General features: G+C 51.5%; 71 protein-coding genes, 2 tRNA genes, 4 rRNA genes and 1 pseudogene (2 of these 78 only partly in view). 61 read left to right on the forward strand and 17 right to left on the reverse strand.

What is annotated here, in order from left to right:
• Window positions 1-790: the 5' portion of a YccS/YhfK family putative transporter gene (locus OLG56_RS01805; protein WP_000269311.1), read on the reverse strand. Its footprint begins 1298 nt before the window's first position; the window shows 790 of its 2088 coding nt (coding positions 1-790); it begins with the start codon at window positions 788-790; its stop codon lies off the left edge, out of view.
• Window positions 791-838: 48 nt separating this feature from the next.
• Window positions 839-1471 (reverse strand): cAMP-activated global transcriptional regulator CRP, encoded by a 633-nt coding sequence (gene crp / locus OLG56_RS01810; RefSeq protein WP_000242758.1) that lies wholly within the window; start codon window positions 1469-1471, stop codon window positions 839-841.
• Between the two features lie 307 nt (window positions 1472-1778).
• Here crp and OLG56_RS01815 point away from each other — a divergent pair, with 307 nt between their 5' ends.
• Entirely contained in the window at window positions 1779-2183 is a 405-nt protein-coding gene (locus tag OLG56_RS01815; protein ID WP_001148919.1) for an OsmC family protein, read from the forward strand.
• Window positions 2184-2278: 95 nt separating this feature from the next.
• Here the strand turns inward: OLG56_RS01815 and OLG56_RS01820 are convergent, their stop codons facing one another.
• The 3 genes from OLG56_RS01820 to OLG56_RS01830 are packed head-to-tail and all read right to left on the reverse strand — an operon-like array spanning window position 2279 to window position 4482.
• On the reverse strand, window positions 2279-3148 hold the full coding sequence (locus OLG56_RS01820) for a phosphoribulokinase (RefSeq protein ID WP_001274690.1): 870 nt from the start codon (window positions 3146-3148) through the stop codon (window positions 2279-2281).
• A gap of 51 nt (window positions 3149-3199) precedes the next feature.
• Complete coding sequence (locus OLG56_RS01825) at window positions 3200-3418, reverse strand: YheU family protein (RefSeq protein WP_000586568.1); 219 nt, start codon at window positions 3416-3418, stop codon at window positions 3200-3202.
• The gene (locus OLG56_RS01830; RefSeq protein WP_001214117.1) at window positions 3415-4482 is read right to left on the reverse strand and encodes a hydrolase; all 1068 of its coding nucleotides are present in this window, start codon (window positions 4480-4482) and stop codon (window positions 3415-3417) included. The genes OLG56_RS01825 and OLG56_RS01830 overlap by 4 nt, the downstream gene beginning before the upstream one ends.
• A 197-nt stretch (window positions 4483-4679) precedes the next feature.
• Between OLG56_RS01830 and OLG56_RS01835 the strand changes: the two genes are divergently transcribed.
• Window positions 4680-4991 carry a monooxygenase gene (locus tag OLG56_RS01835; protein WP_000047690.1) on the forward strand — a complete coding sequence of 104 codons (312 nt, stop codon included), beginning with the start codon at window positions 4680-4682 and terminating at the stop codon, window positions 4989-4991.
• 1 nt (window position 4992) lies between these two features.
• Here the strand turns inward: OLG56_RS01835 and OLG56_RS01840 are convergent, their stop codons facing one another.
• The gene (locus OLG56_RS01840) at window positions 4993-5214 is read right to left on the reverse strand and encodes a helix-turn-helix domain-containing protein (RefSeq protein ID WP_001054023.1); all 222 of its coding nucleotides are present in this window, start codon (window positions 5212-5214) and stop codon (window positions 4993-4995) included.
• A 15-nt stretch (window positions 5215-5229) separates the two neighbouring features.
• Window positions 5230-7137, reverse strand: a complete 1908-nt coding sequence (locus OLG56_RS01845) for an ABC transporter ATP-binding protein (protein ID WP_061377077.1) — start codon at window positions 7135-7137, stop codon at window positions 5230-5232.
• 265 nt (window positions 7138-7402) lie between these two features.
• Here OLG56_RS01845 and kefG point away from each other — a divergent pair, with 265 nt between their 5' ends.
• The 4 genes from kefG (at window position 7403) to slyD (ending at window position 10655) form a co-directional block, all read left to right on the forward strand.
• Window positions 7403-7954, forward strand: a complete 552-nt coding sequence (kefG, locus tag OLG56_RS01850; protein ID WP_000081820.1) for a glutathione-regulated potassium-efflux system ancillary protein KefG — start codon at window positions 7403-7405, stop codon at window positions 7952-7954.
• Window positions 7954-9759 (forward strand): glutathione-regulated potassium-efflux system protein KefB, encoded by a 1806-nt coding sequence (gene kefB / locus OLG56_RS01855; protein WP_061377078.1) that lies wholly within the window; start codon window positions 7954-7956, stop codon window positions 9757-9759. The genes kefG and kefB overlap by 1 nt, the downstream gene beginning before the upstream one ends.
• 10 nt (window positions 9760-9769) lie before the next feature.
• Window positions 9770-9970, forward strand: a complete 201-nt coding sequence (locus tag OLG56_RS01860; protein WP_001007735.1) for a YheV family putative zinc ribbon protein — start codon at window positions 9770-9772, stop codon at window positions 9968-9970.
• A 94-nt stretch (window positions 9971-10064) separates the two neighbouring features.
• On the forward strand, window positions 10065-10655 hold the full coding sequence (gene slyD / locus OLG56_RS01865) for a peptidylprolyl isomerase (protein ID WP_000861341.1): 591 nt from the start codon (window positions 10065-10067) through the stop codon (window positions 10653-10655).
• A gap of 188 nt (window positions 10656-10843) precedes the next feature.
• Here slyD and OLG56_RS01870 read toward each other — a convergent pair whose 3' ends face one another.
• Complete coding sequence (locus tag OLG56_RS01870; protein ID WP_001152701.1) at window positions 10844-11062, reverse strand: protein SlyX; 219 nt, start codon at window positions 11060-11062, stop codon at window positions 10844-10846.
• A 219-nt stretch (window positions 11063-11281) separates the two neighbouring features.
• Between OLG56_RS01870 and fkpA the strand changes: the two genes are divergently transcribed.
• The 11 genes from fkpA (at window position 11282) to bfr (ending at window position 19597) form a co-directional block, all read left to right on the forward strand.
• Complete coding sequence (gene fkpA, locus OLG56_RS01875; protein ID WP_000838225.1) at window positions 11282-12100, forward strand: FKBP-type peptidyl-prolyl cis-trans isomerase; 819 nt, start codon at window positions 11282-11284, stop codon at window positions 12098-12100.
• A 276-nt stretch (window positions 12101-12376) separates the two neighbouring features.
• Window positions 12377-13099, forward strand: coding sequence for a helix-turn-helix transcriptional regulator (locus OLG56_RS01880; RefSeq protein ID WP_000091471.1), 723 nt, complete (start codon window positions 12377-12379; stop codon window positions 13097-13099).
• Window positions 13099-13485, forward strand: coding sequence for a sulfurtransferase complex subunit TusD (gene tusD, locus OLG56_RS01885; protein ID WP_061377079.1), 387 nt, complete (start codon window positions 13099-13101; stop codon window positions 13483-13485). Before OLG56_RS01880 ends, tusD begins: the two co-directional genes overlap by 1 nt.
• Window positions 13485-13841 (forward strand): sulfurtransferase complex subunit TusC, encoded by a 357-nt coding sequence (gene tusC, locus OLG56_RS01890; protein ID WP_000820705.1) that lies wholly within the window; start codon window positions 13485-13487, stop codon window positions 13839-13841. The genes tusD and tusC overlap by 1 nt, the downstream gene beginning before the upstream one ends.
• Window positions 13842-13848: 7 nt before the next feature.
• Window positions 13849-14136: a sulfurtransferase complex subunit TusB gene (tusB, locus tag OLG56_RS01895; RefSeq protein ID WP_000903398.1), complete on the forward strand. Its 288-nt coding sequence runs from the start codon at window positions 13849-13851 to the stop codon at window positions 14134-14136.
• A 125-nt stretch (window positions 14137-14261) separates the two neighbouring features.
• Window positions 14262-14636, forward strand: coding sequence for a 30S ribosomal protein S12 (gene rpsL, locus OLG56_RS01900; protein ID WP_000246815.1), 375 nt, complete (start codon window positions 14262-14264; stop codon window positions 14634-14636).
• 95 nt (window positions 14637-14731) lie between these two features.
• A complete protein-coding gene (rpsG, locus tag OLG56_RS01905; RefSeq protein WP_001138043.1) occupies window positions 14732-15202 on the forward strand; it encodes a 30S ribosomal protein S7 in 471 nt (156 codons plus the stop codon).
• A gap of 96 nt (window positions 15203-15298) precedes the next feature.
• A complete protein-coding gene (gene fusA / locus OLG56_RS01910) occupies window positions 15299-17413 on the forward strand; it encodes an elongation factor G (protein WP_000124693.1) in 2115 nt (704 codons plus the stop codon).
• 71 nt (window positions 17414-17484) lie between these two features.
• On the forward strand, window positions 17485-18669 hold the full coding sequence (gene tuf, locus OLG56_RS01915) for an elongation factor Tu (protein WP_000031748.1): 1185 nt from the start codon (window positions 17485-17487) through the stop codon (window positions 18667-18669).
• Between the two features lie 184 nt (window positions 18670-18853).
• Window positions 18854-19048: a bacterioferritin-associated ferredoxin gene (gene bfd, locus OLG56_RS01920; RefSeq protein WP_000289082.1), complete on the forward strand. Its 195-nt coding sequence runs from the start codon at window positions 18854-18856 to the stop codon at window positions 19046-19048.
• Between the two features lie 72 nt (window positions 19049-19120).
• On the forward strand, window positions 19121-19597 hold the full coding sequence (gene bfr, locus OLG56_RS01925; RefSeq protein ID WP_000675530.1) for a bacterioferritin: 477 nt from the start codon (window positions 19121-19123) through the stop codon (window positions 19595-19597).
• Here the strand turns inward: bfr and hopD are convergent.
• Window positions 19594-20061 carry a prepilin peptidase gene (gene hopD, locus OLG56_RS01930; protein WP_000495848.1) on the reverse strand — a complete coding sequence of 156 codons (468 nt, stop codon included), beginning with the start codon at window positions 20059-20061 and terminating at the stop codon, window positions 19594-19596. The genes bfr and hopD overlap by 4 nt on opposite strands.
• Before the next feature lie 379 nt (window positions 20062-20440).
• Between hopD and rpsJ the strand changes: the two genes are divergently transcribed.
• From rpsJ to OLG56_RS02085, 31 genes and pseudogenes are all read left to right on the forward strand, one after another.
• Window positions 20441-20752 carry a 30S ribosomal protein S10 gene (gene rpsJ, locus OLG56_RS01935; RefSeq protein ID WP_001181005.1) on the forward strand — a complete coding sequence of 104 codons (312 nt, stop codon included), beginning with the start codon at window positions 20441-20443 and terminating at the stop codon, window positions 20750-20752.
• 32 nt (window positions 20753-20784) lie between these two features.
• Complete coding sequence (gene rplC, locus OLG56_RS01940) at window positions 20785-21414, forward strand: 50S ribosomal protein L3 (RefSeq protein WP_000579838.1); 630 nt, start codon at window positions 20785-20787, stop codon at window positions 21412-21414.
• Between the two features lie 10 nt (window positions 21415-21424).
• Window positions 21425-22030 carry a 50S ribosomal protein L4 gene (rplD, locus tag OLG56_RS01945; RefSeq protein WP_000424395.1) on the forward strand — a complete coding sequence of 202 codons (606 nt, stop codon included), beginning with the start codon at window positions 21425-21427 and terminating at the stop codon, window positions 22028-22030.
• The gene (gene rplW / locus OLG56_RS01950) at window positions 22027-22329 is read left to right on the forward strand and encodes a 50S ribosomal protein L23 (RefSeq protein WP_000617546.1); all 303 of its coding nucleotides are present in this window, start codon (window positions 22027-22029) and stop codon (window positions 22327-22329) included. Before rplD ends, rplW begins: the two co-directional genes overlap by 4 nt.
• A 17-nt stretch (window positions 22330-22346) precedes the next feature.
• A complete protein-coding gene (gene rplB / locus OLG56_RS01955) occupies window positions 22347-23168 on the forward strand; it encodes a 50S ribosomal protein L2 (protein ID WP_000301869.1) in 822 nt (273 codons plus the stop codon).
• Window positions 23169-23184: 16 nt separating this feature from the next.
• Window positions 23185-23463 carry a 30S ribosomal protein S19 gene (rpsS, locus tag OLG56_RS01960; RefSeq protein ID WP_001138115.1) on the forward strand — a complete coding sequence of 93 codons (279 nt, stop codon included), beginning with the start codon at window positions 23185-23187 and terminating at the stop codon, window positions 23461-23463.
• Window positions 23464-23477: 14 nt separating this feature from the next.
• A complete protein-coding gene (gene rplV, locus OLG56_RS01965) occupies window positions 23478-23810 on the forward strand; it encodes a 50S ribosomal protein L22 (RefSeq protein ID WP_000447529.1) in 333 nt (110 codons plus the stop codon).
• 17 nt (window positions 23811-23827) lie between these two features.
• Window positions 23828-24529: a 30S ribosomal protein S3 gene (rpsC, locus tag OLG56_RS01970; RefSeq protein ID WP_000529945.1), complete on the forward strand. Its 702-nt coding sequence runs from the start codon at window positions 23828-23830 to the stop codon at window positions 24527-24529.
• 12 nt (window positions 24530-24541) lie between these two features.
• Window positions 24542-24952, forward strand: coding sequence for a 50S ribosomal protein L16 (rplP, locus tag OLG56_RS01975; protein WP_000941208.1), 411 nt, complete (start codon window positions 24542-24544; stop codon window positions 24950-24952).
• Window positions 24952-25143 carry a 50S ribosomal protein L29 gene (rpmC, locus tag OLG56_RS01980; protein WP_000644742.1) on the forward strand — a complete coding sequence of 64 codons (192 nt, stop codon included), beginning with the start codon at window positions 24952-24954 and terminating at the stop codon, window positions 25141-25143. Before rplP ends, rpmC begins: the two co-directional genes overlap by 1 nt.
• Window positions 25143-25397 (forward strand): 30S ribosomal protein S17, encoded by a 255-nt coding sequence (gene rpsQ, locus OLG56_RS01985; protein WP_000130101.1) that lies wholly within the window; start codon window positions 25143-25145, stop codon window positions 25395-25397. The genes rpmC and rpsQ overlap by 1 nt, the downstream gene beginning before the upstream one ends.
• A 163-nt stretch (window positions 25398-25560) precedes the next feature.
• The gene (rplN, locus tag OLG56_RS01990; RefSeq protein ID WP_000613954.1) at window positions 25561-25932 is read left to right on the forward strand and encodes a 50S ribosomal protein L14; all 372 of its coding nucleotides are present in this window, start codon (window positions 25561-25563) and stop codon (window positions 25930-25932) included.
• A gap of 10 nt (window positions 25933-25942) precedes the next feature.
• Window positions 25943-26257, forward strand: a complete 315-nt coding sequence (gene rplX, locus OLG56_RS01995; protein WP_000729185.1) for a 50S ribosomal protein L24 — start codon at window positions 25943-25945, stop codon at window positions 26255-26257.
• 14 nt (window positions 26258-26271) lie between these two features.
• Window positions 26272-26811 carry a 50S ribosomal protein L5 gene (rplE, locus tag OLG56_RS02000; RefSeq protein ID WP_001096206.1) on the forward strand — a complete coding sequence of 180 codons (540 nt, stop codon included), beginning with the start codon at window positions 26272-26274 and terminating at the stop codon, window positions 26809-26811.
• 14 nt (window positions 26812-26825) lie between these two features.
• The gene (rpsN, locus tag OLG56_RS02005; protein WP_001118932.1) at window positions 26826-27131 is read left to right on the forward strand and encodes a 30S ribosomal protein S14; all 306 of its coding nucleotides are present in this window, start codon (window positions 26826-26828) and stop codon (window positions 27129-27131) included.
• A gap of 33 nt (window positions 27132-27164) precedes the next feature.
• The gene (rpsH, locus tag OLG56_RS02010; protein ID WP_000062611.1) at window positions 27165-27557 is read left to right on the forward strand and encodes a 30S ribosomal protein S8; all 393 of its coding nucleotides are present in this window, start codon (window positions 27165-27167) and stop codon (window positions 27555-27557) included.
• 12 nt (window positions 27558-27569) lie between these two features.
• Window positions 27570-28103: a 50S ribosomal protein L6 gene (gene rplF / locus OLG56_RS02015; protein ID WP_000091939.1), complete on the forward strand. Its 534-nt coding sequence runs from the start codon at window positions 27570-27572 to the stop codon at window positions 28101-28103.
• A gap of 9 nt (window positions 28104-28112) precedes the next feature.
• On the forward strand, window positions 28113-28466 hold the full coding sequence (gene rplR, locus OLG56_RS02020; RefSeq protein WP_000358956.1) for a 50S ribosomal protein L18: 354 nt from the start codon (window positions 28113-28115) through the stop codon (window positions 28464-28466).
• A gap of 14 nt (window positions 28467-28480) precedes the next feature.
• Entirely contained in the window at window positions 28481-28984 is a 504-nt protein-coding gene (gene rpsE / locus OLG56_RS02025; protein ID WP_000940121.1) for a 30S ribosomal protein S5, read from the forward strand.
• Window positions 28985-28987: 3 nt separating this feature from the next.
• On the forward strand, window positions 28988-29167 hold the full coding sequence (gene rpmD / locus OLG56_RS02030; protein WP_001140434.1) for a 50S ribosomal protein L30: 180 nt from the start codon (window positions 28988-28990) through the stop codon (window positions 29165-29167).
• A 3-nt stretch (window positions 29168-29170) separates the two neighbouring features.
• Window positions 29171-29605, forward strand: a complete 435-nt coding sequence (gene rplO, locus OLG56_RS02035) for a 50S ribosomal protein L15 (protein ID WP_001238917.1) — start codon at window positions 29171-29173, stop codon at window positions 29603-29605.
• A gap of 7 nt (window positions 29606-29612) precedes the next feature.
• Complete coding sequence (secY, locus tag OLG56_RS02040) at window positions 29613-30944, forward strand: preprotein translocase subunit SecY (RefSeq protein ID WP_001118864.1); 1332 nt, start codon at window positions 29613-29615, stop codon at window positions 30942-30944.
• A gap of 31 nt (window positions 30945-30975) precedes the next feature.
• The gene (rpmJ, locus tag OLG56_RS02045; RefSeq protein ID WP_000868187.1) at window positions 30976-31092 is read left to right on the forward strand and encodes a 50S ribosomal protein L36; all 117 of its coding nucleotides are present in this window, start codon (window positions 30976-30978) and stop codon (window positions 31090-31092) included.
• A gap of 146 nt (window positions 31093-31238) precedes the next feature.
• Complete coding sequence (gene rpsM / locus OLG56_RS02050) at window positions 31239-31595, forward strand: 30S ribosomal protein S13 (protein ID WP_000090780.1); 357 nt, start codon at window positions 31239-31241, stop codon at window positions 31593-31595.
• Between the two features lie 16 nt (window positions 31596-31611).
• Window positions 31612-32001: a 30S ribosomal protein S11 gene (rpsK, locus tag OLG56_RS02055; RefSeq protein WP_001029758.1), complete on the forward strand. Its 390-nt coding sequence runs from the start codon at window positions 31612-31614 to the stop codon at window positions 31999-32001.
• A 33-nt stretch (window positions 32002-32034) separates the two neighbouring features.
• Window positions 32035-32655 carry a 30S ribosomal protein S4 gene (gene rpsD, locus OLG56_RS02060; RefSeq protein ID WP_000135226.1) on the forward strand — a complete coding sequence of 207 codons (621 nt, stop codon included), beginning with the start codon at window positions 32035-32037 and terminating at the stop codon, window positions 32653-32655.
• A 25-nt stretch (window positions 32656-32680) separates the two neighbouring features.
• Window positions 32681-33670, forward strand: a complete 990-nt coding sequence (locus tag OLG56_RS02065; RefSeq protein WP_001162094.1) for a DNA-directed RNA polymerase subunit alpha — start codon at window positions 32681-32683, stop codon at window positions 33668-33670.
• A gap of 40 nt (window positions 33671-33710) precedes the next feature.
• On the forward strand, window positions 33711-34094 hold the full coding sequence (rplQ, locus tag OLG56_RS02070) for a 50S ribosomal protein L17 (protein ID WP_001216370.1): 384 nt from the start codon (window positions 33711-33713) through the stop codon (window positions 34092-34094).
• A gap of 107 nt (window positions 34095-34201) precedes the next feature.
• On the forward strand, window positions 34202-34570 hold the full coding sequence (locus tag OLG56_RS02075; protein ID WP_000266515.1) for a DnaJ family domain-containing protein: 369 nt from the start codon (window positions 34202-34204) through the stop codon (window positions 34568-34570).
• Window positions 34571-34580: 10 nt separating this feature from the next.
• Window positions 34581-35006 carry a Zn(2+)-responsive transcriptional regulator gene (gene zntR, locus OLG56_RS02080; RefSeq protein WP_000285585.1) on the forward strand — a complete coding sequence of 142 codons (426 nt, stop codon included), beginning with the start codon at window positions 34581-34583 and terminating at the stop codon, window positions 35004-35006.
• A gap of 57 nt (window positions 35007-35063) precedes the next feature.
• A pseudogene (locus OLG56_RS02085) lies at window positions 35064-35267 on the forward strand (alternative ribosome-rescue factor A); the annotation flags it as partial.
• A gap of 1 nt (window position 35268) precedes the next feature.
• Here the strand turns inward: OLG56_RS02085 and mscL are convergent.
• The 5 genes from mscL to def all read right to left on the reverse strand — a co-directional run bounded on the left by mscL (window position 35269) and on the right by def (window position 40035).
• Window positions 35269-35682 (reverse strand): large-conductance mechanosensitive channel protein MscL, encoded by a 414-nt coding sequence (mscL, locus tag OLG56_RS02090; protein ID WP_000008119.1) that lies wholly within the window; start codon window positions 35680-35682, stop codon window positions 35269-35271.
• Between the two features lie 141 nt (window positions 35683-35823).
• Window positions 35824-37200, reverse strand: a complete 1377-nt coding sequence (gene trkA, locus OLG56_RS02095; protein ID WP_000691374.1) for a Trk system potassium transporter TrkA — start codon at window positions 37198-37200, stop codon at window positions 35824-35826.
• Window positions 37201-37221: 21 nt separating this feature from the next.
• Window positions 37222-38511: a 16S rRNA (cytosine(967)-C(5))-methyltransferase RsmB gene (gene rsmB, locus OLG56_RS02100; protein ID WP_061377535.1), complete on the reverse strand. Its 1290-nt coding sequence runs from the start codon at window positions 38509-38511 to the stop codon at window positions 37222-37224.
• Window positions 38512-38562: 51 nt separating this feature from the next.
• Entirely contained in the window at window positions 38563-39510 is a 948-nt protein-coding gene (fmt, locus tag OLG56_RS02105) for a methionyl-tRNA formyltransferase (protein WP_001285165.1), read from the reverse strand.
• 15 nt (window positions 39511-39525) lie between these two features.
• Window positions 39526-40035 (reverse strand): peptide deformylase, encoded by a 510-nt coding sequence (gene def / locus OLG56_RS02110; RefSeq protein WP_000114987.1) that lies wholly within the window; start codon window positions 40033-40035, stop codon window positions 39526-39528.
• A 131-nt stretch (window positions 40036-40166) separates the two neighbouring features.
• Between def and dprA the strand changes: the two genes are divergently transcribed.
• From dprA to OLG56_RS02140, 6 genes are read left to right on the forward strand one after another with little or no spacing between them, the layout of a single operon-like run.
• Window positions 40167-41291, forward strand: coding sequence for a DNA-protecting protein DprA (gene dprA / locus OLG56_RS02115; protein WP_023220371.1), 1125 nt, complete (start codon window positions 40167-40169; stop codon window positions 41289-41291).
• Window positions 41263-41736, forward strand: a complete 474-nt coding sequence (smg, locus tag OLG56_RS02120; protein ID WP_000460663.1) for a DUF494 family protein Smg — start codon at window positions 41263-41265, stop codon at window positions 41734-41736. The genes dprA and smg overlap by 29 nt, the downstream gene beginning before the upstream one ends.
• A gap of 26 nt (window positions 41737-41762) precedes the next feature.
• Window positions 41763-42305 carry a DNA topoisomerase family protein gene (locus OLG56_RS02125; RefSeq protein WP_023220370.1) on the forward strand — a complete coding sequence of 181 codons (543 nt, stop codon included), beginning with the start codon at window positions 41763-41765 and terminating at the stop codon, window positions 42303-42305.
• A gap of 4 nt (window positions 42306-42309) precedes the next feature.
• Window positions 42310-42882: an L-threonylcarbamoyladenylate synthase type 1 TsaC gene (gene tsaC / locus OLG56_RS02130; RefSeq protein WP_061377536.1), complete on the forward strand. Its 573-nt coding sequence runs from the start codon at window positions 42310-42312 to the stop codon at window positions 42880-42882.
• A gap of 4 nt (window positions 42883-42886) precedes the next feature.
• Complete coding sequence (gene aroE, locus OLG56_RS02135; protein ID WP_000451203.1) at window positions 42887-43705, forward strand: shikimate dehydrogenase; 819 nt, start codon at window positions 42887-42889, stop codon at window positions 43703-43705.
• Window positions 43702-43959, forward strand: coding sequence for a DUF1488 family protein (locus OLG56_RS02140; RefSeq protein WP_001070578.1), 258 nt, complete (start codon window positions 43702-43704; stop codon window positions 43957-43959). The genes aroE and OLG56_RS02140 overlap by 4 nt, the downstream gene beginning before the upstream one ends.
• On the opposite strand, the gene OLG56_RS02145 is transcribed toward OLG56_RS02140, so the two are convergent.
• Window positions 43935-44489: a gamma carbonic anhydrase family protein gene (locus tag OLG56_RS02145; RefSeq protein ID WP_001285635.1), complete on the reverse strand. Its 555-nt coding sequence runs from the start codon at window positions 44487-44489 to the stop codon at window positions 43935-43937. The two genes, OLG56_RS02140 and OLG56_RS02145, sit on opposite strands and share 25 nt — an antisense overlap.
• 113 nt (window positions 44490-44602) lie before the next feature.
• On the opposite strand from OLG56_RS02145, the gene OLG56_RS02150 reads away from it, so the two are divergent.
• From OLG56_RS02150 to rrf (OLG56_RS02180), 7 genes are all read left to right on the forward strand, one after another.
• The gene (locus OLG56_RS02150) at window positions 44603-44755 is read left to right on the forward strand and encodes a hypothetical protein (RefSeq protein WP_000795911.1); all 153 of its coding nucleotides are present in this window, start codon (window positions 44603-44605) and stop codon (window positions 44753-44755) included.
• 209 nt (window positions 44756-44964) lie between these two features.
• Window positions 44965-46506: ribosomal RNA gene (locus tag OLG56_RS02155) — 16S ribosomal RNA — on the forward strand.
• An 85-nt stretch (window positions 46507-46591) separates the two neighbouring features.
• A tRNA-Glu gene (locus OLG56_RS02160) sits at window positions 46592-46667 on the forward strand.
• A 193-nt stretch (window positions 46668-46860) separates the two neighbouring features.
• Window positions 46861-49770: ribosomal RNA gene (locus OLG56_RS02165) — 23S ribosomal RNA — on the forward strand.
• A 191-nt stretch (window positions 49771-49961) separates the two neighbouring features.
• Window positions 49962-50077 (forward strand): 5S ribosomal RNA (gene rrf, locus OLG56_RS02170).
• 14 nt (window positions 50078-50091) lie between these two features.
• Window positions 50092-50167 (forward strand) — tRNA-Thr (locus tag OLG56_RS02175).
• A gap of 39 nt (window positions 50168-50206) precedes the next feature.
• Window positions 50207-50322: ribosomal RNA gene (gene rrf, locus OLG56_RS02180) — 5S ribosomal RNA — on the forward strand.
• The 16S, 23S and 5S rRNA genes sit together here with 2 tRNA genes alongside, the layout of an rRNA operon.
• An 828-nt stretch (window positions 50323-51150) precedes the next feature.
• On the opposite strand, the gene OLG56_RS02185 is transcribed toward rrf (OLG56_RS02180), so the two are convergent.
• Window positions 51151-51372, reverse strand: coding sequence for a putative periplasmic lipoprotein (locus tag OLG56_RS02185; RefSeq protein ID WP_000825645.1), 222 nt, complete (start codon window positions 51370-51372; stop codon window positions 51151-51153).
• Window positions 51373-51609: 237 nt separating this feature from the next.
• Window positions 51610-52645: the 3' portion of an efflux RND transporter permease subunit gene (locus tag OLG56_RS02190; protein ID WP_001273283.1), read on the reverse strand. 2078 nt of this gene lie beyond the right edge of the window; only the last 1036 of its 3114 coding nucleotides appear in the window; the start codon falls outside the window, past its right edge; its stop codon occupies window positions 51610-51612.

Genomic DNA, 52645 nt, shown 5'->3' on the forward strand with positions numbered 1-52645 from the left:
CCTCTTCCGCATGGCTGCGTTCTACCAGTTTCTGTACCTCTTCCGGCTGATGCAAGCTGACGGAGATGTGCTCCTGCAAATCCATCGCTTCCTGAAAAGCCCGCAGTAGACGCTTGTAATCATTATTGTTGTGCGCCGAAAGCATATGCATCTGTTGGTAACACTGGGTAATGAGATCGACCGCTTTTTGCTGGCGTATCAGCAGGGGAGGCAGCGCTTTTTCCGGATCGATATGTTGGGTGAGCAGGCTGTATTTCGCTTCACAATAATCGGCCAGTTCACGGTATAACAAACTCAATGACTCGCGCAGCGGCTGTTCGCGCCATAGCCAGAACCAAAACCAGTTAAACACGCCGTACCATAGCGTGCCCAGCGCATAAATGAGCAGCGGCTCCCAGACGGGCATGTATCCCGCAAGACTCAGGGTAAAGATGGCGGCAATCAGCGACGCTGGCAGTAGCCGCGCGTGAAGCGGGCTAATTTCCGCCGTCACGCCAAGCACCAGCGTGAGCCCGGTCAGGATCAACGGCAGGGGGATGGATTCCGCCAGCAGAAGTTGCGTTACCAGACTGCATCCGGCGAACAGCGACGCGCCGATGATCAGGCGTTTAAAAAAGCGTTTGTGCGGGGTATCCAGACCTGCAATGTTGCAGCAGGCGGGAACGAGAGAGAAAAGCAAGCCCAGGTGTAGCTGGCCTATCAATAAACCAACAGCCACAGGCAGGCACAGCACCAGCGTTTGCCGTAGTGCGTAATTAATCTCTGGGTGATAAATCAGTCTTCGCCACATCGATGCAAACAAAAATGGCGCATGATAAAACGCGCCATTCTGACGGAATTAACGGGTGCCGTAGACGACGATGGTCTTGCCATGCGCGGAGATCAGGTTTTGATCTTCCAGCATTTTCAAAATACGACCAACGGTTTCGCGGGAGCAGCCGACGATTTGGCCAATTTCCTGACGGGTGATTTTGATCTGCATCCCATCCGGGTGCGTCATGGCATCGGGCTGTTTCGCCAGATTCAGCAGCGTCTGAGCGATACGCCCGGTGACGTCAAGGAAGGCGAGGTTACCTACTTTTTCAGAGGTGACTTGTAAGCGACGAGCCATCTGGGAAGAGAGACGCATCAGAATATCCGGGTTGACCTGGATTAATTGGCGAAATTTTTTGTAGGAAATTTCAGCGACCTCACATGCGGTTTTCGCACGTACCCAGGCGCTGCGTTCCTGACCTTCTTCAAACAGGCCCAGTTCACCAATAAAATCACCCTGATTCAGATAAGAAAGGATCATTTCTTTCCCTTCTTCATCTTTGATCAGCACTGCCACGGAGCCTTTAACGATGTAGTACAGCGTTTCTGCTTTTTCACCCTGGTGAATCAGCGTGCTCTTTGACGGGTACTTATGAATGTGGCAATGAGACAAGAACCATTCAAGAGTCGGGTCTGTTTGCGGTTTGCCAAGCACCATGCGCGGTTATCCTCTGTTATAAGCTGTCTCCAGAGCCAGAAAACGGCACTGTCTCTGGGGTTGCAAAAATATACTTCCCGCTACCTGGGAAGGGGGCTACGAAAATAGATTGTAGCCTGTAATGTGATGTCCTCTGCATACATGCAGTACGTCAATGTATTACTGTAGCATCTTGTCTGTTTTAGCATAGCTTTCGCCGTGTGTCTCCTGGTGTCTCGCTTCAGCATGACCCAGGTCGCCTTCCATTGCCAGTTTTGTTGTATGCGCGTAATCTTTCAGGAAAATTGAAACATTGGAGTTACGAAATATGCAAGCGCGTGTAAAGTGGGTTGAAGGACTCACGTTCCTCGGAGAGTCCTCCTCCGGCCACCAGATTTTAATGGATGGCAACTCCGGTGACAAAGCGCCGAGTCCGATGGAGATGGTATTAATGGCGGCTGGCGGATGTAGCGCTATTGATGTGGTATCAATCCTGCAAAAGGGCCGTCAGAATGTCACCAACTGCGAAGTGAAGCTGACATCCGAGCGCCGGGAAGACGCGCCGCGCCTGTTTACGCACATTAATCTGCATTTTATCGTTACCGGCAGCGATCTGAAAGAGGCTGCCGTCGCACGCGCTGTCGATCTCTCCGCGGAAAAATATTGCTCGGTGGCGCTAATGCTGGAAAAAGCGGTCAATATTACCCATTCGTATGAAGTGATTGCGGCGTAACACGTGATGCCGGATGGCGGCGTGGCCTTATCGGGCCTACCCGTTTTTATCTCGTAGGCCCGATAAGCGTAGCGCCATCGGGCATTTCACCGCGGTTATTCGATTTTTTTGCCTTCCATTAGTCGCTGCACCAGCGGCAACATAATCAGCTCCATCGCCAGCCCCATTTTGCCGCCCGGCACCACTAATGTATTAATGTGAGAAATAAACGAGCCCTGGAGCATCGCCAGGAGCCAGGGAAAATCGATCCCTTCCAGGTTGCGAAAATGGATCACCACAAAACTCTCATCCAGCGAGGGAATACCCTTTGCGGCGAACGGATTGGATGTATCGACGGTCGGCACGCGCTGGAAGTTAATATGGGTACGCGAGAACTGCGGCGTAATGTAATTGATGTAGTCGTCCATGGAACGCACCACGGAATCCATCACCGCTTCACGGGAGTGTCCGCGCTCGCTGGTGTCGCGGATTAGTTTCTGAATCCACTCGAGGTTGACGATAGGCACCACGCCAACCAACAGATCAACATGACGCGCGACATCATGTTGCGGGGTGACGACGCCGCCGTGCAGTCCTTCATAAAACAGCACATCGGTCGGTTCGGGAAGCGGCTGCCAGGGGGTAAACGTGCCGGGAACCTGATTCCACGGTACGGCTTCATCATAGGTATGCAGATATTTACGCGACTGGCCTTTACCCGTCTGCCCGTACTCAATAAAAGTATGTTCCAGTAGGCTGAAGTCATTGGCTTCAGGCCCGAAATAGCTGATATGCCGCCCGGCGTCACGCGCTTTGCGGATCGCCATGTCCATTTCCGGGCGGGTGTAACGATGAAAACTGTCGCCTTCCACCTCGGCGGCGTGCAGATTTAACTGCGCGAAAATTTTACGAAACGCGAGGCTGGTGGTGGTGGTCCCCGCGCCGCTTGACCCTGTTACTGCTATCACCGGATGTTTGGCTGACATGGCAACTCCATGATTGAGCTTTAGTAATAATGTATTGTCGGCAAAGGCGTTTTATTCGCGAAACTGCTTTTTCGGCATAATATTGACCGTTTCATGTAATTCAGACCATACCAGCACGGCCTCGCCGGATTGCAGTTGGCGTTTTACGTCAGCGACTTTTTGTTCAAGCGAACGTTCATGTTCACCATAATCGGTGCCTTCGCGCAACACAAAGCTTTCGATCAGGTTGTCCAGCGTGTCGGGGGCGAGCCCCTGCCAGGGAATGATCATGATGACGCCTCCAGGTACGTTGTCAGCCAGTCAGGAATTCGGCGTTCCAGCCACATTTCAGGGCGCAGCGGCGTACCGCCGATAAATCCTACGTGTCCGCCATGCTCAGTTAGCTGATACTCCACCTGCGGGGGCAGATCTTCCGCTTTAGGGATCACATGATGATCCATAAACGGATCGTCTTTAGCGTGAATAATCAGTGTCGGTTTAGCAATCTGGTTAAGCAACGGCATGGCGCTACACTGACGATAGTAGTCGATGGCGTCGGCAAAGCCGTGAATTTTCGCGGTGATCAGGTCGTCAAACTCACGAATACGGCGCATTGATTTCAGTTGCGCCAGATTCACCGGCAGCGACCCGGGATACGCCGCCAGCTTGCGTGACGCATTCGCTTTTAACAGATTAAGCAAATAACGCTGATAGACGCGGGAAAACCCTTTGTCCATGTGGTAGCTACAGGCTTCGAGAACAAAGGGCGCAGAAACAATCACCGCCGCCTCGATGGGAATATCGCGGCCTTCTTTCGCCAGCAGGCACGCCAGCATATTACCGCCGAGCGAATAGCCCACGGCGGCTGTCGGAACGGCGCCGAGCTCCCGCTGTAGCCAGCGTAAAAACCAGGCTCCGTCCTCCGTTTCACCGGAGTGGTAAATACGATTCAGACGGTTGGGTTCGCCGCTACAGCCGCGAAAGTGCATCACCACGCCCAGCCAGCCGCGCTTTTGCGCCGCCTCAATCAGCCCGTGGGCATAGGGGCTGTTCAGGCTGCCTTCCAGACCGTGAAAGACCACCAGCCGCGGTTTATGCTTTGCCTGTTGCGGTTCTTCGCTCCATGCCAGATCGACAAAATCGCCGTCCGGTAGCTCCAGCCGCTGCCAGTGGGCGTTGAACTTCACTTTGCGGCGGATTAAGCGCGGCAGCATAGTTTGTAAATGGCGATTACGAATGCCACGCATGGGAATAAATTCATGCGAGTCATTGACAGGCGGGGTCATTTCTGTGGACGTGATCTCAACCATAGCACCAGAACAATTGATAATTGGAAACAATACTATACCGCGCATAAGGTTCACAGATTAGTCAATATGTGATTTTACGTTCAATTGGTCGTCTGGCGAAATAAAATTGCGCCTCATTTCACCAGAGGGGGCGGTATGCAAGGCGCGCGCAATACCCCACAGAAATCGCGTGAACCTCTGCATCAGCCGAATTAATCGTGGTAGTGTGGCAACACGATAGTTATGTGACTCAAGGAGAAGGTATGTCGAAGACACTTTTACAGATCCATTTTAACTTTAGCGGCCCTTTTGGCGAGGAGATGACTCAGCAACTGGTCGGGCTGGCGGAGTCTATCAATGAGGAGCCGGGCTTCATCTGGAAAATCTGGACAGAAAGCGAGAAAAACCAGCAAGCTGGCGGCATTTACTTGTTTGAATCCGAAGAAACGGCGCAGGCTTATATTAAAAAACACACTGCGCGTCTGAAAAATCTTGGCGTTGATGAGGTGACGTTTACATTATTTGGCGTGAACGACGCGCTGACGAAAATAAATCACGGCAACCTTTGCCGCTAAATCACATAACGCAGGCTTCTGTTCCGGTGCTGCCGACCGCAACGGTAATCTTTATACCGGGGCGAGTACCGAAGAGGCCTTTATGGACGAACAGCGGACAACGAACGTTCTCTTCCAGCGTGTGCAGCGCCTCGGCGGTGCGGGCGATGTTACCCTTCTCCACAAACATCATGAAGATGGTGAGCTTGCGGAAGGTAATGTCATCGGTGATTGACAGGTTCATCGTCCGCCCCGCGCGTTAGTCGTTCTGCATCATTTGCTCAAGCTGCTCCTGCGCCTCAAGCCATGCCATTTCACATTCTTCCAGCCCGGATTTGGCGCTGGCCTGCTGTTGCAGACACTCGGTCATCTCCGCTTTACGGCTGGGGTCATACAGGCTGCTGTCGCCGAGCTTCTCTTCCGCCTGCGCTAACTGGGCGTTGAGCTTTTCCATCTCTTTTTCCAGACGGGTAATCTCTTTACGCAGCGGCTGCGTCAGAGTGCGTAGCTCGGCTTCGCGACGCTTCTGATCTTTGCGTGACTGGGCGCTGTTGGCGTTGTTTTCCTTCGGCGCGTCGTCGGCCTGGTTTTCCTGCTTCTGCACATCGCTCAACCACTGCTGATAATCTTCCAGGTCGCCGTCGAACGGTTCGACCTTTTTGTCGTGAACCAGATAGAGGTCGTCAGTGGTGGAGCGAATCAGGTGGCGGTCGTGCGACACGACGACCAATGCGCCTTCGAAATCAATCAGCGCTTCGGTGAGCGCCTGACGCATGTCGAGATCCAGGTGGTTGGTCGGTTCATCGAGCAGCAGCAGATTTGGACGCTGCCAGACGATCAGCGCCAGCACCAGGCGCGCTTTCTCGCCGCCGGAGAAACGTTGCGTCTCTTCCGTTACTTTGTCGCCCTGGAAGCCGAAGCCGCCGAGATAGTCGCGCAGCTTCTGCTCCAGTTCCTGCGGCGCCAGACGCGCCATATGCTGCAACGGGGATTCATCGGCGCGCAGGAACTCCAGTTGGTGCTGGGCGAAGTAGCCGAGCTTAATGCCTTTGGCGAGGCCAATTTCACCGTGCAACGGTTCCAGTTCGCCCGCCAGCAGCTTGATCAGCGTCGATTTCCCCGCGCCGTTGCGGCCCAGCAGGCCGATACGCGAGCCGGGCACCAGGTTCAGCTTGATGGATTCCAGAATGATGCGATCGCCATAACCTGCGCTGACTTTTTCCATCTTCAGCAGCGGGTTCGGCAGGCTTTCCGGCGCGCGGAAGCTGAAATGGAACGGGTTGTCGACATGAGCCGGCGCAATCAGCTCCATACGCTCCAGCATCTTGATACGGCTTTGCGCCTGCTTGGCCTTGGTCGCTTTAGCGCGGAAACGGTCGATGTAGCTTTGCAGATGCGCCACACGCTCCTGCTGACTCTCATACATCGCCTGCTGCTGCGCCAGGCGCGTGGCGCGCTGAACTTCAAACGCGCTGTAGTTGCCGGTGTACTCGAACAGAGTCTGCTGTTCGATATGGATAATTTTATCCACTATCGGGTCAAGAAAATCGCGATCGTGGGAAATCAGAATCAGGGTGCCCGGATAGCTCTTCAGCCATTTTTCCAGCCAGATAACGGCATCCAGATCGAGGTGGTTGGTCGGTTCGTCGAGCAGCAGTAAATCGGAACGGCAAATCAACGCCTGGGCCAGGTTAAGGCGCATCCGCCAGCCGCCGGAAAAGTCGCTGACCGGACGTTCCAGCTGATCGTTAGAGAAGCCGAGGCCGTGTAGCAGGCTGGCGGCGCGCGAGCGAACGGTCCATGCATCGATGGCGTCCAGCTTGCCGTGTATGGAGGCGATAGCATGTCCGTCGTTACGTTCGTTGGCGTCGTTAAGCTGCGCCTCCAGCTGCCGGTATTCACGGTCGCCATCAATGACATACTCAATCGCTGGCTGAGGCAACGCAGGTGTTTCCTGATTCACCCACGCTAATTGCCAGGTTCCGGGCAGGGTAAAACCCCCGGCATCGGCGCTGATTTCATTTTTTAGCAATGCCAGCAGGGTAGATTTACCGCAGCCGTTTTTACCCACCAGGCCGACTTTCTGGCCTGGATTAATGGTAGCCGAGGCATTGTCCAGTAGGACGCGCACGCCGCGACGAATTTGTAACGAGGAGAAAACAATCATAAGGCGCCGTATGTTCAGACTATGTTAATTTATCATTATGATAATGTAATATTCGGGCGTACCGCCGCGCTGGAGCGCAATGGTAGCTCAAAACAACAACGATACACAAAATCATTCAGGCCGCCTTTGGTGAGGGACAAGAATATCTCTCATTAATCTCCAGCGGCGGACATAGAGTACGTTCCTGAGTTGAACAAACACTGTCAACGTAGAAGCGGCCTGAAGAATGGCATGTATCGACCCAAAACAACCGGGAGGGGGATTGATGTCTCAGCCAGCGAAAGTCTTGCTGTTGTATGCCCATCCGGAATCTCAGGACTCGGTTGCTAACCGGGTACTGCTTAAACCGGCCATACAGCACAATAACGTAACCGTGCACGATCTTTATGCGCGCTATCCTGATTTTTTTATCGACACGCCCTATGAACAAGCCCTGTTACGTGAGCACGACGTCATTGTTTTTCAGCATCCCCTTTACACCTATAGCTGTCCGGCTTTACTGAAAGAATGGCTTGATCGCGTTTTGAGTCGGGGGTTCGCCAGCGGACCAGGGGGAAACCAACTGGTGGGAAAGTACTGGCGTAGCGTGATTACGACTGGCGAGCCGGAGAGCGCTTACCGGTATGACGCGCTAAACCGCTATCCAATGAGCGATGTACTGCGCCCCTTTGAACTGACCGCGGCCATGTGCCGGATGCACTGGATGCCGCCCATTATTGTGTACTGGGCGCGGCGCCAGTCGCCGCAGACGCTGGCCAGTCATGCGAAAGCCTATGGCGAGTGGCTGGCGAATCCTGTGAGCGCGGGAGGCTATTGATGGAAGGTGCTGATTTATTGACCGCGGGAGTGTTGTTCCTCTTCGCGGCGGTGGCGGCGGTGCCGTTAGCCGCGAGGCTGGGCATCGGCGCGGTGCTAGGGTATTTGCTGGCGGGAATCGCCATCGGTCCGTGGGGGCTGGGATTTATCAGCGACGTTGACGAGATCCTGCACTTTTCCGAACTGGGCGTCGTGTTTCTGATGTTTATCATTGGTCTCGAACTCAATCCGTCCCGGCTTTGGCAACTGCGGCGCTCTATCTTCGGCGTCGGCGCTGCTCAGGTGCTGTTAAGCGCGGCGGTGCTGGCGGGATTATTGATGCTTGCTGATTTCTTATGGCAGGCGGCGGTCGTCGGCGGGATTGGCCTGGCGATGTCTTCGACGGCGATGGCGCTACAACTGATGCGCGAGAAAGGCATGAACCGTAGCGAGTCCGGGCAGTTAGGGTTTTCCGTCTTACTGTTTCAGGATTTAGCGGTGATCCCCGCGCTGGCGTTGGTGCCTTTGTTGGCGGGATCGGCCGACGAGCATTTCGACTGGTTTAAAGTGGCAATGAAGGTACTGGCTTTCGTGGTAATGCTGATTGGCGGTCGTTACCTGCTGCGCCCGGTATTTCGTTTTATTGCTGCGTCCGGCGTGCGGGAGGTCTTCACTGCCGCGACGCTGTTGCTGGTGTTGAGCGCCGCCTTATTTATGGATGCGCTGGGACTGTCGATGGCCCTGGGAACCTTCATTGCCGGCGTTTTACTGGCAGAGAGCGAATACCGGCATGAGCTGGAAAACGCTATCGATCCCTTTAAAGGTTTACTGCTTGGGCTGTTCTTTATCTCCGTCGGTATGTCGCTAAATCTCGGCGTACTTTATACCCATTTACTGTGGGTGGCGGCGAGCGTTGTTATTCTGGTCGCCATAAAAATGCTGACGCTGTATCTGCTGGCGCGGCTATATGGAATAAGAAGTTCTGAACGGATGCAGTTTGCCAGCGTGCTGAGTCAGGGGGGCGAGTTCGCTTTTGTGCTCTTTTCTACCGCCTCTTCTCAGCGCCTGTTTCAGGGCGATCAGATGGCGTTATTATTGGTGACTGTCACGTTATCAATGATGACCACGCCGCTACTGATGAAAGGGATTGATAAGTGGTTATCGCGCCGTCTTAATGGCCCGGAAGAGAATGATGAAAAGCCGTGGGTTGAAGATGATAAGCCCCAGGTGATTGTCGTCGGCTTTGGCCGTTTTGGTCAGGTGATCGCTCGCTTATTGATGGCGAATAAGATGCGTATCACCGTGCTGGAACGCGATATCGGCGCCGTTAATCTGATGCGCAAATATGGTTATAAAGTGTATTACGGCGACGCTGCACAAGTCGAGCTGCTGCGTTCTGCGGGCGCGGAGGCGGCGGAGTCGATAGTCATCACGTGTAATGAACCGGAAGACACGATGAAGCTGGTGGCGCTGTGTCAGCAGCATTTTCCTCATCTGCATATTCTTGCGCGAGCGCGTGGACGTGTGGAGGCCCATGAGTTATTACAGGCTGGCGTCACGCAGTTTTCCCGTGAAACGTTTTCCAGCGCGCTGGAATTGGGACGTAAAACTCTGGTGTCGTTAGGTATGCATCCGCATCAGGCGCAACGCGCGCAGTTGCATTTTCGTCGGCTGGATATGCGAATGTTGCGGGAGCTGATCCCGGAGCATAGCGACATGGTACAGATTTCGCGCGCCAGAGAGGCCCGACGCGAACTGGAGGAGATTTTTCAGCGCGAAATGCAACAGGAACGGCGCCAGTTGGATGGCTGGGATGAATTTGAGTAGGGGTAAAACAATGGCAATCCGTAAACGTTTTATTGCAGGCGCGAAATGTCCGGCCTGTCAGGCGCAGGATACAATGGCGATGTGGCGTGAAAATAATGTCGATATTGTTGAATGCGTTAAGTGCGGGCATCAAATGCGGGAAGCGGATAAAGACGTTCGCGAGCATGTTCGCAAAGAAGAGCAAGTGATCGGGATTTTTCATCCGGACTAGCGATATGCCGCAGGTTTTTTTAAGCTAAGGGGTACACGGCTGCAGAATTCCGCTACAATCTGCGCCACTATTCTTCCCATGCTCAGGAGATATCATGAAAGTAGCAAAAGACCTGGTGGTCAGCCTGGCCTATCAGGTACGTACAGAAGACGGTGTGTTGGTTGATGAGTCTCCGGTGAGTGCGCCGCTGGATTACCTGCACGGTCACGGCTCCCTGATCTCTGGTCTGGAAACCGCGCTGGAAGGCCATGAAGTTGGCGACAAATTTGATGTCGCTGTTGGCGCGAACGACGCTTACGGCCAGTATGACGAAAATCTGGTGCAGCGTGTGCCTAAAGACGTCTTTATGGGCGTTGATGAACTGCAGGTAGGGATGCGTTTCCTGGCTGAAACCGACCAGGGCCCGGTACCGGTAGAGATTACCGAAGTGGAAGACGATCACGTTGTGGTTGATGGTAACCACATGCTGGCGGGCCAGAATCTGAAATTTAACGTCGAAGTTGTTGCGATTCGTGAAGCGACTGAAGAAGAACTGGCTCACGGTCATGTTCACGGCGCGCACGATCACCACCACGATCACGGTGAAGACGGCTGCTGTGGCGGTCATGGTCATGACCATGGTCACGAGCACGGCGGCGAAGGCTGCTGCGGTGGCGGTGGTAAAGGCGGCTGCGGTTGCCACTAATCCCCGTCGTCTTTCAAGCCACCGCGGTGTTGGCTACGCTTTCAAACCCCGGTCACATAGTTATCTATGCTCCCGGGGAATTTTCAAGCTTGCCGCCTTGCTGTGACTCGAAATCCTTAGGGTATTATCATTGGTTCGATAAATCATCGGGCACAAAAAAAGCGGGTTAACCCCGCTTTTTTTTCGTCTCAATAATGCGGCGGCGGCGTTTCTTCTGCCTGAGAGGCGATATTTGACGGCTGACTGGCTTTTAACTTTTCCGTGAGCAAACGCAGATGATCTCGCAGCTTCGCCATCTCCATTTCATGTGCGGTTACCGTCAGGTTTAGTTCTTCTATGGTAATCTCCTGGAACGCCAGACGGCTTTCCAGTTCAGCCAGACGAGCTTCCATCGTGATATCCTGCATGATGTACCTCTTTATGTTGTCTCCGTCGGCGGATTCTACTTAACTTTACCGGCTTTCACAGCAACCATTACGCGCCCTACGAAACTAATTTAAACAAAAAGAGTCTGAAAAGAAGTGATAATAGGGCGTGTTCGTATGTTGATTTGTTCTGCAACGATTTATAGTACGCTTCTTACGTAAGTTAACATGGGGCGAGATGCCCCGGCCCTGGAGATATGGATGAAATCACTGTTTAAAGCCACGCTGCTGGCAACTACGATGGCCGTTGCTATGCATGCACCGATCACTTTTGCTGCTGATGCGGCGAAACCGGCAGCTACCGCTGATAGCAAAGCAGCATTTAAAAACGACGATCAAAAAGCGGCTTATGCGCTGGGCGCCTCGCTGGGTCGTTACATGGAAAATTCGCTTAAAGAGCAGGAAAAGTTGGGCATCAAACTGGATAAAGATCAGTTGATTGCCGGCGTTCAGGATGCCTTTGCCGATAAGAGCAAACTGTCCGATCAGGAAATTGAGCAAACGCTGCAGACGTTTGAAGCACGCGTGAAGAGCGCTGCTCAGGCGAAGATGGAAAAAGACGCTGCCGATAACGAAGCAAAAGGTAAAACGTTCCGCGACGCTTTTGCTAAAGAGAAAGGCGTGAAAACCTCCTCTACCGGTCTGCTTTACAAAGTAGAGAAAGAAGGCACAGGCGAGGCGCCGAAAGATAGCGATACCGTTGTGGTGAACTACAAAGGTACGCTGATCGACGGTAAAGAGTTTGATAACTCTTACACGCGCGGCGAACCGCTCTCCTTCCGTCTGGACGGCGTTATCCCTGGCTGGACTGAAGGCCTGAAAAATATTAAGAAAGGCGGCAAGATCAAGCTGGTTATCCCACCGGCGCTGGCCTACGGTAAAACGGGCGTTCCGGGTATCCCGGCGAACTCCACCCTGGTATTCGACGTAGAGCTGCTGGATATCAAACCAGCGCCGAAAGCGGATGCTAAACCTGCCGATGCGGCTGACGCTAAAGCCGCAGATGCTGCTAAAAAATAAAAACTGAGAGCCGCCGCTTGTAATAGCGGCGGTTTTTTTTATGCAGGCCGGATATATTACTCACCATAATTTGATTTGCGGATAACGGCGCTTGCGCTGGTCGTTAAGGGCGAGACCGTAGGCTGAATGACCGCCAACGCACACGTAGCCTGAAATAGACGAGCAAATTAGTACTGGAAAGATGAACCCTCACTGTATTAATTTAATCATCCGCGTAAATAATGAGCCTGCCCTGAAAACATAACGACAGGCTCCTGAAAAGGAGTGTTTTTTTTCATGTCCAGGTCGCTTTTAACCAACGAAACCAGTGAACTTGATTTGCTGGATCAGCGTCCCTTCGAGCAAACCGACTTCGATATTCTGAAATCCTACGAAGCGGTAGTGGACGGGTTAGCGATGCTTATAGGTTCCCATTGTGAAATCGTATTGCACTCTTTGCAGGATCTAAAATGTTCAGCCATTCGTATTGCCAATGGCGAACATACGGGCCGTAAAATTGGCTCGCCGATTACCGACCTGGCGTTGCGCATGTTGCACGACATGACAGGGGCGGACAGTAGCGTGTCGAAATGCTATTTTACGCGCGCGAAAAGCGGTGTCTTGATGAAGTCGTTGACGATTGCCATTCGCAACCGCGAGCAGCGCGTCATTGGTCTACTGTGCATCAACATGAATCTTGATGTGCCATTTTCACAGATTATGAATACCTTTATTCCGCCGGAAACGCCGGAAGTGGGTTCAGCGGTTAATTTTGCCTCCTCAGTCGAAGATTTAGTCACCCAGACGCTGGAGTTCACGATCGAAGAGGTAAATGCCGATCGTAATGTCTCTAACAATGCGAAAAATCGTCAGATCGTCCTTAACCTGTACGAAAAAGGCATTTTCGATATTAAAGACGCCATTAACCAGGTAGCCGATCGTCTGAATATCTCAAAACATACGGTTTACCTCTATATTCGCCAGTTCAAAAGCGGCGATTTTCAGGGGCAGGATAAATAATGCGTTATGCCATTATGGTCACCGGGCCGGCATATGGCACCCAGCAGGCCAGCAGCGCATTGCAGTTCGCCCACGCGCTGCTCAATGAGGGGCATGAGTTAGCCAGCGTCTTTTTCTATCAGGAAGGTGTCTATAACGCCAATCTCCTGACCTCGCCGGCGAGCGATGAATATGATCTGGTACGCGCCTGGCAGAAATTGAATACGCAGCATGGCGTAGCGCTGAACATCTGTGTCGCGGCGGCGCTTCGTCGCGGTATTATTGATGAAACTGAAGCCGGCAGACTGGCGTTGCCGTCCGCCAATCTTCAGCCGGGCTTTACGCTAAGCGGACTGGGCGCGCTGGCGGAGGCATCTCTCACCTGCGATCGGGTGGTGCAGTTTTAATGAAACGTATTGCATTTGTCTTTTCCACCGCGCCACATGGTAGTGCCTCAGGTCGTGAAGGGCTGGATGCGCTGCTGGCGACGTCAGCGCTAACGGAAGCGCTGGGCGTCTTTTTTATCAGCGATGGCGTCTTTCAGTTATTACCGGGACAAAAACCAGACGCTGTGCTGGCGCGTGACTATATTGCTACTTTCAAGCTCTTTGATTTGTACGATATTGATCAATGCTGGATCTGCGCGGCATCGCTGCGCGAGCGTGGTCTGGAAAACGTTAATTTTGTGGTAGACGCCACGCCGCTGGAACCCGTGGCGTTACGCCGCGAGCTTGGCAACTATGATGTCATCCTGAGATTCTGAGTCGTTTATGCTGCATACCTTACCTCATTGCGCCTCGGGCGTTGATTTTCCCGCTTTGCTGCGCCTGCTAAAAGAGGGCGATGCGCTTTTGCTGCTCCAGGATGGCGTTACCGTCGCGATTGAAGGTAACCGCTTCCTTGAAAGTCTGCGTGATGCCCCCATAACGGTCTATGCCTTGAAAGAAGACATTGACGCCCGCGGCCTGGGTGGTCAAATTTCAGACAGTGTCGTCAGGGTTGACTATACTGAGTTTGTCAGACTCACGGTTAAGTATGCCAACCAGATGGCCTGGTGATGGCGGGATCGTTGTATATTTCTTGACACCTTTTCGACACCGCCCTAAAATTCGGCGTCCTCATATTGTGTGAGGGCGTTTTATTACGTGTTTACGAAGCAAAAGCTAAAACCAGGAGCTATTTAATGGCAACAGTTAACCAGCTGGTACGCAAACCACGTGCTCGCAAAGTTGCGAAAAGCAACGTGCCTGCGCTGGAAGCATGCCCGCAAAAACGTGGCGTATGTACTCGTGTATATACTACCACTCCTAAAAAACCGAACTCCGCACTGCGTAAAGTTTGCCGTGTTCGTCTGACTAACGGTTTTGAAGTGACTTCCTACATCGGTGGTGAAGGTCACAACCTGCAGGAGCACTCCGTGATCCTGATCCGTGGCGGTCGTGTTAAAGACCTCCCGGGTGTTCGTTACCACACCGTTCGTGGCGCGCTTGACTGCTCCGGCGTTAAAGACCGTAAGCAAGCTCGTTCTAAGTACGGCGTGAAGCGTCCTAAGGCTTAATGGTTCTCCGTTAAGTAAGGCCAAACGTTTTAAATTAATGTCAAACTAAACTCGTAGAGTTTTGGACAATCCTGAATTAACAACGGAGTATTTCCATGCCACGTCGTCGCGTCATTGGTCAGCGTAAAATTCTGCCGGATCCGAAGTTCGGATCAGAACTGCTGGCTAAATTTGTCAATATCCTGATGGTAGATGGTAAAAAATCTACTGCAGAATCAATCGTATACAGCGCGCTGGAGACCCTGGCTCAGCGTTCTGGTAAATCTGAACTGGAAGCTTTCGAAGTCGCTCTCGAAAACGTTCGCCCGACTGTAGAAGTTAAATCCCGCCGTGTAGGTGGTTCTACTTATCAGGTACCAGTTGAAGTCCGTCCGGTCCGTCGTAATGCTCTGGCAATGCGTTGGATCGTAGAAGCTGCTCGTAAACGCGGTGATAAATCCATGGCTCTGCGCCTGGCGAACGAACTTTCTGACGCTGCAGAAAACAAAGGTACTGCAGTTAAGAAACGTGAAGACGTTCACCGTATGGCAGAAGCCAACAAGGCGTTCGCACACTACCGTTGGTAATCCCTTCGGAGTCATAGTCACCAGGCGGGCGCTTCAGGTAAGTCGCCCGTTTTGGATAACTTAACTGAACGCCTAAAGATATCAACGAGGAATCAAATGGCTCGTACAACACCCATCGCACGCTACCGTAATATCGGTATCAGTGCGCACATCGACGCCGGTAAAACCACTACTACCGAACGTATTCTGTTCTACACCGGTGTAAACCACAAAATCGGTGAAGTTCATGACGGCGCAGCTACCATGGACTGGATGGAGCAGGAGCAAGAGCGTGGTATTACTATCACCTCCGCAGCGACTACTGCATTCTGGTCTGGTATGGCTAAGCAGTATGAACCGCATCGCATCAACATCATCGACACCCCGGGGCACGTTGACTTCACTATCGAAGTAGAACGTTCCATGCGTGTTCTCGATGGTGCGGTAATGGTTTACTGCGCAGTTGGTGGTGTTCAGCCGCAGTCTGAAACCGTATGGCGTCAGGCAAACAAATACAAAGTTCCGCGCATTGCGTTCGTTAACAAAATGGACCGCATGGGCGCGAACTTCCTGAAAGTTGTTGGTCAGATCAAAACCCGTCTGGGCGCGAACCCGGTTCCGCTGCAGCTGGCAATTGGTGCTGAAGAAGGTTTCACCGGCGTTGTTGACCTGGTGAAAATGAAAGCCATCAACTGGAACGATGCCGACCAGGGCGTTACCTTCGAATACGAAGATATCCCGGCTGACATGCAGGACCTGGCTAACGAATGGCACCAGAACCTGATCGAGTCCGCCGCAGAAGCTTCTGAAGAGCTGATGGAAAAATACCTGGGTGGTGAAGAACTGACTGAAGAAGAGATCAAACAAGCTCTGCGTCAGCGCGTTCTGAACAACGAAATCATCCTGGTAACCTGTGGTTCTGCATTCAAGAACAAAGGTGTTCAGGCGATGCTGGATGCGGTAATTGATTACCTGCCATCCCCGGTAGACGTACCTGCGATCAACGGTATTCTGGACGACGGTAAAGATACTCCGGCTGAGCGTCACGCAAGCGACGACGAGCCGTTCTCTGCGCTGGCGTTCAAAATCGCTACCGACCCGTTTGTGGGTAACCTGACCTTCTTCCGTGTGTACTCCGGTGTGGTTAACTCTGGTGATACCGTACTGAACTCCGTGAAAACCGCACGTGAGCGTTTCGGTCGTATCGTTCAGATGCACGCCAACAAACGTGAAGAGATCAAAGAAGTTCGCGCGGGCGACATCGCGGCTGCTATCGGCCTGAAAGACGTGACTACCGGTGACACCCTGTGTGATCCGGAAAACCCGATCATTCTGGAACGTATGGAATTCCCTGAGCCGGTAATCTCCATCGCGGTAGAACCGAAAACCAAAGCTGACCAGGAAAAAATGGGTCTGGCTCTGGGCCGTCTGGCGAAAGAAGACCCGTCATTCCGCGTATGGACTGACGAAGAATCTAACCAGACCATCATCGCTGGTATGGGTGAACTTCACCTGGATATCATCGTTGACCGTATGAAGCGTGAATTCAACGTTGAAGCTAACGTGGGTAAACCTCAGGTTGCTTACCGCGAAGCGATTCGCGCGAAAGTTACCGACATCGAAGGTAAACACGCGAAACAGTCTGGTGGTCGCGGTCAGTATGGTCATGTTGTTATCGACATGTACCCGCTGGAGCCGGGCTCTAACCCGAAAGGTTACGAGTTCATCAACGACATCAAAGGTGGTGTAATTCCTGGCGAATACATCCCGGCCGTTGATAAAGGCATCCAGGAGCAGCTGAAGTCTGGCCCGCTGGCGGGTTATCCGGTAGTTGATCTCGGTGTGCGTCTGCACTTCGGTTCTTACCATGACGTTGACTCCTCTGAGCTGGCGTTTAAACTGGCTGCGTCTATCGCCTTTAAAGAAGGCTTTAAGAAAGCAAAACCAGTTCTGCTTGAGCCGATCATGAAGGTTGAAGTAGAAACACCTGAAGAGAATACCGGTGACGTTATCGGCGACCTTAGCCGCCGTCGTGGTATGCTCAAAGGTCAGGAATCTGAAGTTACAGGCGTTAAGATCCACGCTGAAGTACCGCTGTCTGAAATGTTCGGATATGCAACTCAGCTGCGTTCTCTGACCAAAGGTCGCGCATCGTACACTATGGAATTCCTGAAGTATGATGATGCGCCGAACAACGTTGCTCAGGCCGTAATCGAAGCCCGTGGTAAATAAGCCGCAGGGTTAAAAACCAAAATCCCGTGCTCTCTCCTGAAGGGGAGAGCGCTATAGTAAGGAATATAGCCGTGTCTAAAGAAAAATTTGAACGTACAAAACCGCACGTTAACGTCGGCACCATCGGCCACGTTGACCACGGTAAAACTACCCTGACCGCTGCAATCACCACCGTACTGGCTAAAACCTACGGCGGTGCTGCTCGTGCATTCGACCAGATCGATAACGCGCCGGAAGAAAAAGCGCGTGGTATCACCATCAACACTTCTCACGTTGAATACGATACCCCGACCCGCCACTACGCACACGTAGACTGCCCGGGGCACGCCGACTATGTTAAAAACATGATCACCGGTGCTGCTCAGATGGACGGCGCGATCCTGGTTGTTGCTGCGACTGACGGCCCGATGCCGCAGACCCGTGAGCACATCCTGCTGGGTCGTCAGGTAGGCGTTCCGTACATCATCGTGTTCCTGAACAAATGCGACATGGTTGATGACGAAGAGCTGCTGGAACTGGTTGAAATGGAAGTTCGTGAACTTCTGTCTCAGTACGACTTCCCGGGCGACGACACGCCGATCGTTCGTGGTTCTGCTCTGAAAGCGCTGGAAGGCGACGCAGAGTGGGAAGCGAAAATCATCGAACTGGCTGGCTTCCTGGATTCTTACATCCCGGAACCAGAGCGTGCGATTGACAAGCCGTTCCTGCTGCCGATCGAAGACGTATTCTCCATCTCCGGTCGTGGTACCGTTGTTACCGGTCGTGTAGAGCGCGGTATCATCAAAGTGGGCGAAGAAGTTGAAATCGTTGGTATCAAAGAGACTCAGAAGTCTACCTGTACTGGCGTTGAAATGTTCCGCAAACTGCTGGACGAAGGCCGTGCTGGTGAGAACGTAGGTGTTCTGCTGCGTGGTATCAAACGTGAAGAAATCGAACGTGGTCAGGTACTGGCTAAGCCGGGCACCATCAAGCCGCACACCAAGTTCGAATCTGAAGTGTACATTCTGTCCAAAGATGAAGGCGGCCGTCATACTCCGTTCTTCAAAGGCTACCGTCCGCAGTTCTACTTCCGTACTACTGACGTGACTGGCACCATCGAACTGCCGGAAGGCGTAGAGATGGTAATGCCGGGCGACAACATCAAAATGGTTGTTACCCTGATCCACCCGATCGCGATGGACGACGGTCTGCGTTTCGCAATCCGTGAAGGCGGCCGTACCGTTGGCGCGGGCGTTGTTGCTAAAGTTCTGGGCTAATTACTCGTTAATTAGTTTTGAATTGAAGAGGGCGCTTCGGCGCCCTTTTTGTTGCCTGCTATTTAGCCGCTGTTATATTTATTTGCCTTTTTTAACGCTTCTCCCGTGGCGTAAATCGCTTTGTGCTATTGTAATCATAACCATTCTCATTTACAATTTGTGCAGAAATTGAACGGGAGCGATCATGTACGTTTGTTTGTGTAATGGTATAAGCGATAAAAAAATCCGCCAGGCTGTACGACAATTTCATCCACAGTCATTTCAACAGTTGCGCAAATTTATTCCTGTGGGAAATCAATGTGGTAAGTGTATTCGCGCCGCGCGAGAAGTGATGCAGGATGAGTTAACGCAAATGCCGGAATTTAAAGAGATCGCCTGAGTCACACTCTTTTTTTTGACATCCCTGTAGCCCCATCTACGCTCTAGAGAGTGGAAGCGGAGGGACTATAAAATGAAAGGTGATGTTAAAATCATAAATTATCTCAATAAACTATTGGGAAATGAGCTTGTCGCAATTAATCAGTATTTCCTTCATGCCCGTATGTTCAAAAACTGGGGGCTGACCCGGCTTAATGATGTTGAGTACCATGAATCCATTGATGAGATGAAACACGCCGATAAGTATATTGAGCGTATTTTATTTCTGGAAGGCATACCGAACCTACAGGATCTGGGCAAGCTGGGCATCGGTGAAGATGTCGAAGAGATGCTACGATCGGATCTCCGGCTCGAACTGGAAGGCGCAAAAGATCTACGTGAGGCAATAGCCTATGCCGATAGCGTTCATGATTATGTCAGCCGGGATATGATGATTGAAATTCTTGCCGACGAGGAAGGCCACATCGACTGGCTGGAAACTGAGCTGGATTTGATTGCCAAACTTGGTATGCAAAATTATCTGCAATCACAAATTAAGGTTACCGATTAACCGTCTGGAAAGAAAACTTTCCAACCTGTTATGAAACCCGCCACCGCCAGCCATGGCCCAAAAGGTAGCGGGTTTATTAATGCCGATTTACCTCTCACCAGTAGCGCGACGCCAAACCCGCCACAGGCCAACATGGCGGCAAGGAAAACCAGTAACGGCAGTGTTTCCCAACAATGCCACGCTCCTAAGGCTGCAAGGTACTTGACGTCGCCATATCCAAGCCCCTCTTTCTGATAACGCAGGCGATAGCCCCAGTAAATTAACGCGAATCCGCCATAGCCGGCGATAGCACCCCAAAGCGCATCCGGTAAACGCTCCGGCAGGCAAATCTGGTGATAAAGCAGACCACCCCACAGTAATGGACAGGTAAACCGGTCAGGCAACAGACCGGTACGCGCGTCGTATATGCCAAGTAATAAAGAGAACGACGCATAAAAAATGAGAAAGGGGAGGGCAACAAACATAAGCAAATCCTCGTCAAGGCTTGTGCTCACCTTTATAGATTTATGCGACAGCGACAACGACGTATCGCCAGATTTGCCTGATGCCTTCCAAAGAAAAGATGCGCGTTGCCATCCCATGCGTACCACCTGGAATCATGCTCGCATAAGAATAAAACGCTTAATTTCTATCCGACACTTGCGTCAGGCTGAGATTTACGTATAATGCGCGGGCTTGTCGTAATTGACGGCAGGTTCGATTTGAACCTCGAATAGCCGATTTGGCTATTTAACAATGCTCCCAATCGGGGAGCTACGTAAGAACGGTTACACTCTCCCATCAATCGTAATGGGTGTGAGGAGTAATCATTTTCGTTTATAAAATAATTGGAGCTCTGGTCTCATGCAGAACCAAAGAATCCGTATCCGCCTGAAAGCGTTTGATCATCGTCTGATCGATCAATCAACCGCGGAAATCGTCGAGACTGCCAAGCGCACTGGTGCGCAGGTTCGCGGTCCGATCCCGCTGCCGACCCGCAAAGAGCGCTTTACCGTTCTGATCTCTCCGCACGTTAACAAAGATGCGCGCGATCAGTACGAAATTCGCACTCACAAGCGTCTGGTTGACATCGTTGAGCCAACCGAGAAAACCGTTGATGCTCTGATGCGTCTGGACCTGGCTGCCGGTGTAGACGTGCAGATCAGCCTGGGTTAATCAGGTCATCGAGCGATTGAGAGGTTGATACAATGATTGGTTTAGTCGGTAAAAAAGTGGGTATGACCCGCATCTTCACTGAAGATGGCGTCTCTATCCCAGTAACCGTAATCGAAGTTGAAGCAAACCGTGTTACTCAGGTTAAAGACCTGGCTAACGATGGCTACCGCGCTGTTCAGGTTACTACGGGTGCTAAAAAAGCTAACCGTGTCACCAAGCCGGAAGCGGGTCACTTTGCTAAAGCTGGCGTAGAAGCTGGCCGTGGTCTGTGGGAATTCCGCCTGGCTGAAGGCGAAGAATACACCGTAGGTCAGAGCATCAGCGTTGAACTGTTTGCTGACGTTAAAAAAGTTGACGTAACCGGTACCTCTAAAGGTAAAGGTTTCGCTGGTACCGTTAAGCGCTGGAACTTCCGTACCCAGGACGCTACTCACGGTAACTCCTTGTCTCACCGCGTTCCGGGTTCTATCGGTCAGAACCAGACTCCGGGCAAAGTGTTCAAAGGCAAGAAAATGGCAGGTCAGATGGGTAATGAGCGCGTAACCGTTCAGAGCCTTGACGTAGTACGCGTTGACGCTGAGCGCAACCTGCTGCTGGTTAAGGGTGGTGTTCCGGGTGCAACCGGTTGCGACCTGATCGTTAAACCAGCTGTGAAGGCGTAAGGGGATAGCAATGGAATTAGTATTGAAAGACGCGCAGAGCGCGCTGACTGTTTCCGAAACTACCTTCGGTCGTGATTTCAACGAAGCGCTGGTTCACCAGGTTGTTGTTGCTTATGCAGCTGGTGCTCGTCAGGGTACTCGTGCTCAGAAGACTCGTGCTGAAGTAACTGGTTCCGGTAAAAAACCGTGGCGCCAGAAAGGCACTGGCCGTGCGCGTTCAGGTTCTATCAAGAGCCCGATCTGGCGTTCCGGTGGCGTGACCTTCGCTGCTCGTCCGCAGGACCACAGTCAAAAAGTTAACAAGAAGATGTACCGCGGCGCGCTGAAAAGCATCCTGTCCGAACTGGTACGTCAGGATCGTCTGATCGTTGTCGAGAAGTTCTCTGTAGAAGCGCCGAAAACTAAGCTGCTGGCACAGAAACTGAAAGACATGGCTCTGGAAGATGTGCTGATCATCACCGGTGAGCTGGACGAGAACCTGTTCCTGGCCGCACGTAACCTGCACAAGGTTGACGTACGCGATGCGACTGGTATCGACCCGGTTAGCCTGATCGCCTTCGACAAAGTCGTAATGACTGCTGATGCTGTTAAGCAAGTTGAGGAGATGCTGGCATGATTCGTGAAGAACGTCTGCTGAAGGTGCTGCGCGCACCGCACGTTTCTGAAAAAGCGTCTACTGCGATGGAAAAAACTAACACCATCGTTCTCAAAGTTGCTAAAGACGCGACCAAAGCAGAAATCAAAGCTGCTGTGCAGAAACTGTTTGAAGTCGAAGTCGAAGTCGTTAACACCCTGGTTGTTAAAGGGAAAGTTAAACGTCACGGACAGCGTATCGGTCGTCGTAGCGACTGGAAAAAAGCTTACGTCACCCTGAAAGAAGGCCAGAATCTGGACTTCGTCGGCGGCGCTGAGTAAGTCGGAGGAGTAATACAATGGCAGTTGTTAAATGTAAACCGACATCTCCGGGTCGTCGCCACGTCGTTAAAGTGGTCAACCCAGAGCTGCACAAGGGCAAACCTTTTGCTCCGCTGGTTGAAAAAAACAGCAAATCCGGTGGTCGTAACAACAATGGCCGTATCACCACTCGTCATATCGGTGGTGGTCACAAACAGGCTTATCGTATTGTTGACTTCAAACGCAACAAAGACGGTATCCCGGCAGTTGTTGAACGTCTTGAGTACGATCCGAACCGTTCCGCGAACATCGCGCTGGTTCTGTACAAAGACGGCGAACGCCGTTACATCCTGGCCCCGAAAGGCCTGAAAGCTGGCGACCAGATTCAGTCTGGCGTTGATGCTGCAATCAAAGCAGGCAACACCCTGCCGATGCGCAATATCCCGGTTGGTTCTACCGTTCATAACGTAGAAATGAAACCAGGTAAAGGCGGTCAGCTGGCGCGTTCCGCTGGTACTTACGTTCAGATCGTTGCTCGCGATGGCGCTTATGTCACCCTGCGTCTGCGTTCTGGTGAAATGCGTAAAGTCGAAGCAGACTGCCGTGCAACCCTGGGCGAAGTTGGCAATGCTGAGCATATGCTGCGCGTTCTGGGTAAAGCAGGTGCTGCACGCTGGCGTGGCGTTCGTCCTACCGTTCGCGGTACTGCGATGAACCCAGTAGACCACCCACATGGTGGTGGTGAAGGTCGTAACTTTGGTAAGCATCCGGTAACTCCGTGGGGCGTTCAGACCAAAGGTAAGAAGACCCGCAGCAACAAGCGTACTGATAAATTCATCGTACGTCGCCGTAGCAAATAATTTTAGAGGATAAGCCATGCCACGTTCTCTCAAGAAAGGTCCTTTTATTGACCTGCACTTGCTGAAGAAGGTAGAGAAAGCGGTGGAAAGCGGAGACAAGAAGCCCCTGCGCACCTGGTCCCGTCGTTCAACGATCTTTCCTAACATGATCGGTTTGACCATCGCTGTCCATAATGGTCGTCAGCACGTTCCGGTATTTGTTTCCGACGAAATGGTCGGTCACAAACTGGGTGAATTCGCACCGACTCGTACTTATCGCGGCCACGCTGCTGATAAAAAAGCGAAGAAGAAATAAGGTAGGAGGAAGAGATGGAAACTATCGCTAAACATCGCCATGCTCGTTCTTCTGCTCAGAAGGTTCGCCTTGTTGCTGACCTGATTCGCGGTAAGAAAGTGTCGCAGGCTCTGGATATTCTGACCTACACCAACAAGAAAGCGGCTGTACTGGTCAAGAAAGTTCTGGAATCTGCCATTGCTAACGCTGAACACAACGATGGCGCTGACATTGACGATCTGAAAGTTACGAAAATTTTCGTAGACGAAGGCCCGAGCATGAAGCGCATTATGCCGCGTGCAAAAGGTCGTGCAGATCGCATCCTGAAGCGCACCAGCCACATCACTGTGGTTGTGTCCGATCGCTGAGACTCTGGAGACTAGCAATGGGTCAGAAAGTACATCCTAATGGTATTCGCCTGGGTATTGTAAAACCATGGAACTCTACCTGGTTTGCGAACACCAAAGAATTCGCTGACAACCTGGACAGCGATTTTAAAGTACGTCAGTACCTGACGAAGGAACTGGCTAAAGCGTCTGTATCTCGTATCGTTATCGAGCGTCCGGCTAAGAGCATCCGTGTGACTATTCACACCGCTCGCCCGGGTATCGTTATCGGTAAAAAAGGTGAAGACGTAGAAAAACTGCGTAAGGTCGTAGCGGATATCGCTGGCGTTCCTGCACAGATCAACATCGCCGAAGTTCGTAAACCTGAACTGGACGCTAAACTGGTTGCTGACAGCATCACTTCTCAGCTGGAACGTCGCGTTATGTTCCGTCGTGCGATGAAGCGTGCTGTACAGAACGCCATGCGTCTGGGCGCTAAAGGTATCAAAGTTGAAGTTAGCGGCCGTCTGGGCGGCGCGGAAATCGCACGTACCGAATGGTACCGCGAAGGTCGCGTACCGCTGCACACTCTGCGTGCTGACATCGACTACAACACCTCTGAAGCGCACACCACTTATGGTGTAATCGGCGTTAAAGTGTGGATCTTCAAAGGTGAGATCCTGGGTGGTATGGCTGCTGTTGAACAACCGGAAAAACCGGCTGCTCAACCGAAAAAGCAGCAGCGTAAAGGCCGTAAATAAGGAGCGTCGCTGATGTTACAACCAAAGCGTACAAAATTCCGTAAAATGCACAAAGGCCGCAACCGTGGTCTGGCTGCAGGCGCGGATGTTAGCTTCGGCAGCTTCGGCCTGAAAGCTGTTGGCCGTGGTCGTCTGACTGCCCGTCAGATCGAAGCAGCACGTCGTGCTATGACCCGTGCAGTTAAGCGTCAAGGTAAGATCTGGATCCGTGTATTCCCGGACAAACCGATCACTGAAAAGCCGCTGGCAGTGCGTATGGGTAAAGGTAAAGGTAACGTGGAGTATTGGGTTGCCTTGATTCAGCCGGGTAAAGTCCTGTATGAAATGGACGGCGTACCGGAAGAGCTGGCCCGTGAAGCATTCAAGCTGGCAGCAGCGAAACTGCCGATTAAAACCACCTTTGTAACTAAGACGGTGATGTAATGAAAGCAAAAGAGCTGCGTGAGAAGAGCGTTGAAGAGCTGAACACCGAGCTACTGAACCTGCTGCGTGAGCAGTTCAACCTGCGTATGCAGGCTGCAAGTGGCCAGCTGCAACAGTCTCACCTGTTGAAGCAAGTGCGTCGTGATGTCGCACGCGTTAAGACTTTACTGACTGAGAAGGCGGGTGCGTAATGACCGATAAAATCCGTACTCTGCAAGGTCGCGTGGTTAGCGACAAAATGGAGAAATCCATTGTTGTTGCTATCGAACGTTTTGTGAAACACCCGATCTACGGTAAATTCATCAAGCGTACGACCAAAATGCACGTACATGACGAGAACAACGAATGCGGTATCGGCGACGTGGTTGAAATCCGCGAATGCCGTCCGCTGTCCAAGACCAAATCCTGGACTCTGGTTCGCGTTGTAGAGAAAGCGGTTCTGTAATACAGTACGCATTCTCAACGAATAAACGGCTCAGCGATGGGCCGTTTATTTTTTCTACCCATATCTGATTTGCGGTGTTATAATGCCGCGCCCTCGATATGGGGTTTTTTTAACGACCTGATTTTCGGGTCTCAGTAGTAGTTGACATTAGCGGAGCACTAAAATGATCCAAGAACAGACTATGCTGAACGTCGCCGACAACTCCGGTGCACGTCGCGTAATGTGTATCAAGGTTCTGGGTGGCTCGCACCGTCGCTACGCAGGCGTAGGCGACATCATTAAGATCACCATCAAAGAAGCGATTCCGCGTGGTAAGGTCAAAAAAGGTGATGTGCTGAAGGCGGTAGTGGTGCGCACCAAGAAGGGTGTTCGTCGCCCGGACGGTTCTGTCATTCGCTTCGATGGTAATGCATGCGTTATTTTAAACAATAACAGCGAGCAGCCTATCGGTACGCGTATTTTTGGGCCGGTAACTCGTGAACTTCGTAACGAGAAGTTCATGAAAATTATCTCTCTGGCACCAGAAGTACTCTAAGGAGCGAATCATGGCAGCGAAAATCCGTCGTGATGACGAAGTTATCGTGTTAACCGGTAAAGATAAAGGTAAACGCGGTAAAGTTAAGAATGTCCTGTCTTCCGGCAAGGTCATTGTTGAAGGTATCAACCTGGTTAAGAAACACCAGAAGCCGGTTCCGGCTCTGAACCAACCGGGCGGCATCGTTGAAAAAGAAGCTGCAATTCAGGTTTCTAACGTTGCAATCTTCAATGCGGCAACCGGCAAGGCTGACCGTGTAGGCTTTAGATTCGAAGACGGCAAAAAAGTCCGTTTCTTCAAGTCTAACAGCGAAACTATCAAGTAATTTGGAGTAGTACGATGGCGAAACTGCATGATTACTACAAAGACGAAGTAGTTAACAAACTCATGACTGAGTTTAACTACAATTCTGTCATGCAAGTCCCTCGGGTCGAGAAGATCACCCTGAACATGGGTGTTGGTGAAGCGATCGCTGACAAGAAACTGCTGGATAACGCAGCAGCAGACCTGACAGCAATCTCCGGTCAAAAACCGTTGATCACCAAAGCACGCAAATCTGTTGCAGGCTTCAAAATCCGTCAGGGCTATCCGATCGGCTGTAAAGTAACTCTGCGTGGCGAACGCATGTGGGAGTTCTTTGAGCGCCTGATCACTATTGCTGTTCCTCGTATCCGTGACTTCCGTGGCTTGTCCGCTAAGTCATTCGACGGTCGTGGTAACTACAGCATGGGTGTCCGTGAGCAGATCATCTTCCCAGAAATCGACTACGATAAAGTCGACCGCGTTCGTGGTTTGGATATTACCATTACCACTACTGCGAAATCTGACGAAGAAGGCCGTGCTCTGCTGGCTGCCTTTGACTTCCCGTTCCGCAAGTAAGGTAGGGTTACTAAATGGCTAAGCAATCAATGAAAGCACGCGAAGTAAAACGCGTAGCTTTAGCTGATAAATACTTCGCGAAACGCGCTGAACTGAAAGCGATCATCTCTGATGTGAACGCAACCGACGAAGATCGTTGGAATGCGGTTCTTAAGCTGCAGACTCTGCCGCGTGATTCCAGCCCGTCACGTCAGCGTAACCGCTGCCGTCAAACTGGTCGTCCGCACGCTTTCCTGCGGAAGTTCGGGTTGAGCCGTATTAAGGTCCGTGAAGCCGCTATGCGCGGTGAAATTCCGGGTCTGAAAAAGGCTAGCTGGTAATTGTCACCAATTGAATCACGGGAGTAAAGACAGATGAGCATGCAAGATCCGATCGCGGATATGCTGACCCGTATCCGTAACGGTCAGGCCGCGAACAAAGCTGCGGTCACCATGCCTTCCTCCAAGCTGAAAGTGGCAATTGCCAACGTGCTGAAGGAAGAAGGTTTTATTGAAGATTTTAAAGTTGAAGGCGACACCAAGCCGGAACTGGAACTGACTCTTAAGTATTTCCAGGGTAAAGCTGTTGTAGAAAGCATTCAGCGTGTCAGCCGCCCAGGTCTGCGCATCTACAAACGTAAAGATGAGCTGCCGAAAGTTATGGCCGGTCTGGGTATCGCAGTTGTTTCTACCTCTAAAGGTGTTATGACTGATCGTGCAGCGCGCCAGGCTGGTCTTGGTGGCGAAATTATCTGCTACGTAGCCTAATCGGAGGAAAAAATGTCTCGTGTTGCTAAAGCACCGGTCGTTGTTCCTGCCGGCGTTGATGTCAAAATCAACGGTCAGGTTATTACGATCAAAGGTAAAAACGGCGAGCTGACTCGTACTCTCAACGATGCTGTTGAAGTTAAACATGCAGATAATGCACTGACCTTCGGTCCGCGTGATGGTTACGCAGATGGTTGGGCACAGGCTGGTACCGCGCGTGCCCTGCTGAACTCAATGGTTATCGGTGTTACCGAAGGCTTCACTAAGAAGCTGCAGCTGGTTGGTGTAGGTTATCGTGCAGCGGTTAAAGGGAATGTAGTAAACCTGTCTTTAGGTTTCTCTCACCCGGTTGACCATCAGCTGCCGGCAGGTATCACTGCTGAATGTCCGACTCAAACTGAAATCGTGCTGAAAGGCGCTGATAAGCAGGTGATCGGCCAGGTTGCAGCAGATCTGCGCGCCTACCGTCGTCCTGAGCCTTACAAAGGCAAGGGTGTTCGTTACGCCGACGAAGTCGTGCGTACCAAAGAGGCTAAGAAGAAGTAAGGTAACACTATGGATAAGAAATCTGCTCGTATCCGTCGTGCGACCCGCGCACGCCGCAAGCTCAAAGAGCTGGGCGCAACTCGCCTGGTGGTACATCGTACCCCGCGTCATATTTACGCACAGGTAATTGCACCGAACGGTTCTGAAGTTCTGGTAGCTGCTTCTACTGTAGAAAAAGCTATCGCTGAACAACTGAAGTACACCGGTAACAAAGACGCGGCTGCAGCTGTGGGTAAAGCTGTCGCTGAACGCGCTCTGGAAAAAGGCATCAAAGATGTGTCCTTTGACCGTTCCGGGTTCCAATATCATGGTCGTGTCCAGGCACTGGCAGATGCTGCCCGTGAAGCTGGCCTTCAGTTCTAAGGTAGAGGTGTAAGATGGCTCACATCGAAAAACAAGCTGGCGAACTGCAGGAAAAGCTGATCGCGGTAAACCGCGTATCTAAAACCGTTAAAGGTGGTCGTATTTTCTCCTTCACAGCTCTGACTGTAGTAGGCGATGGTAACGGTCGCGTAGGTTTTGGTTACGGTAAAGCGCGTGAAGTTCCAGCAGCGATCCAGAAAGCGATGGAAAAAGCCCGTCGCAATATGATTAACGTCGCGCTGAACAACGGCACCCTGCAGCACCCGGTTAAAGGTGTTCACACGGGGTCTCGTGTATTCATGCAGCCAGCTTCCGAAGGTACCGGTATCATCGCCGGTGGTGCAATGCGCGCCGTTCTGGAAGTTGCTGGGGTTCATAACGTTCTGGCTAAAGCATACGGTTCCACCAACCCGATCAACGTGGTTCGTGCAACTATTGATGGCCTGGAAAATATGAATTCTCCAGAAATGGTCGCTGCCAAGCGTGGTAAATCCGTTGAAGAAATTCTGGGGAAATAAACCATGGCAAAGACTATTAAAATTACTCAAACCCGCAGTGCAATCGGTCGTCTGCCGAAACACAAGGCAACGCTGCTTGGCCTGGGTCTGCGTCGTATTGGCCACACCGTAGAGCGCGAGGATACTCCTGCTGTTCGTGGTATGGTCAACGCGGTTTCCTTCATGGTTAAAGTTGAGGAGTAAGAGATGCGTTTAAATACTCTGTCTCCGGCCGAAGGCTCCAAAAAGGCGGGTAAACGCCTGGGTCGTGGTATCGGTTCTGGCCTCGGTAAAACCGGTGGTCGTGGTCACAAAGGTCAGAAGTCTCGTTCTGGCGGTGGCGTACGTCGCGGTTTTGAGGGTGGTCAGATGCCTCTGTACCGTCGTCTGCCGAAATTCGGCTTCACTTCTCGCAAAGCAGCGATTACAGCCGAAGTTCGTCTGTCTGACCTGGCGAAAGTAGAAGGCGGCGTTGTAGACCTGAACACGCTGAAAGCGGCAAACATTATCGGTATCCAGATCGAGTTCGCGAAAGTGATCCTGGCTGGCGAAGTCACTACTCCGGTAACTGTTCGTGGCCTGCGTGTTACTAAAGGCGCTCGTGCTGCTATCGAAGCTGCTGGCGGTAAAATCGAGGAATAAGTAGCAGATGGCTAAACAACCGGGATTAGATTTTCAAAGTGCCAAAGGTGGCTTAGGTGAGCTGAAACGCAGACTGCTGTTTGTTATCGGCGCGCTGATTGTGTTCCGTATTGGCTCTTTTATTCCGATCCCTGGTATTGATGCCGCTGTACTTGCCAAACTGCTTGAGCAACAGCGAGGCACCATCATTGAAATGTTCAACATGTTCTCTGGTGGTGCTCTCAGCCGTGCTTCTATCTTTGCCCTGGGGATCATGCCGTATATTTCGGCGTCGATCATTATCCAGCTGTTGACGGTGGTTCATCCAACGCTGGCAGAAATTAAGAAAGAAGGGGAGTCTGGTCGTCGTAAGATCAGCCAGTACACCCGTTACGGTACTCTGGTGCTGGCGATATTCCAGTCGATCGGTATTGCTACCGGTTTGCCGAATATGCCTGGTATGCAGGGCCTGGTGATGAATCCAGGCTTTGCATTCTATTTCACCGCTGTTGTAAGTCTGGTTACAGGAACCATGTTCCTGATGTGGCTCGGCGAACAGATTACTGAGCGCGGTATCGGTAACGGTATCTCAATCATCATCTTCGCTGGTATCGTTGCGGGACTCCCGCCAGCCATTGCCCATACTATCGAGCAAGCGCGTCAAGGCGACCTGCACTTCCTCGTGTTGCTGTTGGTTGCAGTATTAGTATTTGCAGTGACGTTCTTTGTAGTATTCGTTGAACGTGGTCAACGCCGTATTGTGGTAAACTACGCCAAACGTCAGCAAGGTCGTCGTGTCTATGCTGCACAGAGCACACATTTACCGCTGAAAGTGAATATGGCGGGGGTAATCCCGGCAATCTTCGCTTCCAGTATTATTCTGTTCCCGGCGACCATCGCGTCATGGTTCGGGGGCGGTACTGGTTGGAACTGGCTGACAACAATTTCGCTGTATTTGCAGCCTGGGCAACCGCTTTATGTGTTACTCTATGCGTCTGCAATCATCTTCTTCTGTTTCTTCTACACGGCGTTGGTTTTCAACCCGCGTGAAACAGCAGATAACCTGAAGAAGTCCGGTGCATTTGTACCAGGAATTCGTCCGGGAGAGCAAACGGCGAAGTATATCGATAAAGTAATGACCCGCCTGACCCTGGTTGGTGCGCTGTATATTACCTTTATCTGCCTGATCCCGGAGTTCATGCGTGATGCAATGAAAGTGCCGTTCTACTTCGGTGGGACCTCACTGCTTATCGTTGTTGTCGTGATTATGGACTTTATGGCTCAAGTGCAAACTCTGATGATGTCCAGTCAGTATGAGTCTGCATTGAAGAAGGCGAACCTGAAAGGCTACGGCCGTTAATTGGTCGCCTGAGAAGTTACGGAGAGTAAAAATGAAAGTTCGTGCTTCCGTCAAGAAATTATGCCGTAACTGCAAAATCGTTAAGCGTGATGGTGTCATCCGTGTGATTTGCAGTGCCGAGCCGAAGCATAAACAGCGCCAAGGCTGATTTTTTCGCATATTTTTCTTGCAAAGTTGGGTTGAGCTGGCTAGATTAGCCAGCCAATCTTTTGTATGTCTGTACGTTTCCATTTGAGTATCCTGAAAACGGGCTTTTCAGCATGGTACGTACATATTAAATAGTAGGAGTGCATAGTGGCCCGTATAGCAGGCATTAACATTCCTGATCAGAAACACGCCGTGATCGCGTTAACTTCGATCTACGGTGTCGGCAAGACCCGTTCTAAAGCCATCCTGGCTGCAGCGGGTATCGCTGAAAATGTTAAGATCAGTGAGCTGTCTGAAGAACAAATCGACACGCTGCGTGACGAAGTTGCCAAATTTGTCGTTGAAGGTGATCTGCGCCGTGAAATCAGCATGAGCATCAAGCGCCTGATGGATCTTGGTTGCTATCGCGGTTTGCGTCATCGTCGTGGTCTCCCGGTTCGCGGTCAGCGTACCAAGACCAACGCTCGTACCCGTAAGGGTCCGCGCAAACCGATCAAGAAATAATCGGGGTGATTGAATAATGGCAAAGGCACCAGTTCGCGCACGTAAACGTGTAAGAAAACAAGTCTCTGACGGCGTGGCTCATATCCATGCTTCTTTCAACAACACCATCGTGACTATTACCGATCGTCAGGGTAATGCGCTGGGTTGGGCAACAGCCGGTGGTTCCGGTTTCCGTGGTTCTCGCAAATCCACTCCGTTTGCAGCTCAGGTTGCAGCAGAGCGTTGCGCTGACGCCGTGAAAGAATACGGTATCAAGAATCTGGAAGTTATGGTTAAAGGTCCGGGTCCAGGCCGCGAATCTACTATTCGTGCTCTGAACGCCGCTGGTTTCCGCATCACTAATATTACTGATGTGACTCCGATCCCTCATAACGGTTGTCGTCCGCCGAAAAAACGTCGCGTATAACGCTTCGTTTTCCAGGTTAGTTGGAGAAAGAAAATGGCAAGATATTTGGGTCCTAAGCTCAAGCTGAGCCGTCGTGAGGGCACCGACTTATTCCTTAAGTCTGGCGTTCGCGCGATCGATACCAAGTGTAAAATTGAACAAGCTCCTGGCCAGCACGGTGCGCGTAAGCCGCGTCTGTCTGACTATGGTGTGCAGTTGCGTGAAAAGCAAAAAGTTCGCCGCATTTACGGTGTGCTGGAGCGTCAGTTCCGTAACTACTACAAAGAAGCAGCACGTCTGAAAGGCAACACCGGTGAAAACCTGTTGGCTCTGCTGGAAGGTCGTCTGGACAACGTTGTATACCGTATGGGCTTCGGCGCCACTCGTGCAGAAGCACGTCAGCTGGTTAGCCATAAAGCAATTATGGTAAACGGTCGTGTTGTTAACATCGCTTCTTATCAGGTTAGTCCGAATGACGTTGTTAGCATTCGTGAGAAAGCGAAGAAGCAGTCTCGCGTGAAAGCCGCTCTGGAGCTGGCTGAGCAGCGTGAAAAGCCAACCTGGCTGGAAGTTGATGCTGGCAAGATGGAAGGTACGTACAAGCGTAAGCCTGAGCGTTCTGATCTGTCTGCGGACATTAACGAACACCTGATCGTCGAGCTTTACTCCAAGTAAAGCTTAGTACCAAAGAGAGGACACAATGCAGGGTTCTGTGACAGAGTTTCTAAAACCGCGCCTGGTAGATATCGAGCAAGTGAGTTCGACGCACGCCAAGGTGACCCTTGAGCCTTTAGAGCGTGGCTTCGGCCATACTCTGGGTAACGCACTGCGCCGTATTCTGCTCTCATCGATGCCGGGTTGCGCGGTGACCGAGGTTGAGATTGATGGTGTACTACATGAGTACAGCACCAAAGAAGGCGTTCAGGAAGACATCCTGGAAATCCTGCTCAACCTGAAAGGGCTGGCGGTGAGAGTTCAGGGTAAAGATGAAGTTATTCTTACCTTGAATAAATCTGGCATTGGCCCTGTGACTGCAGCCGATATCACCCATGATGGGGATGTCGAAATCGTCAAGCCGCAGCACGTGATCTGCCACCTGACCGATGAAAACGCGTCTATTAGTATGCGTATCAAAGTTCAGCGCGGTCGTGGTTATGTGCCGGCTTCTACCCGAATTCATTCGGAAGAAGATGAGCGCCCAATCGGCCGTCTGCTGGTCGACGCCTGCTACAGCCCTGTAGAGCGTATTGCCTACAATGTTGAAGCAGCGCGTGTAGAACAGCGTACCGACCTGGACAAGCTGGTCATCGAAATGGAAACCAACGGCACAATCGATCCTGAAGAGGCGATTCGTCGTGCGGCAACCATCCTGGCTGAACAACTGGAAGCTTTCGTTGATTTACGTGATGTACGTCAACCGGAAGTGAAAGAAGAGAAACCAGAATTCGATCCGATCCTGCTGCGCCCTGTTGACGATCTGGAATTGACTGTCCGCTCTGCTAACTGCCTCAAGGCAGAAGCTATCCACTATATCGGTGATCTGGTACAGCGTACCGAGGTTGAGCTTCTTAAGACGCCTAACCTGGGTAAAAAATCTCTTACCGAGATTAAAGACGTGCTGGCTTCCCGTGGACTGTCTCTGGGTATGCGCCTGGAAAACTGGCCACCGGCAAGCATCGCTGACGAGTAACCGGATCACAGGTTAAGGTTTTACTGAGAAGGATAAGGTCATGCGCCATCGTAAGAGTGGTCGTCAACTGAACCGCAACAGCAGCCATCGCCAGGCTATGTTCCGCAACATGGCAGGTTCACTGGTTCGTCATGAAATCATCAAGACGACCCTGCCTAAAGCGAAAGAGCTGCGTCGCGTAGTTGAGCCGCTGATTACTCTTGCCAAGACTGATAGCGTTGCTAATCGTCGTCTGGCATTCGCCCGTACTCGTGATAACGAGATCGTGGCAAAACTGTTTAACGAGCTGGGCCCGCGTTTCGCGAGCCGCGCCGGTGGTTACACTCGCATTCTGAAGTGTGGCTTCCGTGCAGGCGACAACGCGCCGATGGCATACATCGAGCTGGTTGATCGTTCAGAGAAAACAGAAGCTGCTGCAGAGTAATCTGTAGTAACGTAAAAAAACCCGCTTCGGCGGGTTTTTTTATACCCTCCTGAACCCCATATATCTACAATAATTGTATTCTTTTCGTTCAATCCCTGGAGCGACGTATGTGGTTACTTGACCAGTGGGCAGAGCGTCATATTATCGAGGCACAGCGTAAAGGCGAGTTTGATAATCTGCCTGGCCGCGGCGAGCCGCTTATTCTGGATGATGATTCTCATGTGCCGGCGGAACTTCGTGCGGGTTATCGCTTACTCAAGAATGCGGGCTGTCTTCCCCCTGAACTGGAGCAGCGCAGAGACGCTATTCAGTTACTTGATATCCTCAACAGTATCCGGGAAGATGACCCTCGATACCATCAGGTTAGTCGCCAGCTCTCGCTGCTTGAACTAAAACTTCGGCAGGCTGGGTTGAGTACCGACTTTTTACACGGTGAGTATGCAGAAAAACTGCTGCATAAAATCAACGATAATTAACGGAGCTTGTATGTATCGCATTGGTGAGCTGGCAAAGCTGGCAGACGTAACGCCTGATACCATTCGCTACTATGAAAAACAGCAGATGATGGATCATGAGGTACGTACTGAAGGCGGGTTTCGTCTGTATACCGAAAACGATCTGCAGCGTCTCAAATTTATTCGTTATGCGCGACAGTTGGGTTTCACGCTCGACTCGATCCGCGAACTTTTATCGATCCGAATTGATCCTGAGCACCATACCTGTCAGGAGTCAAAAAGTATTGTGCAAGAGCGATTGCAGGAGGTTGAAGCCAGGATTGCGGAACTGCAAACGATGCAGCGTTCGTTACAAAGGCTTAATGATGCTTGTTGCGGAACGGCCCACAGTAGCGTCTATTGTTCCATTCTGGAAGCCCTGGAGCAGGGGGCCAGTGGAGCGAAATCAGGATGTTGATTTATTGAACCGGCGGGGCTACACTCGCGCCGTTAATTTATACAATCGGGAGACATTATGAGTCGTTATCAACATAAGAAAGGGCAGATAAAGGACAATGCCATTGAGGCATTACTGCATGATCCACTGTTCAGGCAACGCGTTGAAAAAAATAAGAAAGGCAAAGGAAGTTATCTGCGTAAAGGTAAACACGGTAATCGAGGGAACTGGGAGGCCAGTGGCAAGAAAGTAAGTGACTTTTTTACCACTGGCCTTCTGCTTATTAAGAACGGTTATTTTGTTCTTTCAGCAGATCGCGGATTTCGCCCAATAACACTTCCTCTTTAGAAGGCGCTGGCGGAGCTGCCGGCTCTTCTGCTTTTTTACGGTTGAGTCTGTTGATAAGCTTAATGGCAACAAAGATAGCAAAGGCCACAATCACAAAATCAAATACGTTCTGGATAAACACGCCGTAATGCATGACGACCGCCGGAATATCTCCCTGCGCTTCGCGTAACGTAAAAGCAAATTGTTTAAAGTCGATCCCGCCGATTAACAATCCCAACGGCGGCATAATGATATCGGCAACCAGTGAAGAAACAATCTTACCGAATGCCGCGCCAATAATGACACCCACTGCCAAATCCACAACATTCCCGCGCATCGCGAATTCGCGAAATTCTTTAATAAAACTCATTTTTATTCTCCCTATGCAGCTGACGTTATAAGTTTAACAAATGCTAAGGCATTTTCCATTTACGGCTTCTGTTTAGCGAAATAAATTAAACCTTGATAAATAAAGGGAATTAAAAAGGGCGCTGAATGAGCGCCCCTTAAATTAGAGGAAGAAAGGACTTGGCTGGAACAGACGTTCGACGTCGGTAATAAACTTTTTATCGGTCAAAAACATAATGACGTGATCGCCTTGTTCAATGCGCAAATTGTCATTAGCAATCATGACATCATTACCGCGAACGACCGCGCCAATAATGGTGCCTGGCGGCAGTTTAATTTCGTCAATGACGCGGCCAACCACGCGGGAAGTGCTTTCATCGCCGTGCGCGACGGCTTCGATGGCTTCGGCAACCCCGCGACGTAGTGAGGAAACGCCGACGATATCTGCTTTACGCACATGACTCAGTAATGCAGAGATGGTGGCCTGCTGCGGAGAAATCGCAATATCTATAACGCTACCCTGCACAAGATCGACATAAGCGCGACGCTGAATCAGCACCATCACTTTTTTGGCGCCCATCCGCTTAGCCAACATCGCAGACATGATATTGGCTTCATCATCGTTAGTGACCGCGATAAAGAGATCGACCTGATCAATATGCTCCTCCGCCAGCAATTCCTGATCGGAAGCGTCGCCAAAAAAGACGATCGTGTTTTGCAGCTTCTCAGCCAGTTCTGCGGCGCGTTGTTGATCGCGTTCGATCAATTTAACGCTATAGTCTTTTTCCAGACGCCTTGCCAGCCCGGCGCCGATATTGCCGCCGCCCACCAGCATGATGCGCTTGTAGGGTTTTTCCAGACGCTGTAATTCGCTCATTACTGCACGAATGTGCTGTGAAGCCGCAATAAAGAAGACTTCATCCCCTGCTTCCACGATAGTTGAGCCCTGAGGGCGGATTGGTCTGTCATGGCGGAAAATTGCGGCAACGCGGGTATCGATATGCGGCATATGCTCTCGCATTGTCGAGAGCGCGTTACCTATTAGTGGACCGCCATAGTAGGCTTTAACTACTGCCAGACTGACTTTCCCTTCGGCAAAGTTTACAACCTGTAATGCTCCCGGATACTCGATCAGACGATAAATATTATCGATAACCAACTGCTCCGGCGCGATCAGATGATCAATCGGAACCGCTTCAGAATGAAAGAGTTTATCCGCATCGCGAACATAGTCCGGGGAGCGAATGCGAGCGATACGGTTTGGAGTGTTGAAGAGTGAATAGGCTACCTGACAGGCAACCATATTAGTTTCATCTGAACTGGTGACAGCGACCAGCATATCCGCATCGTCAGCGCCCGCTTCGCGCAACACGCGGGGATGCGAACCATGCCCCTGAACTACGCGTAGATCGAACTTATCTTGCAAACTGCGTAACCGTTCGCCGTTGGTATCAACCACCGTGATGTCGTTGTTTTCGCCGACCAGGTTTTCCGCCAGTGTTCCGCCAACTTGCCCTGCGCCCAGTATGATAATTTTCATCAGTCGTGGCCCGTTATCTCATCACTTCTTGATTAGCTTAGCGTAAAAGAACCCATCACCTTCTTCGCCGCCCGGCAGATTTTGCTGTCCTGGCTGATCAGGTGTTCCCGTTTCGCTGAGTGCGGCATCGGGAGTGCGTTGCAAAAAGGCTTTGATCTGATCGCGGTTTTCTTCCGGCAGTACGGAGCAGGTGGCGTAAACCAGCGTCCCGCCGGGCTTCAGGCGCGGCCAGACGGCATCAAGAATTTCCGCCTGTAATTGCGCCAGTTCCGCGATATCGCTATCGCGACGCAGCCATTTGATATCTGGATGACGGCGAATGACGCCGGTTGCGGAGCAGGGCGCATCCAGCAGAATACGGTCAAACTGCTGCTCGCCGCACCATTGGGCGGGATAACGTCCATCCCCTTGTTTAACTGTCGCTTTCATCCCAAGACGCTTTAGGTTGTCGTAAACGCGGGAGAGCCGCTGTTCATCAATATCAACCGCCAACACGTCTGCTTCGGGGGCCACTTCGAGAATATGCGTGGTTTTACCGCCGGGCGCGGCGCACAAGTCTAAAATGTGCTCACCGTTCTGAGGAGCGAGAAAAACCGCACATCCCTGCGCAGAGGCATCCTGGACAGTTACCCAACCCTCAGCAAAACCGGGTAAAGCATGTACCGGAGCTGGCGTTTCCAGACGTACAGCGTCGGGATAATCGGGATGGGGATATCCCTTCATGCCTGCGTCTTCAAGTAAGCCAAGCCAACCGTCGCGGGTATGGTGTGTACGATTTACACGTAGCCACATAGGCGGACGCTGGTTATTCGCATCAATAATGCGTTGCCACTGTGTGGGGTAAGCATTTTGCAAACGCTTTACCAGCCAACCTGGATGTAAAAAGCGCGCATCGCTGGTCGCAAACTCATTAAGCAACGTTTCCTGCTGGCGCTGGAACTGGCGCAGGACGCCGTTAATTAACCCTTTCAACTGCGGACGTTTGATGGCGACCGCGCCTTCAACGGTTTCAGCCAGCGCCGCATGGGGAGGGACGCGGGTGTACAGCAACTGATAAAAGCCGACCATAATTAAGTAATGCACAGTACGCTGCTTGCCGGTCATTGGACGAGACATCAGCTTATTGATCAGCCATTCCAGCTGTGAAAGGGTGCGCAGGACGCCAAAGCACAGCTCCTGAAGTAGCGCTTTGTCTTTATCGGCGACTTTTTGTTGCAGCGGCGGGAGCACATTACTTAATGATTGTCCCTGCTCGACGACCTGTTCAACGGCCTGTGCTGCCAGACTACGTAAATTGTTTTGTTTTTTCATATGTATAAAATAAAAATGCCCGGTAACACCGGGCGTATAAAGACGTGACCGTCAGGCAAGACGGTTACCAGGAATAAACCATTCCCGGCGTGAATTTAACAGATCCTGGGCGCTCATCGCTTTTTTGCCGGCAGGCTGAAGCGAAAGCAAATTTAATATCCCCTTGCCTGTTGCAACCTGAATGCCCTGTTTCGTCGCGGCCAGAATGGTTCCCGGCAGCGACTGCGTGGCGTCCTCAATGACGGACGCCTGCCAGACTTTTACCGGCTGGCCGTCGATTTCCAGCCAGCTCATTGGCCACGGATTAAAGGCGCGAATGCAACGCTCCAGCTGTGCTGCGGAGAGAGACCAGTCAATACGCGCTTCTTCTTTACTGAGCTTTTCCGCATGAGTAACCAGCGCTTCATTCTGCGCTTCAGGCGTCGCTGTGCCGTCCGCCAGTTGTTTTAGTGTGGTAATTAACCCCTGCGGGCCAAGTTCAGCCAACTTATTATACAGTGAGCCACTGGTATCTTCTGCGGTAATCGGGCACGCAAGTTTATACAGCATGTCGCCGGTATCCAGCCCTACATCCATCTGCATAATTGTGACGCCGGTTTCCGCATCGCCTGCCCAGAGTGAGCGCTGAATAGGCGCCGCGCCACGCCAGCGTGGAAGCAGCGAACCGTGAACGTTGATACATCCGAGACGGGGCATATCCAGCACTGCCTTTGGGAGAATCAGACCATATGCTACGACAACCATGACGTCGGCATGTAAGTCAGCAACCAGATGCTGGTTTTCCTGAGGACGAAGCGACACGGGCTGGAAAACGGGCAGGCCCTTTTCTTCCGCCAGCACTTTTACCGGGCTGGGCATCAACTTTTTGCCGCGACCTGCTGGACGATCGGGTTGGGTAAATACGCCGACAACGTTATGTCCAGAAGTTAACAGCGCGTCGAGATGACGCGCTGCAAAGTCAGGTGTACCCGCAAAAATAATACGTAGTGAATCTGACACGTTGGTTCTTGTCCTTTAAGCCCGGGCGTTCAGGCGGTCGAGTTTTTCTACTTTCTGACGAATACGTTGTTGCTTCAGCGGCGACAAATAATCGATAAACAGTTTACCGACCAGATGATCCATCTCATGCTGAATGCAGATTGCCAGTAAACCATCCGCTTCAAGCTCAAACGGGTTGCCGTCGCGATCCAGCGCGCGGATTTTCACTTTCTCGGCGCGCGGCACTAAAGCGCGCTGTTCCGGAATCGACAGACAGCCTTCTTCTATACCCGTTTCGCCACTTTTCTCCAGCAATTCCGGGTTAATGAGTACCAGGCGCTCGTCGCGGTTTTCCGAAACGTCAATCACGATGATCCGCTGGTGGATATCGACCTGCGTTGCGGCCAGACCGATACCTTCTTCCGCGTACATCGTTTCGAACATATCATCGACGATACGCTGAATTTCTGCATTCACTTCTTCAACCGGCTTTGCGACTTTGCGAAGGCGCTCGTCCGGAATATGTAACACTTGCAAAACTGACATAATTATCCAGAGTTGTGTTCAGGAGTTGAAAAGATTATTACCTCTATTCTAGACAAATCCCCACCTGATTGACAGCATCAGTGACCAATCGCAAAGATTGTTCAGACTGCTTGTGGCAGGGGAGGGAAAGGATGGCCCGTACCGAAATTTGGTTACGTTTAATGTACGTCGGCGACCTTTATGGCGAGGCGATGTTGAACATGGCGAACTCGCTTATTCGCCAGCCTCAGATAAATCGCACGCACCTTCAGGAGGCTGGTCTTACCGCGCGGCAGGCTGAACGTTTTTTACAGCTTCCAGCAGGTGTGCTTGATGAGACGTTACGCTGGCTTGAACTACCGCAGCACCATTTTCTGTGTGCGGATAGTGAGATTTATCCTCCCCAACTGCGTGCTATTGACGATTATCCCGGCGCTATTTTTATTGACGGCGATCCTGCCTGTCTGCATACCTGCCAACTTGCCGTCGTAGGGAGCCGGAGCCACTCCTGGTATGGAGAACGCTGGGGACGTCTGCTTTGCGAAAGCCTTGCGAAAAGCGGTTTGACGATCACCAGCGGCCTTGCCCGGGGAATTGATGGCGTAGCACACAACGCCGCGGTGAGTATGGGGGGAAAAAGTGTAGCGGTGTTAGGGAATGGTTTGGCAAAGATTTATCCTCGCCGACATGCCGTGCTGGCTGAAAACGTGATTGCCACTGGCGGCGCAGTGATCTCAGAATTTCCGCTTTCAACGCCTCCGCTACCGCAAAATTTTCCTCGCAGAAACCGTATCATCAGCGGACTGAGCAAAGGCGTGCTGGTGATTGAGGCGGCGTTGCGCAGCGGTTCGTTGGTGACGGCGCGCTGCGCGCTTGAACAGGGGCGGGACGTTTTTGCATTACCAGGTCCTATCGGTAGTCCGGGAAGCGAAGGCACGCACTGGTTAATTAAACAAGGGGCTACGCTTGTGACGACGCCGGAGGATATTCTGGAAAATTTGCAATACGGCTTACACTGGTTGCCAACTACGGCGGAAAATTCACTTTATTCACTAAATCAGGATGAGGCGGCATTGCCATTTCCTGAGCTCCTGGCTAACGTAGGAGATGAGGTAACACCTGTTGACGTCGTCGCTGAACGTGCCGGCCAACCTGTGCCAGCGGTAGTGGCTCAGCTACTCGAACTGGAGTTAGCAGGATGGATCGCAGCTGTACCCGGCGGCTATGTCCGATTAAGGAGGGCAAGCCATGTTCGACGTACTAATGTATTTGTTTGAAACATACATCCATAACGAAGCCGAGCTGCGCGTGGATCAGGACAGACTGGAGCGTGATCTCACCGACGCTGGGTTTGATCGCGAAGACATCTACAATGCGCTGCTGTGGCTGGAAAAACTCGCTGACTATCAGGATGGCCTCGCGGAACCCATGCAACTTGCTTCCGACCCTCTTTCAATGCGCATTTATACGGTTGAAGAGTGTGAAAGGCTTGATGCCAGTTGCCGGGGGTTCCTGTTATTCCTTGAGCAGATTCAGGTGCTAAACCTCGAAACACGAGAAATGGTGATTGAGCGTGTGCTGGCGCTGGATACCGCAGAGTTTGACCTGGAAGACTTGAAATGGGTTATTTTGATGGTGTTATTCAACATTCCGGGCTGTGAAAACGCCTATCAGCAAATGGAAGAATTACTCTTTGAGGTAAATGAAGGTATGCTGCATTGATAGGTGTTAATGCTGCATGAGTGAATATGGCTAAATCAGCACTGTTTTCGGTGCGTAACAATGAGCCCTGCCCGCAGTGCGGGGCCGAACTGGTAATTCGTTCCGGGAAACGTGGTCCGTTTCTCGGCTGTTCTCGCTATCCGGAATGCGATTACGTTCGTCCGCTGAAAAGTCAGGCGGACGGACATATCGTTAAAATTCTGGAGGGGCAACTGTGTCCTGAGTGTGGCGCCGTACTGGTGTTGCGTCAGGGGCGCTTTGGCATGTTCATCGGATGCAGTCAGTATCCGCAATGTGAACATACAGTGGTTATTGATAAACCGGATGAAACGGCGATTGCCTGTCCAGCCTGCCAGCAAGGACATTTGGTCCAGCGCCGTTCTCGTTACGGAAAAATCTTTCATTCCTGCGATCGCTACCCGGAATGTCAGTTCGTCATTAACTTCACACCGGTTGCGGGGGAATGCCCCGAGTGCCATTATCCGCTACTCATCGAAAAGAAAACCGCGCAGGGCGCGAAGCGCTTTTGCGCCAGTAAACAATGTGGAAAGCCGGTTCCGGTGGAATAAACAAGTGAATAATAACCTGCCAACAGGAGCTATCGCCGCGGCGGTAGATCTCCTGGATAAAGAAAATGTCATCGCTTATCCAACAGAAGCCGTTTTCGGCGTCGGCTGCGATCCCGATAGTGAAACAGCCGTTACGCGCCTGTTGGCATTAAAACAACGGCCCGTCGATAAGGGACTCATTTTGATTGCCGCCAGCTTTGAGCAGTTAAAACCTTATATTGATGACAGCATACTTACCGCCGCACAGCGTAAAGCGGTATTTGATTGCTGGCCCGGGCCGGTAACGTTTGTTTTTCCTGCGCCCGCGACAACGCCGCGGTGGCTCACGGGACGTTTTGATTCCCTGGCCGTTCGTGTTACCAACCACCCGCTGGTGGTCGCGCTATGCAATGCGTATGGCAAACCGCTGGTTTCCACCAGCGCCAATCTGAGCGGATTACCGCCATGTCGTACCGTTGAAGAGGTACGTGCGCAATTTGGCGATGATTTTCCGGTGGTTGAAGGCGCAACGGGTGGGCGTTTAAATCCTTCAGAAATTCGCGATGCTCTGACGGGCGAACTGTTTCGACAGGGGTAATATGATGGAAACCTATGCTGTTTTTGGAAATCCGATTGCTCACAGCAAATCGCCATTTATTCATCAGCAGTTTGCTCAGCAGCTAGATATTGTTCACCCCTATGGTCGCGTGCTGGCCCCTATTAATAATTTCATTAATACGCTTGATGCCTTTTTCGCGGCAGGGGGAAAAGGCGCAAACATCACAGTACCTTTTAAAGAGGAGGCGTTTGCGCGATCGGATGAGTTAACGGAACGAGCATCGCTGGCGGGAGCAGTCAATACATTAAAACGGCTGGAAGATGGTCGTTTGCTTGGCGACAATACTGACGGTATCGGTTTATTAAGCGATCTCAAACGTTTAAATTTTATCCGCCCAGGATGGCGTATTTTGCTGATTGGCGCGGGCGGCGCATCCCGGGGCGTGCTGTTACCTCTGCTTTCTTTGGATTGCGCGGTCACTATCACCAACCGTACAGCTTCGCGTGCCGAAGCGTTGGCGAAAATCTTTGCTCATACCGGCAGCGTTCATGCCATGGATATGGACAAGCTGGATAGTTGTGAGTTTGACCTGATTATTAATGCGACCTCCAGCGGCATACGGGGCGAAATCCCGGCGATTCCGGCGTCACTTATTCACCCTTCCCTCTGTTGCTATGACATGTTCTATCAAAAAGGGAATACGCCATTTCTCTCCTGGTGTGTACAACAGGGCGCAAAACGTTACGCAGATGGGCTGGGAATGCTGGTGGGGCAGGCTGCACACGCCGTTTTGCTTTGGCACGGTGTATTACCGCAGGTCGAGCCAGTGATTGAGCTGCTACAGCAGGAATTATTAGCGTGAACCAGGCCATACAATTTCCTGACCGCGAAGAATGGGATACTGCCGCCAGCGCTGTCATCTTTCCCGCCATGGTCAATGGGATGCAACTCACGTGTGCAATAAAAAAAGATGTACTGGCGTATCGCTTTGGTGGAGAAACAGTGGAGCAATGGCTGGCCATTTTTCGTGAGTATCGCTGGGACCTGGAAGAAGAGGCGGAAGCATTAATCCTGGCCCAGCAGGAAGACGATCACGGTTGGATATGGTTATCCTGAGAAAGATAGTCGTCTTTCCATTTTACATAGTTATTGGCGGAGTACTGCAGACCCGATCTCTCAGCATCGCTCAGGGGGCGGATCTGTTTTACCGGACTGCCAAGATATAAATAGCCGCTTTCCAGCCGTTTGTGCTGCGGCACCAGGCTTCCCGCGCCAATCATTACGTCATCTTCTATTATCGCACCATCCAGCACAATGGAGCCCATACCGACCAGTACGCGGTTACCGATGGTACAGCCGTGCAGCATAACTTTATGGCCAACGGTAACATCTTCGCCAATGATTAATGGGTTGCCGTGTGGATTGGATGGAGACTTGTGGGTTACGTGAAGAACGCTGCCATCCTGAATGTTCGTACGAGCCCCTATCGCAACGTAATTCACATCGCCGCGAATCACCACAAGCGGCCAGATCCCGACATCATCCGCCAGACGGACATCGCCAATAACCACGCTGCTGGTATCGATCATCACGCGCTGACCGATTTCAGGAAAAAGATCCTTATAAGGACGTAATGTGTCAGACATGTCTACCTCATCATAAATGAATAGTCATGAAGACTTTGGTTGCTTTAATGGCGTTGTGCAAGGGGAGATAGCATCAAAAAATCGTCACTTTGTGCAGGAATGGAGCGAAAGGGATGAAAAATCAACAAACAGAAAAAAAGATCCAAAAAACGCTTGTGCAAAAAAATGGGATCCCTATAATGCGCCTCCATCGACACGGCGGATGTGAATCACTTCACACAAACAGCCGGTCGGTTGAAGAGAAAAATCCTGAAATTCAGGGTTGACTCTGAAAGAGGAAAGCGTAATATACGCCACCTCGCGACGGTGAGCTGAAAGCCGCGTCGCACCTGCTCTTTAACAATTTATCAGACAATCTGTGTGGGCACTCGAAGATACGGATTCTTGACGTCGCAAGACGAAAAAATGAATACCAAGTCTCAAGAGTGAACACGTAATTCATTACGAAGTTTAATTCATTGAGCATCAAACTTTTAAATTGAAGAGTTTGATCATGGCTCAGATTGAACGCTGGCGGCAGGCCTAACACATGCAAGTCGAACGGTAACAGGAAGCAGCTTGCTGCTTTGCTGACGAGTGGCGGACGGGTGAGTAATGTCTGGGAAACTGCCTGATGGAGGGGGATAACTACTGGAAACGGTGGCTAATACCGCATAACGTCGCAAGACCAAAGAGGGGGACCTTCGGGCCTCTTGCCATCAGATGTGCCCAGATGGGATTAGCTTGTTGGTGAGGTAACGGCTCACCAAGGCGACGATCCCTAGCTGGTCTGAGAGGATGACCAGCCACACTGGAACTGAGACACGGTCCAGACTCCTACGGGAGGCAGCAGTGGGGAATATTGCACAATGGGCGCAAGCCTGATGCAGCCATGCCGCGTGTATGAAGAAGGCCTTCGGGTTGTAAAGTACTTTCAGCGGGGAGGAAGGTGTTGTGGTTAATAACCACAGCAATTGACGTTACCCGCAGAAGAAGCACCGGCTAACTCCGTGCCAGCAGCCGCGGTAATACGGAGGGTGCAAGCGTTAATCGGAATTACTGGGCGTAAAGCGCACGCAGGCGGTCTGTCAAGTCGGATGTGAAATCCCCGGGCTCAACCTGGGAACTGCATTCGAAACTGGCAGGCTTGAGTCTTGTAGAGGGGGGTAGAATTCCAGGTGTAGCGGTGAAATGCGTAGAGATCTGGAGGAATACCGGTGGCGAAGGCGGCCCCCTGGACAAAGACTGACGCTCAGGTGCGAAAGCGTGGGGAGCAAACAGGATTAGATACCCTGGTAGTCCACGCCGTAAACGATGTCTACTTGGAGGTTGTGCCCTTGAGGCGTGGCTTCCGGAGCTAACGCGTTAAGTAGACCGCCTGGGGAGTACGGCCGCAAGGTTAAAACTCAAATGAATTGACGGGGGCCCGCACAAGCGGTGGAGCATGTGGTTTAATTCGATGCAACGCGAAGAACCTTACCTGGTCTTGACATCCACGGAAGTTTTCAGAGATGAGAATGTGCCTTCGGGAACCGTGAGACAGGTGCTGCATGGCTGTCGTCAGCTCGTGTTGTGAAATGTTGGGTTAAGTCCCGCAACGAGCGCAACCCTTATCCTTTGTTGCCAGCGATTAGGTCGGGAACTCAAAGGAGACTGCCAGTGATAAACTGGAGGAAGGTGGGGATGACGTCAAGTCATCATGGCCCTTACGACCAGGGCTACACACGTGCTACAATGGCGCATACAAAGAGAAGCGACCTCGCGAGAGCAAGCGGACCTCATAAAGTGCGTCGTAGTCCGGATTGGAGTCTGCAACTCGACTCCATGAAGTCGGAATCGCTAGTAATCGTGGATCAGAATGCCACGGTGAATACGTTCCCGGGCCTTGTACACACCGCCCGTCACACCATGGGAGTGGGTTGCAAAAGAAGTAGGTAGCTTAACCTTCGGGAGGGCGCTTACCACTTTGTGATTCATGACTGGGGTGAAGTCGTAACAAGGTAACCGTAGGGGAACCTGCGGTTGGATCACCTCCTTACCTTAAAGAAGCGTACTTTGCAGTGCTCACACAGATTGTCTGATGAAAAGTAAATAGCAAGGCGTCTTGCGAAGCAGACTGATACGTCCCCTTCGTCTAGAGGCCCAGGACACCGCCCTTTCACGGCGGTAACAGGGGTTCGAATCCCCTAGGGGACGCCACTTGCTGGTTTGTGAGTGAAAGTCACCTGCCTTAATATCTCAAAACTGACTTACGAGTCACGTTTGAGATATTTGCTCTTTAAAAATCTGGATCAAGCTGAAAATTGAAACACAGAACAACGAAAGTTGTTCGTGAGTCTCTCAAATTTTCGCAACACGATGATGAATCGCGAGAAACATCTTCGGGTTGTGAGGTTAAGCGACTAAGCGTACACGGTGGATGCCCTGGCAGTCAGAGGCGATGAAGGGCGTGCTAATCTGCGATAAGCGCCGGTAAGGTGATATATGAAATAACGTTATAACCGGCGATACCCGAATGGGGAAACCCAGTGTGATTCGTCACACTATCATTAACTGAATCCATAGGTTAATGAGGCGAACCGGGGGAACTGAAACATCTAAGTACCCCGAGGAAAAGAAATCAACCGAGATTCCCCCAGTAGCGGCGAGCGAACGGGGAGGAGCCCAGAGCCTGAATCAGCATGTGTGTTAGTGGAAGCGTCTGGAAAGGCGCGCGATACAGGGTGACAGCCCCGTACACAAAAGCGCATATGCTGTGAGCTCGATGAGTAGGGCGGGACACGTGGTATCCTGTCTGAATATGGGGGGACCATCCTCCAAGGCTAAATACTCCTGACTGACCGATAGTGAACCAGTACCGTGAGGGAAAGGCGAAAAGAACCCCGGCGAGGGGAGTGAAAAAGAACCTGAAACCGTGTACGTACAAGCAGTGGGAGCACCCTTTGGGGTGTGACTGCGTACCTTTTGTATAATGGGTCAGCGACTTATATTCTGTAGCAAGGTTAACCGAATAGGGGAGCCGGAGGGAAACCGAGTCTTAATTGGGCGTTAAGTTGCAGGGTATAGACCCGAAACCCGGTGATCTAGCCATGGGCAGGTTGAAGGTTGGGTAACACTAACTGGAGGACCGAACCGACTAATGTTGAAAAATTAGCGGATGACCTGTGGCTGGGGGTGAAAGGCCAATCAAACCGGGAGATAGCTGGTTCTCCCCGAAAGCTATTTAGGTAGCGCCTCGTGAATTCATCTCCGGGGGTAGAGCACTGTTTCGGCTAGGGGGCCATCCCGGCTTACCAACCCGATGCAAACTGCGAATACCGGAGAATGTTATCACGGGAGACACACGGCGGGTGCTAACGTCCGTCGTGAAGAGGGAAACAACCCAGACCGCCAGCTAAGGTCCCAAAGTCATGGTTAAGTGGGAAACGATGTGGGAAGGCCCAGACAGCCAGGATGTTGGCTTAGAAGCAGCCATCATTTAAAGAAAGCGTAATAGCTCACTGGTCGAGTCGGCCTGCGCGGAAGATGTAACGGGGCTAAACCATGCACCGAAGCTGCGGCAGCGACACTATGTGTTGTTGGGTAGGGGAGCGTTCTGTAAGCCTGTGAAGGTGGCCTGTGAGGGTTGCTGGAGGTATCAGAAGTGCGAATGCTGACATAAGTAACGATAAAGCGGGTGAAAAGCCCGCTCGCCGGAAGACCAAGGGTTCCTGTCCAACGTTAATCGGGGCAGGGTGAGTCGACCCCTAAGGCGAGGCCGAAAGGCGTAGTCGATGGGAAACGGGTTAATATTCCCGTACTTGGTGTTACTGCGAAGGGGGGACGGAGAAGGCTATGTTGGCCGGGCGACGGTTGTCCCGGTTTAAGCGTGTAGGTGTGTGTTCCAGGTAAATCCGGTTCACTTTAACACTGAGGCGTGATGACGAGGCACTACGGTGCTGAAGCAACAAATGCCCTGCTTCCAGGAAAAGCCTCTAAGCATCAGGTAACATCAAATCGTACCCCAAACCGACACAGGTGGTCAGGTAGAGAATACCAAGGCGCTTGAGAGAACTCGGGTGAAGGAACTAGGCAAAATGGTGCCGTAACTTCGGGAGAAGGCACGCTGACATGTAGGTGAAGTGATTTACTCACGGAGCTGAAGTCAGTCGAAGATACCAGCTGGCTGCAACTGTTTATTAAAAACACAGCACTGTGCAAACACGAAAGTGGACGTATACGGTGTGACGCCTGCCCGGTGCCGGAAGGTTAATTGATGGGGTCAGCGCAAGCGAAGCTCCTGATCGAAGCCCCGGTAAACGGCGGCCGTAACTATAACGGTCCTAAGGTAGCGAAATTCCTTGTCGGGTAAGTTCCGACCTGCACGAATGGCGTAATGATGGCCAGGCTGTCTCCACCCGAGACTCAGTGAAATTGAACTCGCTGTGAAGATGCAGTGTACCCGCGGCAAGACGGAAAGACCCCGTGAACCTTTACTATAGCTTGACACTGAACATTGAGCCTTGATGTGTAGGATAGGTGGGAGGCTTTGAAGTGTGGACGCCAGTCTGCATGGAGCCGGCCTTGAAATACCACCCTTTAATGTTTGATGTTCTAACGTGGACCCGTGATCCGGGTTGCGGACAGTGTCTGGTGGGTAGTTTGACTGGGGCGGTCTCCTCCTAAAGAGTAACGGAGGAGCACGAAGGTTGGCTAATCCTGGTCGGACATCAGGAGGTTAGTGCAATGGCATAAGCCAGCTTGACTGCGAGCGTGACGGCGCGAGCAGGTGCGAAAGCAGGTCATAGTGATCCGGTGGTTCTGAATGGAAGGGCCATCGCTCAACGGATAAAAGGTACTCCGGGGATAACAGGCTGATACCGCCCAAGAGTTCATATCGACGGCGGTGTTTGGCACCTCGATGTCGGCTCATCACATCCTGGGGCTGAAGTAGGTCCCAAGGGTATGGCTGTTCGCCATTTAAAGTGGTACGCGAGCTGGGTTTAGAACGTCGTGAGACAGTTCGGTCCCTATCTGCCGTGGGCGCTGGAGAACTGAGGGGGGCTGCTCCTAGTACGAGAGGACCGGAGTGGACGCATCACTGGTGTTCGGGTTGTCATGCCAATGGCACTGCCCGGTAGCTAAATGCGGAAGAGATAAGTGCTGAAAGCATCTAAGCACGAAACTTGCCCCGAGATGAGTTCTCCCTGAGACTTAGAGTCTCCTGAAGGAACGTTGAAGACGACAACGTTGATAGGCCGGGTGTGTAAGCGCAGCGATGCGTTGAGCTAACCGGTACTAATGAACCGTGAGGCTTAACCTTACAACGCCGAAGATGTTTTGGCGGATGAGAGATGATTTTCAGCTCAGATTCAGAGTCCGAAGGATTTTTCGCTGAGACAAGGCGGCAAACGCGGCGACGGAAGGAGCATACAGAAGTATGTGACTGACGTTCGCAAGAGCAGCCAACGCCGTATCAGCGTAAAAGACACAGGACAGAGCACAAAGAATTTGCCTGGCGGCCGTAGCGCGGTGGTCCCACCTGACCCCATGCCGAACTCAGAAGTGAAACGCCGTAGCGCCGATGGTAGTGTGGGGTCTCCCCATGCGAGAGTAGGGAACTGCCAGGCATCAAATTTAGTGTGCTGATATGGCTCAGTTGGTAGAGCGCACCCTTGGTAAGGGTGAGGTCCCCAGTTCGACTCTGGGTATCAGCACCACTTAATACGGTTAAAGTTCGGCATTTGAAAAAGAATTTGTCTGGCGGCAGTAGCGCGGTGGTCCCACCTGACCCCATGCCGAACTCAGAAGTGAAACGCCGTAGCGCCGATGGTAGTGTGGGGTCTCCCCATGCGAGAGTAGGGAACTGCCAGACATCAAATAAAGCAAAAGGCCCAATCGAAAGATTGGGCCTTTTTGCATTTATCTTTCTATGGAAAAAGTTATCGGATAATGGCGCCGACGCGTTTTATATTTGGTTTATACCCTTCATACTTCAAGTCGCTTATGTGTTGGCTACGGATTACTCGGCCCATTCATGGGCCTTGCCCTGACGGGCCGTCGCACGCGACGTTCAAATCTGCTCCCGGCAGATTTGTCGCTCACCCCAGTCACATAGTTATCTATGCTCCTGGGGACTCACTCCCTTGCCGCCTTTAAGCAACTTGAATTATTTTGGGTATATAACATCTTCGTAGGGTGGATAAAAACCGTTTTAGTAAACGTGATTTCCCGCCATATATCCGCCTGAACCATCGAATGTGAACCGTGCTGAAGTAGATGTACAAACGGCTTTTACTTACGCCTCTAATAAGCAATAGAGATATTCGCTGAGGACTAAGAATCTGGTCCATTAGGCTATTTTATTTGCCAGTTTGGCCCTGGGACAGTGCTCAAAATCCTCATGTATTACGTGTATGCTCCGGTTTTTATCCAGACAGTCTGTAATAATTACGCCTAATGACCACGCTCTAAGTCTTACTGTATAAAGCCTGTTTGTAATGCGGCTTACGATGCTATCAAGCTACAATTTTGTCTGCATCGGACAAGGAATAGAATAAATACCATCGGGATGGGCGAGTAAGAAAAGAGAGCGTTTTATCGTGTTAACTTTCGGGGGATAGGCTGAACAGATTACGTCGCTGAGTATCCTTACGACCTTTATATTATTACTGAAAGCGCGGCATTGCCGCGCCTGCATGTATCATTTAGAAAGCGCAATGATACCCATCGTCAACCCTGCTACCGCCGCAGCGCCGCCAGCAATAGCGCCTGCTGTCTCCCAGTTATCCTGCGTAGTACCTTTCATACATGTATTGGTATGAACCAGCCGCCCTTGATCGTCATAAACCGGTACGCAGGGAGAATCATGTGCACAACCTGCCAATAAGGTGGTAAGCAATGCAACTGGGATTAGTCTTTTCATGGTGTTACCTCATTAATCAGCGTTTCGCGAAGTACAACAACGTAAATGCTGGCTCTAACCGCTGCGAAAACGAGAGTTATTTTACCACCACAGAAAAAATGGCCGACATGAGGAATCATCTCAATTCATGTGAATTGTAAAAACTATGGAGAATGCAAAAGTAAGCGGAGAGGGAGGAATAGCGGAGATAAAGACGTACCGTTTAAAAAGGCGTCCGAAGACGCCTCTGTTTACCGGTTAATCATGATGGCGATTAAATCGGCGTTTTACAACAACGAAGAATACTGGCACGAAGAAGATAGCTAATAAGGTTGCGGTTAACATTCCCCCCATAACCCCTGTGCCTACTGCGTTCTGTGCCCCACTACCTGCGCCACGACTGATAACTAACGGCATTACCCCGAGAATAAAGGCCAGCGAGGTCATTAGAATAGGACGTAAACGCATACGGGATGCTTCCAGCGTCGCTTCAATCAATCCACGTCCTTCTTTTTCCATGAGATCTTTGGCGAACTCGACAATCAGGATGGCGTTTTTAGCAGAAAGGCCAATAGTGGTTAACAAGCCAACCTGGAAGTAAACGTCATTGTTCAGACCGCGCAATGACGCTGCAAGCAGAGCGCCAACCACGCCGAGCGGTACGACCAGCATTACCGAGAACGGAATTGACCAGCTTTCATACAGAGCGGCAAGGCAGAGGAAAACGACAATGAGTGAGATTGCGTAAAGCGCCGGCGCCTGGTTACCTGACAACCGTTCCTGATACGACATACCTGTCCAGTCATAGCCAATACCGTTTGGCAGCTGTGAAGCCAGGTTTTCCATTAACGACATGGCTTCACCGGTGCTTCGTCCAGGTGCTGCTTCGCCGAGCAGTTCCATTGACGGCATCCCGTTATAGCGTTCCAGGCGTGGCGAACCATAAATCCACCGTGCTGAGCTAAAGGTAGAGAAGGGCACCATCTCGCCATTGGCGCTGCGAACATAAAGATTGTTGATATCTCCCGGCAGCATACGGAACTGAGCGTCAGCCTGAACGTATACTTTTTTCACTCGTCCGCGATCGATAAAGTCGTTAACGTAATAGCCGCCCAACGCCGCGGAGATGGTTTCGTTGATATCAGACAGCGAAACACCGAGCGCCTGCGCTTTTTCTTGATCGACATCCAGCTTGAACTGTGGCGTGTCTTCCAGCCCATTCGGGCGTACGCGCACTAATAGATCAGGATGCTTCGCGACCATACCCAGCAGTTGATTACGCGCTTTTGTTAAC

The sequence above is a fragment of the Salmonella sp. 2018103 genome, from assembly GCF_026247685.1.
GTDB classification, from domain to species: Bacteria; Pseudomonadota; Gammaproteobacteria; order Enterobacterales; family Enterobacteriaceae; genus Salmonella; species Salmonella enterica.

Bases quoted from the DNA above. Each gene is read 5' to 3' on its own strand.
- crp (WP_000242758.1), bottom strand. From the start codon at position 1,471: ATGGTGCTTGGCAAACCGCAAACAGACCCGACTCTTGAATGGTTCTTG.
- OLG56_RS01815 (WP_001148919.1), top strand. From the start codon at position 1,779: ATGCAAGCGCGTGTAAAGTGGGTTGAAGGACTCACGTTCCTCGGAGAG.
- OLG56_RS01820 (WP_001274690.1), bottom strand. From the start codon at position 3,148: ATGTCAGCCAAACATCCGGTGATAGCAGTAACAGGGTCAAGCGGCGCG.
- OLG56_RS01825 (WP_000586568.1), bottom strand. From the start codon at position 3,418: ATGATCATTCCCTGGCAGGGGCTCGCCCCCGACACGCTGGACAACCTG.
- OLG56_RS01830 (WP_001214117.1), bottom strand. From the start codon at position 4,482: ATGCGCGGTATAGTATTGTTTCCAATTATCAATTGTTCTGGTGCTATG.
- OLG56_RS01835 (WP_000047690.1), top strand. From the start codon at position 4,680: ATGTCGAAGACACTTTTACAGATCCATTTTAACTTTAGCGGCCCTTTT.
- OLG56_RS01840 (WP_001054023.1), bottom strand. From the start codon at position 5,214: ATGAACCTGTCAATCACCGATGACATTACCTTCCGCAAGCTCACCATC.
- OLG56_RS01845 (WP_061377077.1), bottom strand. From the start codon at position 7,137: ATGATTGTTTTCTCCTCGTTACAAATTCGTCGCGGCGTGCGCGTCCTA.
- kefG (WP_000081820.1), top strand. From the start codon at position 7,403: ATGTCTCAGCCAGCGAAAGTCTTGCTGTTGTATGCCCATCCGGAATCT.
- kefB (WP_061377078.1), top strand. From the start codon at position 7,954: ATGGAAGGTGCTGATTTATTGACCGCGGGAGTGTTGTTCCTCTTCGCG.
- OLG56_RS01860 (WP_001007735.1), top strand. From the start codon at position 9,770: ATGGCAATCCGTAAACGTTTTATTGCAGGCGCGAAATGTCCGGCCTGT.
- slyD (WP_000861341.1), top strand. From the start codon at position 10,065: ATGAAAGTAGCAAAAGACCTGGTGGTCAGCCTGGCCTATCAGGTACGT.
- OLG56_RS01870 (WP_001152701.1), bottom strand. From the start codon at position 11,062: ATGCAGGATATCACGATGGAAGCTCGTCTGGCTGAACTGGAAAGCCGT.
- fkpA (WP_000838225.1), top strand. From the start codon at position 11,282: ATGAAATCACTGTTTAAAGCCACGCTGCTGGCAACTACGATGGCCGTT.
- OLG56_RS01880 (WP_000091471.1), top strand. From the start codon at position 12,377: ATGTCCAGGTCGCTTTTAACCAACGAAACCAGTGAACTTGATTTGCTG.
- tusD (WP_061377079.1), top strand. From the start codon at position 13,099: ATGCGTTATGCCATTATGGTCACCGGGCCGGCATATGGCACCCAGCAG.
- tusC (WP_000820705.1), top strand. From the start codon at position 13,485: ATGAAACGTATTGCATTTGTCTTTTCCACCGCGCCACATGGTAGTGCC.
- tusB (WP_000903398.1), top strand. From the start codon at position 13,849: ATGCTGCATACCTTACCTCATTGCGCCTCGGGCGTTGATTTTCCCGCT.
- rpsL (WP_000246815.1), top strand. From the start codon at position 14,262: ATGGCAACAGTTAACCAGCTGGTACGCAAACCACGTGCTCGCAAAGTT.
- rpsG (WP_001138043.1), top strand. From the start codon at position 14,732: ATGCCACGTCGTCGCGTCATTGGTCAGCGTAAAATTCTGCCGGATCCG.
- fusA (WP_000124693.1), top strand. From the start codon at position 15,299: ATGGCTCGTACAACACCCATCGCACGCTACCGTAATATCGGTATCAGT.
- bfd (WP_000289082.1), top strand. From the start codon at position 18,854: ATGTACGTTTGTTTGTGTAATGGTATAAGCGATAAAAAAATCCGCCAG.
- bfr (WP_000675530.1), top strand. From the start codon at position 19,121: ATGAAAGGTGATGTTAAAATCATAAATTATCTCAATAAACTATTGGGA.
- hopD (WP_000495848.1), bottom strand. From the start codon at position 20,061: ATGTTTGTTGCCCTCCCCTTTCTCATTTTTTATGCGTCGTTCTCTTTA.
- rpsJ (WP_001181005.1), top strand. From the start codon at position 20,441: ATGCAGAACCAAAGAATCCGTATCCGCCTGAAAGCGTTTGATCATCGT.
- rplC (WP_000579838.1), top strand. From the start codon at position 20,785: ATGATTGGTTTAGTCGGTAAAAAAGTGGGTATGACCCGCATCTTCACT.
- rplD (WP_000424395.1), top strand. From the start codon at position 21,425: ATGGAATTAGTATTGAAAGACGCGCAGAGCGCGCTGACTGTTTCCGAA.
- rplW (WP_000617546.1), top strand. From the start codon at position 22,027: ATGATTCGTGAAGAACGTCTGCTGAAGGTGCTGCGCGCACCGCACGTT.
- rplB (WP_000301869.1), top strand. From the start codon at position 22,347: ATGGCAGTTGTTAAATGTAAACCGACATCTCCGGGTCGTCGCCACGTC.
- rpsS (WP_001138115.1), top strand. From the start codon at position 23,185: ATGCCACGTTCTCTCAAGAAAGGTCCTTTTATTGACCTGCACTTGCTG.
- rplV (WP_000447529.1), top strand. From the start codon at position 23,478: ATGGAAACTATCGCTAAACATCGCCATGCTCGTTCTTCTGCTCAGAAG.
- rpsC (WP_000529945.1), top strand. From the start codon at position 23,828: ATGGGTCAGAAAGTACATCCTAATGGTATTCGCCTGGGTATTGTAAAA.
- rplP (WP_000941208.1), top strand. From the start codon at position 24,542: ATGTTACAACCAAAGCGTACAAAATTCCGTAAAATGCACAAAGGCCGC.
- rpmC (WP_000644742.1), top strand. From the start codon at position 24,952: ATGAAAGCAAAAGAGCTGCGTGAGAAGAGCGTTGAAGAGCTGAACACC.
- rpsQ (WP_000130101.1), top strand. From the start codon at position 25,143: ATGACCGATAAAATCCGTACTCTGCAAGGTCGCGTGGTTAGCGACAAA.
- rplN (WP_000613954.1), top strand. From the start codon at position 25,561: ATGATCCAAGAACAGACTATGCTGAACGTCGCCGACAACTCCGGTGCA.
- rplX (WP_000729185.1), top strand. From the start codon at position 25,943: ATGGCAGCGAAAATCCGTCGTGATGACGAAGTTATCGTGTTAACCGGT.
- rplE (WP_001096206.1), top strand. From the start codon at position 26,272: ATGGCGAAACTGCATGATTACTACAAAGACGAAGTAGTTAACAAACTC.
- rpsN (WP_001118932.1), top strand. From the start codon at position 26,826: ATGGCTAAGCAATCAATGAAAGCACGCGAAGTAAAACGCGTAGCTTTA.
- rpsH (WP_000062611.1), top strand. From the start codon at position 27,165: ATGAGCATGCAAGATCCGATCGCGGATATGCTGACCCGTATCCGTAAC.
- rplF (WP_000091939.1), top strand. From the start codon at position 27,570: ATGTCTCGTGTTGCTAAAGCACCGGTCGTTGTTCCTGCCGGCGTTGAT.
- rplR (WP_000358956.1), top strand. From the start codon at position 28,113: ATGGATAAGAAATCTGCTCGTATCCGTCGTGCGACCCGCGCACGCCGC.
- rpsE (WP_000940121.1), top strand. From the start codon at position 28,481: ATGGCTCACATCGAAAAACAAGCTGGCGAACTGCAGGAAAAGCTGATC.
- rpmD (WP_001140434.1), top strand. From the start codon at position 28,988: ATGGCAAAGACTATTAAAATTACTCAAACCCGCAGTGCAATCGGTCGT.
- rplO (WP_001238917.1), top strand. From the start codon at position 29,171: ATGCGTTTAAATACTCTGTCTCCGGCCGAAGGCTCCAAAAAGGCGGGT.
- secY (WP_001118864.1), top strand. From the start codon at position 29,613: ATGGCTAAACAACCGGGATTAGATTTTCAAAGTGCCAAAGGTGGCTTA.
- rpmJ (WP_000868187.1), top strand. From the start codon at position 30,976: ATGAAAGTTCGTGCTTCCGTCAAGAAATTATGCCGTAACTGCAAAATC.
- rpsK (WP_001029758.1), top strand. From the start codon at position 31,612: ATGGCAAAGGCACCAGTTCGCGCACGTAAACGTGTAAGAAAACAAGTC.
- rpsD (WP_000135226.1), top strand. From the start codon at position 32,035: ATGGCAAGATATTTGGGTCCTAAGCTCAAGCTGAGCCGTCGTGAGGGC.
- OLG56_RS02065 (WP_001162094.1), top strand. From the start codon at position 32,681: ATGCAGGGTTCTGTGACAGAGTTTCTAAAACCGCGCCTGGTAGATATC.
- rplQ (WP_001216370.1), top strand. From the start codon at position 33,711: ATGCGCCATCGTAAGAGTGGTCGTCAACTGAACCGCAACAGCAGCCAT.
- OLG56_RS02075 (WP_000266515.1), top strand. From the start codon at position 34,202: ATGTGGTTACTTGACCAGTGGGCAGAGCGTCATATTATCGAGGCACAG.
- zntR (WP_000285585.1), top strand. From the start codon at position 34,581: ATGTATCGCATTGGTGAGCTGGCAAAGCTGGCAGACGTAACGCCTGAT.
- mscL (WP_000008119.1), bottom strand. From the start codon at position 35,682: ATGAGTTTTATTAAAGAATTTCGCGAATTCGCGATGCGCGGGAATGTT.
- trkA (WP_000691374.1), bottom strand. From the start codon at position 37,200: ATGAAAATTATCATACTGGGCGCAGGGCAAGTTGGCGGAACACTGGCG.
- rsmB (WP_061377535.1), bottom strand. From the start codon at position 38,511: ATGAAAAAACAAAACAATTTACGTAGTCTGGCAGCACAGGCCGTTGAA.
- def (WP_000114987.1), bottom strand. From the start codon at position 40,035: ATGTCAGTTTTGCAAGTGTTACATATTCCGGACGAGCGCCTTCGCAAA.
- dprA (WP_023220371.1), top strand. From the start codon at position 40,167: ATGGCCCGTACCGAAATTTGGTTACGTTTAATGTACGTCGGCGACCTT.
- smg (WP_000460663.1), top strand. From the start codon at position 41,263: ATGTTCGACGTACTAATGTATTTGTTTGAAACATACATCCATAACGAA.
- OLG56_RS02125 (WP_023220370.1), top strand. From the start codon at position 41,763: ATGGCTAAATCAGCACTGTTTTCGGTGCGTAACAATGAGCCCTGCCCG.
- aroE (WP_000451203.1), top strand. From the start codon at position 42,887: ATGGAAACCTATGCTGTTTTTGGAAATCCGATTGCTCACAGCAAATCG.
- OLG56_RS02145 (WP_001285635.1), bottom strand. From the start codon at position 44,489: ATGTCTGACACATTACGTCCTTATAAGGATCTTTTTCCTGAAATCGGT.
- OLG56_RS02150 (WP_000795911.1), top strand. From the start codon at position 44,603: ATGAAAAATCAACAAACAGAAAAAAAGATCCAAAAAACGCTTGTGCAA.
- OLG56_RS02185 (WP_000825645.1), bottom strand. From the start codon at position 51,372: ATGAAAAGACTAATCCCAGTTGCATTGCTTACCACCTTATTGGCAGGT.